The sequence below is a fragment of the Microbacterium sp. MMO-56 genome (genome assembly GCF_037146215.1).
GTDB lineage: Bacteria > Actinomycetota > Actinomycetes > Actinomycetales > Microbacteriaceae > Microbacterium.
In genome coordinates, this window is record NZ_JBBCVW010000023.1 from 1 (window position 1) to 44,351 (window position 44,351).

Annotated in this window: 67 protein-coding genes and 1 tRNA gene; 9 read left to right on the plus strand and 59 right to left on the minus strand. The window is 68.1% G+C overall.

Annotation, left to right across the window (positions count from 1 at the left end):
- The first annotated feature begins 128 nt into the window (after positions 1-128).
- From WFI00_RS16140 to WFI00_RS16155, 4 genes are all read left to right on the plus strand, one after another.
- Complete coding sequence (locus tag WFI00_RS16140; protein ID WP_336632857.1) at positions 129-311, plus strand: hypothetical protein; 183 nt, start codon at positions 129-131, stop codon at positions 309-311.
- Positions 312-388: 77 nt separating this feature from the next.
- Positions 389-688, plus strand: a complete 300-nt coding sequence (locus WFI00_RS16145; RefSeq protein WP_336632856.1) for a hypothetical protein — start codon at positions 389-391, stop codon at positions 686-688.
- Between the two features lie 193 nt (positions 689-881).
- A complete protein-coding gene (locus WFI00_RS16150) occupies positions 882-1,184 on the plus strand; it encodes a hypothetical protein (RefSeq protein ID WP_336632855.1) in 303 nt (100 codons plus the stop codon).
- Positions 1,185-1,193: 9 nt separating this feature from the next.
- The gene (locus WFI00_RS16155) at positions 1,194-1,463 is read left to right on the plus strand and encodes a hypothetical protein (protein ID WP_336632854.1); all 270 of its coding nucleotides are present in this window, start codon (positions 1,194-1,196) and stop codon (positions 1,461-1,463) included.
- A gap of 92 nt (positions 1,464-1,555) precedes the next feature.
- On the opposite strand, the gene WFI00_RS16160 is transcribed toward WFI00_RS16155, so the two are convergent.
- The 27 genes from WFI00_RS16160 to WFI00_RS16290 all read right to left on the minus strand — a co-directional run bounded on the left by WFI00_RS16160 (position 1,556) and on the right by WFI00_RS16290 (position 24,587).
- Positions 1,556-1,912 (minus strand): hypothetical protein, encoded by a 357-nt coding sequence (locus WFI00_RS16160; protein ID WP_336632853.1) that lies wholly within the window; start codon positions 1,910-1,912, stop codon positions 1,556-1,558.
- The gene (locus WFI00_RS16165; RefSeq protein WP_336632852.1) at positions 1,909-2,211 is read right to left on the minus strand and encodes a hypothetical protein; all 303 of its coding nucleotides are present in this window, start codon (positions 2,209-2,211) and stop codon (positions 1,909-1,911) included. The genes WFI00_RS16160 and WFI00_RS16165 overlap by 4 nt, the downstream gene beginning before the upstream one ends.
- A complete protein-coding gene (locus tag WFI00_RS16170; RefSeq protein ID WP_336632851.1) occupies positions 2,211-2,621 on the minus strand; it encodes a hypothetical protein in 411 nt (136 codons plus the stop codon). Before WFI00_RS16170 ends, WFI00_RS16165 begins: the two co-directional genes overlap by 1 nt.
- The gene (locus WFI00_RS16175) at positions 2,618-3,463 is read right to left on the minus strand and encodes a hypothetical protein (protein WP_336632850.1); all 846 of its coding nucleotides are present in this window, start codon (positions 3,461-3,463) and stop codon (positions 2,618-2,620) included. Before WFI00_RS16175 ends, WFI00_RS16170 begins: the two co-directional genes overlap by 4 nt.
- Before the next feature lie 11 nt (positions 3,464-3,474).
- Positions 3,475-4,119 carry a hypothetical protein gene (locus WFI00_RS16180; RefSeq protein WP_336632849.1) on the minus strand — a complete coding sequence of 215 codons (645 nt, stop codon included), beginning with the start codon at positions 4,117-4,119 and terminating at the stop codon, positions 3,475-3,477.
- Between the two features lie 10 nt (positions 4,120-4,129).
- Positions 4,130-6,652 carry a hypothetical protein gene (locus WFI00_RS16185; RefSeq protein WP_336632848.1) on the minus strand — a complete coding sequence of 841 codons (2,523 nt, stop codon included), beginning with the start codon at positions 6,650-6,652 and terminating at the stop codon, positions 4,130-4,132.
- Positions 6,652-7,098, minus strand: coding sequence for a hypothetical protein (locus WFI00_RS16190; protein ID WP_336632847.1), 447 nt, complete (start codon positions 7,096-7,098; stop codon positions 6,652-6,654). The genes WFI00_RS16185 and WFI00_RS16190 overlap by 1 nt, the downstream gene beginning before the upstream one ends.
- A 71-nt stretch (positions 7,099-7,169) precedes the next feature.
- Entirely contained in the window at positions 7,170-8,318 is a 1,149-nt protein-coding gene (locus tag WFI00_RS16195; protein WP_336632846.1) for a M23 family metallopeptidase, read from the minus strand.
- A complete protein-coding gene (locus tag WFI00_RS16200) occupies positions 8,319-9,392 on the minus strand; it encodes a hypothetical protein (RefSeq protein ID WP_336642376.1) in 1,074 nt (357 codons plus the stop codon). It lies immediately after the preceding gene.
- Between the two features lie 9 nt (positions 9,393-9,401).
- Positions 9,402-10,175 (minus strand): hypothetical protein, encoded by a 774-nt coding sequence (locus WFI00_RS16205; RefSeq protein ID WP_336633580.1) that lies wholly within the window; start codon positions 10,173-10,175, stop codon positions 9,402-9,404.
- A gap of 4 nt (positions 10,176-10,179) precedes the next feature.
- Positions 10,180-13,062 (minus strand): phage tail tape measure protein, encoded by a 2,883-nt coding sequence (locus WFI00_RS16210; RefSeq protein WP_336633581.1) that lies wholly within the window; start codon positions 13,060-13,062, stop codon positions 10,180-10,182.
- Positions 12,944-13,354 (minus strand): hypothetical protein, encoded by a 411-nt coding sequence (locus tag WFI00_RS16215; protein ID WP_336633582.1) that lies wholly within the window; start codon positions 13,352-13,354, stop codon positions 12,944-12,946. Before WFI00_RS16215 ends, WFI00_RS16210 begins: the two co-directional genes overlap by 119 nt.
- Before the next feature lie 14 nt (positions 13,355-13,368).
- Complete coding sequence (locus WFI00_RS16220; RefSeq protein ID WP_336633583.1) at positions 13,369-13,833, minus strand: hypothetical protein; 465 nt, start codon at positions 13,831-13,833, stop codon at positions 13,369-13,371.
- A gap of 20 nt (positions 13,834-13,853) precedes the next feature.
- On the minus strand, positions 13,854-14,609 hold the full coding sequence (locus WFI00_RS16225; RefSeq protein WP_336633584.1) for an IPT/TIG domain-containing protein: 756 nt from the start codon (positions 14,607-14,609) through the stop codon (positions 13,854-13,856).
- 49 nt (positions 14,610-14,658) lie between these two features.
- Positions 14,659-15,072: a hypothetical protein gene (locus WFI00_RS16230; RefSeq protein ID WP_336633585.1), complete on the minus strand. Its 414-nt coding sequence runs from the start codon at positions 15,070-15,072 to the stop codon at positions 14,659-14,661.
- A complete protein-coding gene (locus tag WFI00_RS16235) occupies positions 15,065-15,430 on the minus strand; it encodes a hypothetical protein (protein WP_336633586.1) in 366 nt (121 codons plus the stop codon). Before WFI00_RS16235 ends, WFI00_RS16230 begins: the two co-directional genes overlap by 8 nt.
- A gap of 7 nt (positions 15,431-15,437) precedes the next feature.
- Positions 15,438-15,779: a hypothetical protein gene (locus WFI00_RS16240; protein ID WP_336633587.1), complete on the minus strand. Its 342-nt coding sequence runs from the start codon at positions 15,777-15,779 to the stop codon at positions 15,438-15,440.
- Positions 15,780-15,787: 8 nt separating this feature from the next.
- Positions 15,788-16,234, minus strand: a complete 447-nt coding sequence (locus WFI00_RS16245) for a hypothetical protein (RefSeq protein WP_336633588.1) — start codon at positions 16,232-16,234, stop codon at positions 15,788-15,790.
- Between the two features lie 3 nt (positions 16,235-16,237).
- On the minus strand, positions 16,238-16,480 hold the full coding sequence (locus WFI00_RS16250) for a hypothetical protein (protein ID WP_336633589.1): 243 nt from the start codon (positions 16,478-16,480) through the stop codon (positions 16,238-16,240).
- Between the two features lie 69 nt (positions 16,481-16,549).
- Positions 16,550-16,882, minus strand: coding sequence for a hypothetical protein (locus tag WFI00_RS16255; RefSeq protein WP_336633590.1), 333 nt, complete (start codon positions 16,880-16,882; stop codon positions 16,550-16,552).
- A gap of 63 nt (positions 16,883-16,945) precedes the next feature.
- Entirely contained in the window at positions 16,946-18,139 is a 1,194-nt protein-coding gene (locus tag WFI00_RS16260; protein ID WP_336642377.1) for an SU10 major capsid protein, read from the minus strand.
- Positions 18,140-18,175: 36 nt separating this feature from the next.
- Entirely contained in the window at positions 18,176-18,955 is a 780-nt protein-coding gene (locus tag WFI00_RS16265) for a hypothetical protein (protein ID WP_336633657.1), read from the minus strand.
- Between the two features lie 191 nt (positions 18,956-19,146).
- The gene (locus WFI00_RS16270; protein ID WP_336633658.1) at positions 19,147-20,862 is read right to left on the minus strand and encodes a phage minor capsid protein; all 1,716 of its coding nucleotides are present in this window, start codon (positions 20,860-20,862) and stop codon (positions 19,147-19,149) included.
- 12 nt (positions 20,863-20,874) lie between these two features.
- On the minus strand, positions 20,875-21,123 hold the full coding sequence (locus WFI00_RS16275; protein ID WP_336633641.1) for an Acb2/Tad1 domain-containing protein: 249 nt from the start codon (positions 21,121-21,123) through the stop codon (positions 20,875-20,877).
- Positions 21,124-21,135: 12 nt separating this feature from the next.
- Positions 21,136-22,773 (minus strand): phage portal protein, encoded by a 1,638-nt coding sequence (locus WFI00_RS16280; protein WP_336633640.1) that lies wholly within the window; start codon positions 22,771-22,773, stop codon positions 21,136-21,138.
- 16 nt (positions 22,774-22,789) lie between these two features.
- Positions 22,790-24,091 (minus strand): PBSX family phage terminase large subunit, encoded by a 1,302-nt coding sequence (locus WFI00_RS16285; protein WP_336633639.1) that lies wholly within the window; start codon positions 24,089-24,091, stop codon positions 22,790-22,792.
- Positions 24,084-24,587: a terminase gpP N-terminus-related DNA-binding protein gene (locus WFI00_RS16290; protein ID WP_336633638.1), complete on the minus strand. Its 504-nt coding sequence runs from the start codon at positions 24,585-24,587 to the stop codon at positions 24,084-24,086. Before WFI00_RS16290 ends, WFI00_RS16285 begins: the two co-directional genes overlap by 8 nt.
- A gap of 120 nt (positions 24,588-24,707) precedes the next feature.
- On the opposite strand from WFI00_RS16290, the gene WFI00_RS16295 reads away from it, so the two are divergent.
- Positions 24,708-24,923 carry a hypothetical protein gene (locus WFI00_RS16295; protein ID WP_336633637.1) on the plus strand — a complete coding sequence of 72 codons (216 nt, stop codon included), beginning with the start codon at positions 24,708-24,710 and terminating at the stop codon, positions 24,921-24,923.
- Positions 24,924-25,050: 127 nt separating this feature from the next.
- Here the strand turns inward: WFI00_RS16295 and WFI00_RS16300 are convergent, their stop codons facing one another.
- From WFI00_RS16300 to WFI00_RS16455, 32 genes are all read right to left on the minus strand, one after another.
- Positions 25,051-25,245, minus strand: coding sequence for a helix-turn-helix domain-containing protein (locus WFI00_RS16300; protein WP_336633636.1), 195 nt, complete (start codon positions 25,243-25,245; stop codon positions 25,051-25,053).
- Entirely contained in the window at positions 25,238-25,579 is a 342-nt protein-coding gene (locus tag WFI00_RS16305) for a hypothetical protein (protein ID WP_336633635.1), read from the minus strand. Before WFI00_RS16305 ends, WFI00_RS16300 begins: the two co-directional genes overlap by 8 nt.
- Positions 25,579-25,827 (minus strand): hypothetical protein, encoded by a 249-nt coding sequence (locus WFI00_RS16310; protein WP_336633634.1) that lies wholly within the window; start codon positions 25,825-25,827, stop codon positions 25,579-25,581. The genes WFI00_RS16305 and WFI00_RS16310 overlap by 1 nt, the downstream gene beginning before the upstream one ends.
- A 123-nt stretch (positions 25,828-25,950) precedes the next feature.
- The gene (locus WFI00_RS16315) at positions 25,951-26,268 is read right to left on the minus strand and encodes a hypothetical protein (RefSeq protein WP_336633633.1); all 318 of its coding nucleotides are present in this window, start codon (positions 26,266-26,268) and stop codon (positions 25,951-25,953) included.
- A 36-nt stretch (positions 26,269-26,304) separates the two neighbouring features.
- Positions 26,305-27,096: a hypothetical protein gene (locus WFI00_RS16320; protein ID WP_336633632.1), complete on the minus strand. Its 792-nt coding sequence runs from the start codon at positions 27,094-27,096 to the stop codon at positions 26,305-26,307.
- Positions 27,093-27,395, minus strand: a complete 303-nt coding sequence (locus tag WFI00_RS16325) for a hypothetical protein (RefSeq protein WP_336633631.1) — start codon at positions 27,393-27,395, stop codon at positions 27,093-27,095. Before WFI00_RS16325 ends, WFI00_RS16320 begins: the two co-directional genes overlap by 4 nt.
- The gene (locus WFI00_RS16330; RefSeq protein ID WP_336633630.1) at positions 27,389-27,592 is read right to left on the minus strand and encodes a hypothetical protein; all 204 of its coding nucleotides are present in this window, start codon (positions 27,590-27,592) and stop codon (positions 27,389-27,391) included. Before WFI00_RS16330 ends, WFI00_RS16325 begins: the two co-directional genes overlap by 7 nt.
- Positions 27,589-27,969, minus strand: coding sequence for a hypothetical protein (locus WFI00_RS16335; RefSeq protein ID WP_336633629.1), 381 nt, complete (start codon positions 27,967-27,969; stop codon positions 27,589-27,591). The genes WFI00_RS16330 and WFI00_RS16335 overlap by 4 nt, the downstream gene beginning before the upstream one ends.
- Before the next feature lie 10 nt (positions 27,970-27,979).
- Entirely contained in the window at positions 27,980-28,471 is a 492-nt protein-coding gene (locus WFI00_RS16340; RefSeq protein WP_336633628.1) for a single-stranded DNA-binding protein, read from the minus strand.
- Positions 28,468-28,947, minus strand: coding sequence for a hypothetical protein (locus WFI00_RS16345; protein ID WP_336633627.1), 480 nt, complete (start codon positions 28,945-28,947; stop codon positions 28,468-28,470). The genes WFI00_RS16340 and WFI00_RS16345 overlap by 4 nt, the downstream gene beginning before the upstream one ends.
- A complete protein-coding gene (locus WFI00_RS16350; protein WP_336633683.1) occupies positions 28,944-29,258 on the minus strand; it encodes a hypothetical protein in 315 nt (104 codons plus the stop codon). The genes WFI00_RS16345 and WFI00_RS16350 overlap by 4 nt, the downstream gene beginning before the upstream one ends.
- Positions 29,255-29,863 (minus strand): hypothetical protein, encoded by a 609-nt coding sequence (locus WFI00_RS16355; protein ID WP_336642378.1) that lies wholly within the window; start codon positions 29,861-29,863, stop codon positions 29,255-29,257. The genes WFI00_RS16350 and WFI00_RS16355 overlap by 4 nt, the downstream gene beginning before the upstream one ends.
- Positions 29,860-30,138, minus strand: coding sequence for an HNH endonuclease signature motif containing protein (locus WFI00_RS16360; protein ID WP_336633674.1), 279 nt, complete (start codon positions 30,136-30,138; stop codon positions 29,860-29,862). The genes WFI00_RS16355 and WFI00_RS16360 overlap by 4 nt, the downstream gene beginning before the upstream one ends.
- 253 nt (positions 30,139-30,391) lie before the next feature.
- A complete protein-coding gene (locus WFI00_RS16365) occupies positions 30,392-32,209 on the minus strand; it encodes a DNA cytosine methyltransferase (protein WP_336642379.1) in 1,818 nt (605 codons plus the stop codon).
- The gene (locus WFI00_RS16370; protein ID WP_336633567.1) at positions 32,209-32,343 is read right to left on the minus strand and encodes a hypothetical protein; all 135 of its coding nucleotides are present in this window, start codon (positions 32,341-32,343) and stop codon (positions 32,209-32,211) included. The genes WFI00_RS16365 and WFI00_RS16370 overlap by 1 nt, the downstream gene beginning before the upstream one ends.
- The gene (locus WFI00_RS16375) at positions 32,340-34,976 is read right to left on the minus strand and encodes a DNA methyltransferase (RefSeq protein ID WP_336633568.1); all 2,637 of its coding nucleotides are present in this window, start codon (positions 34,974-34,976) and stop codon (positions 32,340-32,342) included. The genes WFI00_RS16370 and WFI00_RS16375 overlap by 4 nt, the downstream gene beginning before the upstream one ends.
- Entirely contained in the window at positions 34,973-35,269 is a 297-nt protein-coding gene (locus tag WFI00_RS16380; protein WP_336633569.1) for a hypothetical protein, read from the minus strand. The genes WFI00_RS16375 and WFI00_RS16380 overlap by 4 nt, the downstream gene beginning before the upstream one ends.
- A complete protein-coding gene (locus WFI00_RS16385; protein WP_336633570.1) occupies positions 35,266-35,718 on the minus strand; it encodes a RusA family crossover junction endodeoxyribonuclease in 453 nt (150 codons plus the stop codon). Before WFI00_RS16385 ends, WFI00_RS16380 begins: the two co-directional genes overlap by 4 nt.
- 89 nt (positions 35,719-35,807) lie before the next feature.
- A complete protein-coding gene (locus tag WFI00_RS16390) occupies positions 35,808-36,383 on the minus strand; it encodes a hypothetical protein (RefSeq protein WP_336633571.1) in 576 nt (191 codons plus the stop codon).
- Positions 36,380-36,778, minus strand: coding sequence for a hypothetical protein (locus tag WFI00_RS16395; protein ID WP_336633572.1), 399 nt, complete (start codon positions 36,776-36,778; stop codon positions 36,380-36,382). Before WFI00_RS16395 ends, WFI00_RS16390 begins: the two co-directional genes overlap by 4 nt.
- Entirely contained in the window at positions 36,775-37,731 is a 957-nt protein-coding gene (locus WFI00_RS16400) for a recombinase RecT (protein WP_336633573.1), read from the minus strand. Before WFI00_RS16400 ends, WFI00_RS16395 begins: the two co-directional genes overlap by 4 nt.
- Positions 37,731-38,360 carry a hypothetical protein gene (locus tag WFI00_RS16405; RefSeq protein ID WP_336633574.1) on the minus strand — a complete coding sequence of 210 codons (630 nt, stop codon included), beginning with the start codon at positions 38,358-38,360 and terminating at the stop codon, positions 37,731-37,733. The genes WFI00_RS16400 and WFI00_RS16405 overlap by 1 nt, the downstream gene beginning before the upstream one ends.
- Positions 38,348-38,587, minus strand: coding sequence for a hypothetical protein (locus tag WFI00_RS16410; RefSeq protein WP_336633575.1), 240 nt, complete (start codon positions 38,585-38,587; stop codon positions 38,348-38,350). Before WFI00_RS16410 ends, WFI00_RS16405 begins: the two co-directional genes overlap by 13 nt.
- Positions 38,588-38,598: 11 nt before the next feature.
- On the minus strand, positions 38,599-38,871 hold the full coding sequence (locus tag WFI00_RS16415) for a hypothetical protein (protein WP_336633576.1): 273 nt from the start codon (positions 38,869-38,871) through the stop codon (positions 38,599-38,601).
- On the minus strand, positions 38,868-39,293 hold the full coding sequence (locus WFI00_RS16420) for a hypothetical protein (protein ID WP_336633577.1): 426 nt from the start codon (positions 39,291-39,293) through the stop codon (positions 38,868-38,870). The genes WFI00_RS16415 and WFI00_RS16420 overlap by 4 nt, the downstream gene beginning before the upstream one ends.
- Positions 39,290-40,534, minus strand: coding sequence for an ATP-binding protein (locus WFI00_RS16425; RefSeq protein WP_336642380.1), 1,245 nt, complete (start codon positions 40,532-40,534; stop codon positions 39,290-39,292). Before WFI00_RS16425 ends, WFI00_RS16420 begins: the two co-directional genes overlap by 4 nt.
- On the minus strand, positions 40,531-40,725 hold the full coding sequence (locus WFI00_RS16430; RefSeq protein WP_336631408.1) for a hypothetical protein: 195 nt from the start codon (positions 40,723-40,725) through the stop codon (positions 40,531-40,533). The genes WFI00_RS16425 and WFI00_RS16430 overlap by 4 nt, the downstream gene beginning before the upstream one ends.
- Positions 40,722-40,883: a hypothetical protein gene (locus WFI00_RS16435; protein WP_336631409.1), complete on the minus strand. Its 162-nt coding sequence runs from the start codon at positions 40,881-40,883 to the stop codon at positions 40,722-40,724. The genes WFI00_RS16430 and WFI00_RS16435 overlap by 4 nt, the downstream gene beginning before the upstream one ends.
- On the minus strand, positions 40,880-41,242 hold the full coding sequence (locus WFI00_RS16440) for a hypothetical protein (protein ID WP_336631410.1): 363 nt from the start codon (positions 41,240-41,242) through the stop codon (positions 40,880-40,882). The genes WFI00_RS16435 and WFI00_RS16440 overlap by 4 nt, the downstream gene beginning before the upstream one ends.
- Entirely contained in the window at positions 41,239-41,517 is a 279-nt protein-coding gene (locus WFI00_RS16445) for a hypothetical protein (protein WP_336631411.1), read from the minus strand. The genes WFI00_RS16440 and WFI00_RS16445 overlap by 4 nt, the downstream gene beginning before the upstream one ends.
- 58 nt (positions 41,518-41,575) lie before the next feature.
- The gene (locus WFI00_RS16450) at positions 41,576-41,785 is read right to left on the minus strand and encodes a helix-turn-helix transcriptional regulator (protein ID WP_336631412.1); all 210 of its coding nucleotides are present in this window, start codon (positions 41,783-41,785) and stop codon (positions 41,576-41,578) included.
- Positions 41,785-42,027 carry a helix-turn-helix domain-containing protein gene (locus tag WFI00_RS16455; RefSeq protein WP_336631413.1) on the minus strand — a complete coding sequence of 81 codons (243 nt, stop codon included), beginning with the start codon at positions 42,025-42,027 and terminating at the stop codon, positions 41,785-41,787. Before WFI00_RS16455 ends, WFI00_RS16450 begins: the two co-directional genes overlap by 1 nt.
- A gap of 72 nt (positions 42,028-42,099) precedes the next feature.
- Between WFI00_RS16455 and WFI00_RS16460 the strand changes: the two genes are divergently transcribed.
- The 4 genes from WFI00_RS16460 to WFI00_RS16475 all read left to right on the plus strand — a co-directional run bounded on the left by WFI00_RS16460 (position 42,100) and on the right by WFI00_RS16475 (position 44,350).
- On the plus strand, positions 42,100-42,474 hold the full coding sequence (locus WFI00_RS16460) for a helix-turn-helix domain-containing protein (RefSeq protein WP_336631414.1): 375 nt from the start codon (positions 42,100-42,102) through the stop codon (positions 42,472-42,474).
- Positions 42,474-42,920 carry an ImmA/IrrE family metallo-endopeptidase gene (locus tag WFI00_RS16465; protein ID WP_336631415.1) on the plus strand — a complete coding sequence of 149 codons (447 nt, stop codon included), beginning with the start codon at positions 42,474-42,476 and terminating at the stop codon, positions 42,918-42,920. The genes WFI00_RS16460 and WFI00_RS16465 overlap by 1 nt, the downstream gene beginning before the upstream one ends.
- A gap of 133 nt (positions 42,921-43,053) precedes the next feature.
- On the plus strand, positions 43,054-44,274 hold the full coding sequence (locus tag WFI00_RS16470) for a tyrosine-type recombinase/integrase (protein WP_336631416.1): 1,221 nt from the start codon (positions 43,054-43,056) through the stop codon (positions 44,272-44,274).
- A tRNA-OTHER gene (locus tag WFI00_RS16475) sits at positions 44,265-44,350 on the plus strand. The genes WFI00_RS16470 and WFI00_RS16475 overlap by 10 nt, the downstream gene beginning before the upstream one ends.
- The last annotated feature ends 1 nt before the right edge of the window (position 44,351 follow it).

Sequence of the window (44,351 nt, forward strand, 5' to 3'; positions counted from 1 at the left end):
AATCGTGAGGTCGCGGGTTCAAGCCCCGCTCCCGCTACAAAACACTGGGAAGTCATCTCAGTTGCGGACCGCAAGCCATCGTTTACCCATCGGAAACGGCAGCCGATTAGGTCTGTATGCTCATCGGCATGGCGACCGAGTACTGGTACGTGACGTTGCCCTCGGGCCAGAAGGCACGGGGCGAGCAGCCGCGGGACACAATCAACCGCGAGCTCAACGAGCTCGTCGCGCGGGGGTGGGAGCCGGTGAGCGTGACATCTGCCGCCCCAAGCCTGATGATCGGCGTGATGCTGAGGAAGTCCGCATCGTGAGCGACAGGACACTCCCGGGCATACCTCGGCCGTCGGCGGGAGGGATCCCAACGTGGCTGTGGGTCGTCGCTGGCATCTTGGTCGTCGTCGTGATCTCGGTGATTGTCGCTGCGGCAACCAGCTCGAAGCGCGACTACAACGCCAACACGTCGTTCGAGGCGATCGCACAGTGCGAGACTGCGATCAAGGAAAAGCTAAAAGCTCCGACCACTGCGGACTTCAGCTCCACTGCCACCGGGAGCGGGACCTGGACCGTGGTCGGTGCGGTGGACGCGGAGAACAGTTTCGGTGCGAAGGTGCGATCTCACTACCAGTGCTCGGTCATCATCGATGATGTGAAGGACACGGCTCGGGTGCGCATAGATCGCTTCGAGTAGATCCGTGGACGACGACCTTGGCACCGAGCCTCGCTGCGAGGTGTGTGGCACGGTCATGTACGTGATCGATGGCGGGTACGAGTGCCGAGGGTGCGGGTCCACGGTCGACATCCCTTGGGTGACGCGTGCAGAGGACGGGCTCCCCGGCATCGCAGGCTGGTGATGTCCGCGGCCGCGGCTACTGTCGGCGTCCATGGAGAACAGGGTGGTGCACGTCGCAGAGCGCTCCTGGATGGTACTCACCCCGCAGTTCGGGCCCGTCTACCTCGTACACCTCGGGCCGACCGTGGATCAGGTCACCGGCGAGACGCTGATTCTGTACCAGGTGAAACGGTGGCACCTCGACCGCACGAAGTGGGAGACCGTCGCGAAGGTCGACACCTACCAGGAAGTCCTCGCATGGCTGGAGGTCGACGAGCAGCGTGCTCGCGACGCCGCGGAAGCGGAAGCCAGGAACTACTGGAACAACCCGCCGCGCGCACAGAACGGCTCGTAGGCTGGTCGGATGCTGACCGGCCTGATCCGCCCCCACGAGACCCGCACCATCGACGTCGAGGGCCACTCCCTCGCCGACATCCAAGCGCAGCTCGACAAGGCCACCCCGGTCGGGTGGGTGCTCACGTCCGCGCCGGTCGCGATGGTCAAGGGCTCCACGCTCATGACCGCGACCGGGACGATCGAACGACACGACGAACTGCGGGAGATCGAAGCCGACACGATCGACGCGCTGCGGGCGAAGACCCCGCCAGGGTGGAAGCTGCTCAGCGTGAGGTGAACGACGAAAGGCCCCCTCCGCCGCACCCGTGGGTGCAAGCGGAGGGGGCCTTTCGTTGGAGCGTCGTCGGGACGGTGCAATCCGGGTGGGGGTCAGCCCTTCAGGTCGCGGCGGAGCAGATTCTGCGGGTCACGGACGCCGACGTCCTGCGCGGCACGGGCCACACCGGTCGGCTTCCACAGGCCGTAGTACGTCGCGACCGACACCACGAAGGTCGGCAGCGCGGTGAGCAGAGCGACACCGACGTCGAACACGGCACCCGTGGTGAGGGCGCGGGCGAGCTCGGTGAGCAGCGACGTGACCAGCGCGAGGCTGGCGAGCAGCCACGCCTTCACAGCCGGGGACACGACGCGGGTGGTGACGAGCCCGACGATCACGGGCAGGACGAACGCGATCAGCAGCTGCACGACCGCGAGCGGGTCGAACGTGAACGCAACGGTGGGGATCATGGCTTCTCCTTGTCAGGGCGAGATGGGTACGGGGGGAGGTCGTCGGGGTCGATGCAGGGGGCATCGATCATCTGCCGGCGGTGGAGGCGGAGGGCTTCTTCGAGGATGTCGGCCCACCGGTCCCACCAGCGCACCTCGGCGAGTGCCTTGTCGCGAACCGCGTGGGCGGCGTCGACCTCGGCGCGGCGCTTCTGGAGCTGGCCGGCGTGGGCGTCGCGGGCCCAGTCGACGAGCTTCGTCGCGATGCCACCGACGACGCTCGAGGACAGGATGAGGGTGATCAGCTGAGTCGGCTCCATCAGCCACCTCTCGGCTCGAAGCTGTAGCGGCGGATCATCAGCCAGCGGATGTAGCCGAGGCCCGCGGCGAGGACGATCATCCCGAGCTGTGTGAGGCGGGACCCGGGCGACTGGAAGTGGAGGGCGAGCACCACGATTGCGTAGATCGCGAGGCCCAGCCAGACCAGCACGATCGACAACCGCTCCGCGAACCACCAGCCGGGGAACACCGTCAGCACACCCCCGAAGCCGCCCAGGAGCAGGAACACCGACCACGCCACCGTCAACGGCTGCCCGAGCTCCCCCGCAATCGACATCGGCGGGACGAGCAGCGTCACGACCCCGGTGAGGATCGTCACGACGTACAGGACCGCGAACGCGGCCTTCATGTGGCGGGGTTCGGTGATCCTGCCCCACAGGCGCCGGATCACGGCGTGGTCAGCTTCGCGAGATAGGCCTTCGTCTGCTCCGAGGTGACCTTCACCTGGGCGACGCCGGCACGGGCCGCGTTGACCGCCGACCACATGTTGCCGGAGCGCACGGACCCGTCGAGGGGGTCGAGGACCACGAACTCGTCGCCTCGCACGTCCCAGATCGCGAGGTCGCAGCCGTACGTGCGGAGCAGCGCGGGAAGCTCGGAGAGCTCGACGTCCTGCCAGTCGTCCTGGATGCGGGAGAGCCGCATGATCTTGTCGAACGGGTCGGTCGGGATGAAGTGGCGGAACACGCCCGTGCTGAGGGAGCACAGGTGCGGGCCGGCCGGGGTCTTGACGGTGAGCATGAGCATGATGTCGTCCTCCTGAGGGGTGAGCGGGCGCGCTTCCGCGGCCGCGGTAGTCGGGGTCGTGATGGTGGCGGTGTTGGCGCCGTAGGTGTGGGACCATCCGGCGTAGGTGACGATGCCGCGGCGTCGGGCGGTCCACGAGGCGACGTCGGTCTCGCCGAGGCAGACGCCCCAGTCCCACTCGCCCGCTTCGGGGTTCGTCATCACGCATCGCCCACCGCCGAGCGCCATGCCGACGTGCCCCCAGTCCTGGTACACGCCGCCCAGGCGCGTCCAGTAGGACCAGTGGTGGAACGCTCCGGCGGGCGCCGTGGCGGGGTCCGTGGACACGATCTGCGATGCGAGCCGGGCGTCCGTCGCTGACGGGTACGCGCGCCGCACCGTGCCGGACAGGCGGCAGCACAGGTACGCGAACCCGGCGCAGAGGGTGTCCCAGTTCTCGTCCGGGTACGCGCGGGCCACCGCCGTGCGAAGGTCGGTCGGGGTCATGGTGTGTCTCCTCAGATGATTCCGGGGGTGCGGACCCGGAAGTCGCCCCACGCCTGCCCGATGCGGGAGGTCCCGGAGGTTTGGCGGCGGGACGCGATGCCGGCGAGGGTCCCGGGGTAGGTTGCGGCGGGCGCGGCGACGGTGGCCGCGGGGGTCCCGTTGATGTGCAGGGACGCGACATCCCCGTCGACCGTGATCGCGACCTTGTCGCCCACCGTGGGGGCGAACGTGGACGCGATGAGCGGGGTGCCGGTGCCCGCCTGCCACGCCTGGATCTCCCAGAAGTCCAGCGCCCACACGATGATCCCCTTGGAACCGTCCGGGGAGATCCGGGCGGCGATGAACGGCCACCGCGACGTCGGGGTTGCGGGCTTGCCGGCGAGGGTCGATTCCACGACGACGTTCGACACGGCGGGGATGGTCGCGAACCGGGAATCGGCGTAGGTGGTCGGGTCGGTAGCGATCTTCACCGCAGACCCGCCCACGGTCAGGGCCGCCAGGAGTGACCCTCCCGAAGGGACCTCCGCCCACCCCCGCCCACCGACACGGGTCGGGAGGAGCGTCGGGGACGTGTAGTCGAACGTGTCCGCGGCGAGGACCGTGGACGCCTTCTTCAGGCCGGGAACGGTGAACGTGGTGTCGAGGATGATGTCCATGAAGGGCTCCTTAGTTGTCGCCGGTGTTGCCGGAAATGGTGACGCCGGTCAGGGTCGCCCCTGCCGTGACGTAGCTGTTCGTCTGCGTCGGCGTGGCCGCGTAGTCGGTGAGGGAGTTCCCGATCAGGGAGCCGTCCGTCCAGGTGCTGCCCGGCGCGACGAAGATCGCTTCGGTCTGCGCCCCGCCACGGCCGTTGCCGCTGATCTGCTGGTGCACGACCATCAGGTCGTAGAAGACACCCATGATCACGAGGCCTCGCCCGTCGTTGTCCCGGATCGCGTTGCCCATCAGGTGCATGTGGAACAGCGGGCTCACCGTCGCATCCAGGAGCACCCCGACACCGTCACCGGTGCGGAAGATGTTCCCGGTCACGAGGGTGCGGCCCTCGCTCGCGATCGCACCGGTGACCGTCGTGATCAGCAGCCCGACGCACGCGTACCCTGCCGCGGTGACACCGTCACGGACGGTGTTGTTCGCGATGATCGCGTCGCGTGCGACCATGCCCTTCGGCACGGCGTTGTTGCCGAGGTAGATCCCGATGGCGCAGGCGGAGATGTCGTTGCCGAGGATCTTCGTGTCCGACCCGCCGGAATCCGTGATCCCCGTGAACCCACCCTGGAGGATGTTGCCCTCGATGATCACCGCCGCCGGCCAGGTGCCCGGCGCGGGCGTGTTCGATGCCGCCTCGATGAGGATGCACGCGTGACCCGCACCACCCGCCGCCGTCCAGTTCCCCTGGATGAAGTTGTTGCGGATGATGATGGACACCGCGCCGCCACGGCCACCCGTCGCCGTCCCGATCCCCGACCCACCCGACCCGCCGGCCGGGGAGGTCGGATCGACCACGTTCAAGCGAGCGAAGTTCACGATGATGTTCTCTTCGAGGACGCAGTTGGTCGAGTTGTCGTAGCCGAGGGCGGTCGCCGGGTTGTTGAAGATCCCCAGCCGCCGCGCCGACGAGTTCCGCGTCGACGAGATGTGGATCATCTTCATCTCGTACGAGTACCCGTGGGTGGCTGCGAAGAACCGGCCATCACAGGAGAAGTCGGAGAGGTTCACGTTGTGGAGGTAGTTGTCCGCCTCCCATGCGCCTTCCCGCAGCCACGCCGCACTCGTCGACGTCTTCGAGGTCGAGATCTTCACCACGTACACGAGGGTGCGGCCCCGCCCCGCGCCACGCACGGAGCAGCGTGAGGGGATCTGGGTGCTCGCCGACGCGACGTACACGCCCGCCGGGATCACGACCGTGCGCCCCCCGAGAGCGGATGCTGCGTTCAGCGCCGCCGCGAGGGCAACATCGATCGGCACCCCGAACGCGGCCTCCCCGCCCGTGAGGGTGTTCACCGCGGCGACGCTCAACGTCGCCACCCCGCCAGCGACGCCCACGATCGTCCCGACCAAGACCCCGTCGTTGGCCAGAGTCATGTAGTCGGTGGAGATCACACCCGCACCACGAACACCGACAGTCTTGCCGACATCGTCGGAGGTGAAGGCGTAAGAGGTGGAGGTGAGAGCCGCGGACCCGGCCGTCATCGACACGTCGGTGAGGTACCGGGCCGGGAGCACCGTCCCGTAGTCCTCCACCCGCAGCTCCCCGCTCTGCGGAGGAGCGGACGGGAACACGGACCCGTCCGGAAGCACCGCGAACGCCACGTTCCCGAAAGCGTCCCGGACCATGAATCGGTCGAGAGACGGCCGAACCTCCGTCGCCCCCACCCACACCTCACCGTGCTCACCGATCGCGAACGCGGCAGTCCCGGCAGAGTCGAGCACCCGAGACGAGGAGGCTTCGGACGGGATGTTCCCCACGACGGTGAGATCCCCCTCGACACGCCCCTGAGCGATCGTGGTGAGACCATCCGCCGAGACACCCAGCGCAGCGTTCCGGCCATCGTCGAGGACCCGCCACGACGCGCCATTCCCGCGGCTCACCGGGGCCTCGTTGTACACGACGGGGTCACGACGGTCGATCTCCGCATTCGCGACGACAGCGGCAGCCTCGGCGAGCGCCTCCGCCGACAGGCGCCCCGCGAGCTCGGCGAGAACCGGGTCCAGGGAGGCGGTCAGTTCCGTCGCGTTGACGAGGTCCAGGGAGTCCAGCAGCGTCGTCACCTCGGCGAGGGTCGGGACCTGCTGCCAGTCCCCGAACACACCCTCACGCTTCACACGCACCCACAGGCCCGTCGGGGTCGTCGAACCGACCGGGACACCGACCTGCATCGCAGACGTCGACAGGTACGCGAGATGCAGCACCGTCCCCGTGAACCCCGGGGGGCGGTTCAGCGCGGTTGAGAACGCCCGGTAGAACCCGGACTCGTTCGGCAGTGCGTCCAGGTCCGTCAGAGGGCTCCCGGTGCCGACAGCCACACCGTAGTTCGACAGACGCCCCGTGGCGGCCAGAGCGGTCTCCACGGCGGCAGCGAGCTGCTCGGCGGGAACCGGGGGGCCCTGCTCGCCGGGGATACCCGGGATGCCCCGGGCGCCCTGGCGGCCCCGGAGGTTCGCGACCCACACGTATTCGACGGTTGCCATCAGAACGTCACCTTCCGCTGGTACAGGTCATCTGTGGTCGTGTTGAGCTGGAACCCGGTTCGCACGCCGGCATCGGGCGCCGTGGGCGAGCAGTAGGTGAGGTCGTTGCCGATGATCAGGTCGACCAGGTCGTCCACGTCGCCGCCGACGTCGGAGTTCACATCGAATGGCCACTCCACGAAGCCGCGCGCGCGCTTCTCCGGAGGCTCGTTCTCCTGACCCGGGACCAGCCAGTCCATCCGCACCCTGTAGGCGAGGCCCGACTCGACCTCCACGGTGAAACCGCCCGAGTTGTTGGTCCATGTGGCTTGCACCTCGGTGGCCGTCATCAGCCCGGCACCGATCTCCGCGTTCTTCGGCACGAACCACAGCCGTGGCCGGAGGCTCGCCGAGATCGGGACGCGGGCATGATCCCGCGCCGTTCCCGTGATCGTTACAAGCGGCATCGACGTCTCCTAACCCCGCGCAGCGGGCACGACAAGAAAGCCCCGGGGCGGGGAGATGGGGGGTGGCGGGACTACTCGCCGTAGATGGCCATGACGGCGCGTGGGTTTTCGGCGACGCCGTCGTAGCGGGTCTCGAAGTGCAGGTGCGGGCCGTCGGATAGGCCGGTCGATCCGACCGACCCGACCGTTTCGCCCTTGCTGATCGGGGCGCCTTCCGCGAGCGGGGATGGGCCGATCAGGTGGTAGTAGCGGGTCGTGAGATGCCGGCCGTCGCGGGTCCCGTGGTCGAGGATCACGAAGTAACCGCGCTCGGAGTCGTACCCGGTCGCGAGGACCGTGCCCGAGCCCGCCGCCGGGATTGGTGTGCCGGCGGCCGCGCCGAAGTCGATGCCGCGGTGCCCCGGAGGGTCGTACATCGGGTCGGTGGTGTCGAACTCCTTCGTCACCAGGGTCAGGGAGAACGGCCACCGCAGCAGCCCGGACCCGGTCGGCCCGCCGGTCGACTTCGATACCCATCCGACGGTGCCGTCGCCGCGGCGGCCAAGCCAGTGCGTGACCTCGTTGAGGCTGCCGATCGTTCCGACGCCGAGCACGAGCTCGTCGGCGCTGATCTGTATCCGGGGTGCACCGAGTGCGAGCAGCGCGGCCGTGAGGGTGAGGGATGCCCCTCCGACGTCGCCTGCGAGGCGGATGCCGTTCTGCGCGATGTTCGCGGCCCACGCGGCGCCCGATTCGAGTTTCACCCCGGGGCTACCGTCGTTGCCGGTGACCTTCGCGCCGCCGGGGAACAGGATCGACCCGCCGGCGTCGTCCGGGTCGATGGTCATGCCGCCGGCGGTGATCTGTCCGGTCGTGCCGTCGATGATGATCTGGTTCGCGCCCTCGCCGACGTAGATCCTGCCGCCCTCGATGCGGATGTCGCCGACCGTGATCTTCCCGCCGTCGGGCACGAGGATCTCGCCGAGGACACGGAGCATGCCGGTCAGGTCGATGAGGGAGGACACTTCGAGGATCCCGAGGCCCTGCACGAGCACCCGGCCGATCACGCGGAGCAGGCCCGTGACCAGGGCGGTGCCCTCGACGATCAGGCCGTCTTCGGAAGCGACGCGCAGCGACCCGCGGGTGATGGACGTGAACCCCGCCATCATCGAGGTTCGCAGCTCGGCGACGGCGGCCCACAGCTGGGATGCCTCTGATTCGTCGAGCCGGTCGCGGTCCATCTATTGCTCCTCCAGCTCGAGGGTGATCGTGTCGGAGGAGACGTCGCCGGAGAACCCGATCACCCTGTGCGGTTCTGCGCCGTCTGGCAGCCACGGGTCGTCGTGGATGTGGGTGCGGATCGTGGACCCGAGCCTGAGCAGGTGCGGGGGGACGTCCGCGGCCTGCACATTCAGCGACCACTGCCGGGTCGGCCGGGCGCGCGGCTTGAGGTAGCCGCGGCCGAGGGACGCGAGCTGGTCGAGGTCGTCGACCTTCTTCGCGGGCAGCTCCCAGTCCTTCGAGAGGCCGGTGATGTCGTCCACGACCTGCGCGACGCGCATGTCCTGCTCGCCGCCTTTGCCCTGCACGAACACCCCGGTCGCCATCCGCATCCCGTCGCGGCCCACAGCGAGGTCGGTGGCGGGTGACTCGTCCGCATCCAGCGGGACGTCGAACGTCGGCCCCGCCAGGTACGGGGACCCGATCCGCGCGTCCCAGGACAGGCGCTCGTTGGTGTCGTACACCGGTTGCAGGTCGAAGTCCGGCGCGCCGTCTTCCTTCGTGATGTCGGTGAGGATTTTGTCGATGGTCTGGAAGTCGTAGTGGAAGAACGTCCGTGAGATCGACCCGGCCTCCTCGGCGGGCAGGTTCACGGGCACCGGCCACCACTCGGAGAACGGGTGCACGAGCCCGAGGTACAGCATCCGGCGGATGATGCCACCCAGCGACAGGTCCGTGACCTCGACGGTCCCCGCGGGCTCGTAGAAGGGCACACCGAACAGGTGCCGGCGCTTCAGCAGCTCCCGCAGGTCGATGTGCTTCACCGTCAGCAGCTGTGACGCCTTCGCATACGGGAGGCCCGTGATCAGGCCCGCGTACACCGGGACGCCGTTCTCCCGGACCACAAGAGTCCGATCCCACTCCTGGAACACCTCATGCCGGCGCGCCCGGTTCAGACCGTCGTCAGCGAGACGGAGCAGATGCTGGCGGCTCGACACCTGACCCCGCACCCATCCACCCGCGGCCGGTCGCACGACCTCGAGGAGCTCACCGGACTGGGTCGCGTGGATCGCGGTCGACCACTCAGTGCCCACGGGACCTCCTCAGATGAACGCGTCGGGGACGTCGGCCAGGAACGGGACCGTGCACGACGTCGCTACACCCCCAGCGCCGGGAGGAACCATCCATACGTCAGCGCGGGGCGACACGCCGTACTGGCGGGCGCCGTCGAGCGCCACTCTCCCGTCGCGCATGTTGACCGTGTGCTTGTGGCCCGCCCCCGCTGGCTGGGAGACGACGAACCGTCGCCCCCCAGGACCGGTGAGAGTGAACCCTGAGTGCGGGCCGGGGACGGTGAACACGGGCGGTGACGGGTAGGTGCCGCGGTGGGACAGTGCCAGTGACGTCCCGGGGCCGAACGGGTTGCTCTCCCCGTAGATCCGCTGCGACGGCGCACGGAACCGCATCGTGAAGTCCGCGAAACCTGTCGCCCCGCGACGGGTAACCGAGCACCCGCGGCCACGCCGCACGGTCGTGCTGAACCACTCTCCGAACTCGGTCCACACCAGCTCGCCGGTCGCGTCACGCGCCGCGAGGAGTCCGTCGAGCTGACGAATCATGCGGCCGAGCGCCCACATGCTGTCCGCGTACGCGAACCCCGAGAAAGCGATGATGCGGGGCTCGTCGCGCCGGTTCGGGAGATCGAACTCCCCGTCACCATCCGCGAGCGCGGCGCTCTCGTACGACACCGACCCGCCACCGAGGATGCCCTGGACATCCTCGACGTAGAAGCCGGGCGTGCGGTCGAAGTGGCCGTCCAGGAAGGTGCCCCGGAACTTGACCGACGACACCTCCGCCTGGAACTCCTCATCGATCACGGCGTCACCCTCCCGCGGCTTCGCGCATCGCGCCCCGGATGGCCTGATGGATCATCGACAGGACTTCTGCCGCCGACACACCCCCGCCTTCGATGCGGATGTCGCCGAATTGAATGGATGGGCTGTCCGGACCGGGGGTGGCGAGCGAAGGTCTTGCACCCGCGGGGATGTACGTTCCCCCGAGGATCTCGGCAGTCTGCGCCATGACCTGCTCGGACCTGGCACGCTTCGAGCGCGCATGAGGGACGTAGCTCTCCCCGTCGGTCTCCGGTTCCGCCCACACTCGCCACTCGCCGGCGCGCGCGATCTGCGCGACATGATTCTCACGCACGCTCCCGTTCGCGTGGAACGTGACGATCCCTCCGTCGGCCTGCGTGATGCCGCCCGACCCGCCGGCACCTTGTGCGACACGCGACGTCCCGATCTTCAGGATCACTTCACGGCCGCTGTTCTCGTACACGAACCGGTCGATCTGGGTCTGCGCGAACGCGGTATCCGTGATGATCTTCCACTGCGTCTCGGACGGAATGCGGAAGATCTGATCGGCGAGGTTCGCCGCCTCGTCGGCGTTGTAGCCGAGTTGCTCAGCACGGTCGATGAGAGTCTGCCTGCTGGACTCCAGCGTGGCCCGATAGGCGTCGGTGTTGCCGTCGAGCGCGAACTGCGCGTCGGCGGCCTTCTGGGCGTCGTCGGCGAGCCCGACGAGCATCGCCATGTTGTCGCGTCCGGACTGCGTTCCCTGATCGAGGGTCGCCGAGTAGCCCTCAACACCATCCGCGGCCTTCGAGATCGTCTCGTCGATCTTCGCGAGCGAGTCACGGTAGTTGATGTTCGCGGTGATCGCGTCCTGCCCGACCCCGTTGGCCGCGTTGACGGTATCGATCAGCTTGCTCAGCTTGCTCTGCAGATCCTCGACGTTGCCGGCGGCCTCCAGGTACTTGTCGGCGGCGTCCGCGACGCTCGCACCGTTCCTGTCCGTCGCTCCCGTGAGGGACTTCTGCGCCTCCGCGGTCTCCCTGGACGTCTGCGCGGCATCGGACTGCGCGGTCCGCAGCTGCTCGACACGCTCGGTGAGCTGCTGCATCGCGACGCCGTACTCGACGCCCTGACCCTTCGTGTCGTAGGCGGCCTGCACCCGGTCCTTGAACTTCGCGAACTCCGCGGAGCTGCCGGTGACGGCCTTCGTGACGTCGTCGATGGAGATCCCGAGCTTCTTCGCGTTGTCGATCGCGGATCCCCGGTCCATCCACAGGAAGCTGTCCTTCATCGCGAGCTGCTCGGCGACGAACTTCCGGGCAGCGGACTCGCTCTGGCTCAGCGCGTCGGCGTACGCCTCGGCGCGTGCGCGCGCCTCTGCCTGAGCCTGCGCGAGCAACGCCACGACCGCGACGACACCGGTCAACGCGACCCCGACGATGCCCCCAACGAGGGCAGTCTTCCCCATGCTCACGCTCGTCGCATCCAGCTGAGCCTTGAGTTCGATGAACTTCACCCGGAGCCCGACGGCCGCCCCCGCGAGCAGCAGCGCAGCACCCGTCGCGACACCCAGACCGAGGGCGACCTCAACGACCGGGCCCGGGAGCTCCCCGAACCAGTCGACGAGTGAGGTGACGGCCTGAACCATCTCGCGGAGCACATCGTTCGCGCCCGACCCGGTGCGGATCAGGGCGGTGTCCATCGCGCCGCCGAGCTTCTCGATGTCCCCAGCAAGGTTGTTCTGCCGCTCCCGGGCCTGCTCAGCCGCGTACCCCGAATCGTTGACCTCATCGGTCCACTTCGAGATCGCCTTACTGCCACCCTCATACAGCAACGTCGCGGCGTTCAGGGACTCGTTGCCGAAGATACGCCCCAGCGCCGCGAGCCGTTCCTGCTCCGTCAGCCCACTGAGCTTCCCGCGCAGCTGCTCGGCGATGCCCGCGAGGGACAGCATGTTCCCGTTCGCGTCGAACGCGGTGATGTTGTACTTGTCGAGCTCCTTCTGCGCCGCGGCGGAGGGCGCCTGCAGCCCTGCCAGCACGCCTCGGAGTGCAGTGCCAGCCTTCTCGCCGATGATGCCCTGCGTCGCGAAGTACGCGATCGTCCCGGCAGTCTCATCCAGCGACAACCCCACCGAGCCCGCCAGGGGGCCGACGTAACTGAGCGCGAGCGCGAGATCATCGACGGACCCCTGCGCCTTCCCCGCACCCGCCGCGAGCACGTCGGAGACATGCGCGGCCTGCGAGGCGGGCAGCCGGAACTGGGTCAGCGTGGTCGCCATGACCTCCGCGGACCGTGCGACCTGCAACTGGCCGGCCGCCGCGAGCGCGAGCGCACCGTTCAGCGACCCGCCCACAATGTCCGATACGGACTGGCCGGCCTTCGCGAGTTCTTCCTCAGCAGCCGCAGCCTCAGATGCTGAGTAGGCGGTGTCAGCACCGGCCTTCAGGGCCGCCTCTGAGAGGTCCTTCTGCTCCTGCGCCGACGCCATCACGGCGGCCGAAGTGTTCGACATTGCCTGATCGAACTCGGTCCACTTCGCGACAGACAGAGCCACCATCGCCGCGACAGCAACACCAGCGATCGTGAGGCCAGCAGCGAGCTTCTTCGCCGCGTCGGCCTGCTGCTCGGTGGTGTACTTCTGCTTCTCCTGCTTCGGGGTCGCAGATGCAGACTCATCGCCGACCTTCTTCGTCGACTTCGCCTGCGCATCGAGCGCTGGGGCGGCGTCCTTCGCTTTCTTCCCCGTCTGCTCGACCGCGGACCCGGTCTTCTCGACCTTCGGGGCGGCCTCAGCCCCCGACTTCCCGACCTGCTGCACCGTCCGGTCGGCGGCCTGCATCTGCTGCTCGAAGGTCTGGTAGCCCGCGGTCTTGATCTTGAAGATCAGGGCGCCTGCGTCGAAGCTCATCCGTCACCGCCTTCTGCACCCAGGTGCGGTCGAGGTCGGGGAGTCGGAGGATCGCCTCGCGGATGAAGTGCCAGGGGCGTGTGTCGAGTGCTTGGTCCAGGTCGGGGATGATGCCGGTCTGGGCGAGGTCGATCTCCACCTCACCGAACAGAGCCGGGAGGGTCATCGACCAGAAGTCCCGCGCCGACAGGCCGCCGTCCCGGGGCGCCACCGTCGCGAGGCGTCGTGTGCGCTGCTCCCGCCACTGCGGGGTGTAGACGTAGTCGGGGTAGACCCCGTTCTCGTCCGCCACCCCGATAGGGATGATCAGTCCTGCGGCGATGCCGCGGGCGATGTCGGCCGGACCAACAGGCCCAGACGGCGCGACAGCGCCCCCGTCGCTTTTAGGGTGCCGGCGAGACCCTCACCGCCCTCGATGTACGCCTTGACCCCGTCGAAGCCGAGCGCGGTCTGCCAGAAGAAGGCGGGCATGAGGATCGATTCGGCCTCGTCCTGCGACAGCTCCATCCCGATGCGGTTGAAGTTCGTCTGTTCGGCGTCGGGCAACGGTTCCCACCGGCCGGTATCGGGGTTGAGGCGGGCGCCGTCGACCGCGATCTGCAGCGCCTGCGTCATCTCTCGCGCTCGATCCTCGCCGCCCGACACCGCGAGGTACGTGTCCGTGATCTGCAGGCCCGCGCGGCCGGGGAGCGGACGAACCACGAACGGCTCGTCCACCCCCTCGAACGCCAGAACGAGGTTCCTGCCCTGCTTGCTTGCCGTGACCGTCATGAGCCCTGCGCTCCTTCCGGTCAGGCCGCCGCGTAGGCGAGTGTGTTGGACACGCCCGCGGTGTTCGTCACGACGATGGGGGCAGCACCCGACACCCCGGACGGGATCAGCACGACGAGCGTGTTGTCATCGACGACGCGCAGCTCCGCGACGCCCTGACCGTCGACCGTGGCCGAGACCGTCGAGGCCAGGCGGTAGCCGGTGATCTTCAGCAGGTCCCCAGGGGCGAGGCCCGCGGGCGACGCGGACTCGAGCATCGGAGTGCCGGCGCCCGCGATCGGCGACACGGCGAGGCGATCCACGAGGCCGTCGTTCGCGAGGGTGAAGCGCAGCAGCGCCTTGTCCGCGTAGCCGGTGTTCGCGTCGGACACCTTGACCGAGAACCGCCCCTGGAAGGTCGGGAACCGCTCGTCGAGCGCGTCGGTGATGATCTGGAGGTCGCGCTTGTTCGCGACGCCCTCCGAGTAGGCCGCGTTGATCAGGTCGATGACCCACGCCTGCGCGGCGACGATCTCGCGGGTGACCGGGTCGCGGACCACCTCGACATCGAACGTGGGCGCGAAGTTGTAGCCGATCACGTCCTCCGAGGTTCGACCCTTCGTGCCGTACACCTCCCGCTGCACCGTGATCGGCGACGGGTTCAGGGCGAGGTTGTTGATGTCGCCCGTGATGTTCACGAACGCCCCCGACTGCTTCAGGCGGAGGATCTTCTGGTGGGCGAGGGCCAGGGAACCCGCTGCGGGCGCCGTGGACTCGTAGAGAGTGTCGTCGGACATGCCGACCTCCTTCATGGGTGGTGGTGCCGGCGCTCCCGGCAGGGGGTTCCTACGGGCGGCGCCCGCGGAAGTAGTAGGTCGCTGCGACGGCGGAGCGTCCCTGCGTGTCGGGATCGAAGTCGGTCGCGGAGAACTCCCATGCGAACGAGATGCCGAGGACGTTCGGCGTGTACTCGGCCTGATCGAGGGTCGCGCGGAGGTCCGCCGCCCACTGTCGCGCGACGAGCAGTGAGCCCTTCCGGCGCGTGTAGATCTGCGTCCGGTAGGTCATGTCAGCGCGGCCGTCAGGGATCGGGCGGAGCGGGGTGAGGAGCGTGAACTGGTCGATCGTGGGCATGACCCCGTCGAGGCGGATGCCGCGGTCGGGGATCGCGCCCGTCGGGTGGTACACGGCGAGCCCGTTCGTGTCGAGGAGGGTCGCGAGAGCCCGGTTCAGGACGATCTCTGGGGCATCATCAGCCACGGTCCACCTGCTTCACGATGATCGCGCCGAGCTCGTCCTTCGACTCCGCCGCCGCGTTCTCTACCCATTTGCCTTGCGCGCGCGGGTTCGCCTTGGTCGAGAAGTTGTACTCGGGGTGCTCGTGGAGACGCGCCGCGTAGGGCGTCGTCACCGTCACCGCGGCTCCTTCGTCCGGGTCGGTCGCGAGTTCCACAGCGTGCGCGTCGGCGAGAGTGCCGAGATCCATGGGAGACCGGTCGACCGACTCGGCCATGAGGCGCTCGGCGGCGAGGTTCTCGCCCTGGATCAGGTCGCCGCGGATCTGCTGCGCGATCTCAGCGAACCGGGACTCGGCTATGACCTCTGCTCGAACGCTCACAGCCGCCTCATTCCAGGAACAACTCGACGTGGTTCGGTGTGCCGCGGTAGTCGAAGAACGCGCTGTCGATGATCTCGGAGGTCCGCTCACGGGGCGTCCCGGCCCACACCGTGACCTTCGTGCGGGGGAGCGCGTCATGCTCGGGCAGGACGACGACCATCGTCGTCGACGTGATCTCCTGCCCCGACGTGGGAGACGTGGACCGGCGGTCGACCTTCAGGCGAGTCTTCTGCTCCACGTAGGCGGGGCGGGTGACGGGGTCGCCCCACAGATCGCCCTCCGCCCCATCGCCGAGGAACGGGGTGACGGTGACCTCGTGGGGGAGATGCTTGCGCTGCAGGCGAGCCACGGTGCCTCCTACGTGTGCTTCGTGGCGGACGCGATGAGGCCCGCGTTGCGGAGGATGATGACGGCCTCGTCCGCACGGCGTGTGTCCGCCGCGCTGCGGGATGAGGCGCCGCCGACGGCCGTGCCGCCCAGGGAGACGGAACCGATCTTCACCGGACCGGCGACAGCGCCACCACCGGTCGGGTCGTCGGTCTCCGCCCAGTAGTCGGCCTGAGCGCACGTCGCGTCACGGAGTGCGTCAGCGATCGCCGGATCGGTCGGGTAGCCGTCCGGGTCGGTCGCGTACCGTGCGGTGCGCACGTACGACTCGACCTGCCCGGACGCGCGCCGCAGGCGAGCATTCATGTCCTCCTCGGGCAGGGGGATCGTGTGCCCCGGGTTGCCGGGGTCGGGGATGGTCGGCTGGGTGGTGCCGATGAAGGCGTAGTAGTCGGCGGCCGTCGCGTACACGCGCACCGGTCACGCCTTCCGGCGGCGGGAGGTCTTCGGTCGGTCGTCGCCCTCGACCGCATCCGGCAGCGGCTCGAACGGCCCGTTGCCGGTCAGCACGTTCTCGCGTTCGATGGTGAAGCCGTGCTGGATCAGCGCACGCTCCCGCTCGGGGTGCAGCGCGTCGACAGTCGCGACGCCGTCGACGAATCCCACACCGATGAACGACTGCGCGCCAGCCTCGGGGCGCGGGTGACGGATCGTGATCGTCATGATGACCTCCTGGGGTCTGGTGGTTCCGGCGCGGCGGAGCGGATCACGCCGCGCCGGAACCTCTGTCAGCTACTGCAGGACGCCGGACGCCTCAGCGGCGGCCGTGCGGTCCTCGATCGCCTTCGCGATCACGGCGAGCTTCTCGTCCTTCTTCGACGCGCCCGCGAGATCGATCTCGAACTTCGCGGCGAACGCATCGATCTGCTCGTGCGTCCAGTCATCCGTGGGCGCCTCGATCTCGACGACCTCGGCTTCCTCGATCTCCTCGAACGTGAACCCGTGCTCGGTCAGCACAGCGCGGGCGGCGTCGTCGATGGACTCCACGACCGCCTCACCGTCGATGAAGTCGAGACCCGACCGGGACCCGGACAGACCATCCGGGGTGGTGATCTTCAGGGACATGGGGAACCTGCTTCCTTGATCAGCGGAGGGCGGCGACCGTGAAGCCCCCGCCCTCCAAGGTGGTTACGCCCAGACCGGCTCGACCGGCAGGCCGCGGATGATGCCGTGGGCGCGCTCGTTGCCCCACTGGAGGCCGACCTCGCCGTACAGCTGCTCGCGGTCCGACGCGCCGATCTTCGCCAGCGGCTCCGAGAAGAAGTGACCCTTTCCGGGCGTGACGAGGAACTTCGGCTTCAGCTGCGACAGCGTCGACACCATGAACGCGTCCGCCGGCATCCACCGGTCCAGGAGCACGTTGAACGTGCCGAAGTCCGACATGATCGTGGTGAAGTTCACACCACCGACGTTGCGGGACTCTTCCTGGTACTGGCCGAACGCCTTCGCGTACGCCGTCGACAGCGACCGCTTCTGGCGGGCACCGACGATGATCGTTGCGGTGTCGTCGCCGAGGCCACCCGACTGGAACACCTTCTCGAAGAGGGCGTCGTAGGTGTCCTTGACGGGGCCGGCCGTCGTCAGCTTCGACACGGCGACGGTCGCGGTGCCGATCGTGATCGGAGCGCCACCCTTCGTCGCGCCGACCTTGAACGAGTCCGTCGCCTTCGAGACGACGTAGTAGACCCGGTCGAGGCGGACGCCCGTGGACACGCCCACGCTGGTGAACCGCACGGCGTCACCGTTCGCGAGGGGCGTCGCGACCTGCGCGATCGTGTCGGTCGTGGCCGACAGGCCCGTGTACGACGTGCCGAGGTCGATGACGTTGGTGCTGATCGCCTCGATCAGACCACCCGTACGCCGCGCCTGCGTGTTGTCGGTGGGGACGAACTTGCGGCCGAGGATGAACGACAGCTCGATGTCGACGGCCTTCGCCTTCAGCGCAAGCTCGAGCTGGTGGTCCAGCTCGTTCGTGACCGGGTTCGTCTGGTCGTTGTTCACGCCCGACGTCTGACCGGTCGCGGCCTGCTTCGTGTAGCTGACCTCGACGGTCTCCTGGTGGATCTCGACGACGTTCTTCACGTTGCGGCGGACACGCTGATCCGAGTTCTGCGCGTTCGCGCCCTCGAGTCGGGTCCGGTTCTCCTGAGAGTCGCGGAGGTCCTCCTCCTGCCACTCGAACTCGACGGACTTGACCTCCTCGCCACCGGTCAGGCCGCCGATCGCGGACAGGAGGGGCGTCTCGGACGGGCTCACCTGGAAGAGCTCGCCGACGAAGTTGGGCAGGTTGTAGTTCGTACCCTGCCCGGTGATTCCAGCCATGCTGGCCTCGCTTTCTGCCCTGACGGGCTGCTGGGGTTACGCCTGACGTGCAGCGGCGATCTGCCGCTTCAGGCGGATGGTCTCCTTGAAGTCCTTCTTCTCCTCGGCTGCCTTCAGCTGAGATTCGAGGGACTGGATCGTCGGGCCCGTGTGGTCGCCGGCACCTGACCGGGTCGGGGGCTGCTTGAGTGCGGCGTTCTCCTGGAGCGCCTTGGTGATCGCGGCCTTGATGGCCGCCTCGTCGGTCGGCTCTGCCGACGCGATGGAGGTCTTGAACTGCTCGTTGGCGAGCAGGAGGGCGGTGTTGCCGCCGAGGGCGGGCGCGTGCAGCGCGACCTGGAACGCGAGGGCGGACTGCTTCGCGGCGGCCTGAGCCTGCGCGAGCGCGGTGTCCTTCTCGGTCACCTGCCCCTTGAGAGCGCTCAGCGCGTCGTTCAGCTTCACCGGGTCGGTCTCGGGCGCCGCGTCGCCGGTGAGGAGCTTCGCGAACTCGGCGAGCGTGTTCTTCTGCGCGTCGGCGGTGGCCTTCTGCACAGCGGTCGCGATCGCGTCGTCACGCTTCTGCTTCTCCGCCGCGAGGTCGCCCTTGATGTTCTGGATCAGGGTCCACGCCTTCGCGGGGTCGAACTTCGACGCGTCGTCGCCCCACGGGGGAGTCGCGGCCTGCTGCTGTTCCTGCTGCTGGCCGTCGGTCCCGGCCCCCGCCGCGCCTTCTCCCTCCGCGAACCGGATACCGACGATGTCGAACCGGGTCGGGCCGATCTGCGCGAGGCCGTCGCCGCCGCGGCGCGCGGCCGTGGTCTGGATGGTGTTCATGTCGTGCTCCTTGCCCCGGGCCTGCCGGGATCAGTGACCCGCACCCTGCGTGCGGGAGAGAAGGGGCCTCGCCGTCGACGTGCAGGGCCATCGACGGCGAGGGGTATAGCGCGGTACACTGATGCGTGTAGAGGCCTCCCTCCGCCAGCCACCGCAGATAGTGGCCATGAGAAAGCGGGGGCGTCGGGCCTCTACTTTTTTGTGTGAAGCGGAACCTGTCGCAGGTCCGCGCCGCTTGACGCGAGTATCCAGAGCGCACGAATCCGGCGATCTGTGTTGTCGTTGTAGTGGGCGAGCTTCGCGGCGAACGCTTCATCGAAGGCGCGGTCGCCGAGATCCACGATGAAGTTCTCCTTGACGACCGCGTGGTTGTCGAAGGCGGTACGGACCGCCTTGCGGATCGCTTCGCGTGTGGTCGCCGGGTTCGGTCGCGACCCCGGCCGGGCAGGGTTCACCGACTTCAACTCGACCTCGATGCCGCCCTGGCTCGTCCAACGGAAGTCGTTCGTCGCACGACGAGTCACAATGTCGGGCGCGATCCAGTCGAGCGTGTCGCCGCGCGCTTCCATGCGTCGGAAGAACGTAGCCTCGTGGGGTTTCATCGACGACGGCAACGCTCGCAGGGGCGTCGGAGGTGTCCGCGGCTGTGGGGGACGTTGGCCTGCTGCCCCGCCACGGCCGTCTGCGAAGCGCAGCTGCTCACGGTACGACTGGCGCTTGCGGCCCGTGTCGCGGGTGAAGTCCCGCATCGCTGCCTGAGCGTCCCGAACCTCGCGTGCGGCCTTCCGGCGGTCCGTGTCGGTCATCGCCGACGCCTCACGTCGCTTCGCCGCCCGAATGTCGCGTTCCAGTTCCCGCTGCTTCTGCCGTTCCTTGTCGGCCGCTTCGTCGTACTGGAACCCGGCCTGCGGGATCGCGAGACCAGCGAAGTAGCTGACGACACGGCACCGGTCGTTCGGGTGCCCCCAGCCGGCGGCGCGCGCCTGATCGACGGTGCCCTGCACCTCGACCGTGACCGTGCTGTCCTTCGTCGCGTGGGGGAGGGTGACCGTGCCCGTCGTGCCATCCGTGGACAGGATCTTCCCGATCCACGGGGCGCACTTCCGGCACGCGTCCGCGCCGCCCGTGATGGTGACGAGGTTGATACCCGACTGCTGCATCCGCCAGATCCCGGCATCGTTGAACGCGCGCGCAACGGACGTGCGGCCAGCCATCTCCGAGTACGCGCCGACCGTCCACGTCCGGCCGCTGCGGTCCACGAACGCGGGGATGCCGTCGGCGAGGAACCGCTGCACCGTCGCCGCCTGCTGCGCTCGCGACGTCGTCACACCCAGAAGCGTCTGCGGTGAGTACATCGCCACGACCCGCTGGTACGCGTCCTGCGGGTAGCGAGTGATTCGCTGATTCAGGACCTCGAGGCGGGACTGCAGGGACACGGCGACCATCGCGGACGCCTGCGACGCGGTCGCGCCCAGCACGCTCGGCACGGCGACCCCAGGGAGAGGGATCACGTTCGGCGCGTGCTGTGCAGCGAACCCGAGATGCGCGGCGGCCGCCGCTTCACCCTCCGACGAGGCGATGTCGATGATCCGCTGCGCGAGACCCGTCACCCGTAGGCGCTCGGACATCGCCGCGGCGATCGACTGCAACTCGCGGGCGGCCTTCGTGCGGTGCGCGGCGAGCTCAGCGAGGATCCGGTTCTGCCGGCGGCGCTCCGCGACCGTCAACCCCCGACCGGCGGGCGCCTCAGGCAGCTGAGCGGCGAGAGCGAAGTCCCGGGCCGCACGGACCGCGACCTCACGGATCAGTTCGTCCTCGACGTCACGGTAGATGCGTCCCAGTTCACCTGCGAGGTCCTCGATGATGTCGTCGAGGCTGCGCTCCGGGTCAGGGACGAACAGAGCCACGACGACCCCCGATCAGGCGCGGAAAATCGCCTTGCCCGCCCACATGAGCGCCTCTTCGAGGTGCGTGAGAGCGAGGGACTTCTCGCGCGAGTCCTCGATCGTGCCGTCGATGTGGTGGGCGAGGTTCGCGATCGCTCCACGCAGGTTCGACTGTGCGTGCAGCTGTTCTTCGGTGGGCTTGCCGTTCTGCGCGATCGCGAACCGAGCCTCGATTGCGTTCGTGGCATCGGCTCCGTCTCGGGGTGTCGTTCGCAGGGCCATGTCTTTGCCTCCTCAGGCGTCGTCGTTCTCTTCGTCGTCGTTGCCGGTGAAGGTCGTCGGGTCAGGCACAGCCTCCTCCTTGCGCTCCGCCTTGATCTCCTCGACCTCGGCCGCGATCTCGTCGTCATCCCAGTCGGGACGCTGCACACGCACACGCTCCTTGAGAGACGCGATGCCTTCCTGCAACGCCGCGATGCGGGTCAGCTTCTCCGGGTCAGCCTGCGAAACCGGCGGGAACACCACCGTGGGCGGCTCGTCCAGGTCACCGAGAGCGTCACCACCGAACACGCTGTGGTCAATCTCCAACGCGACCAGCGCCCACCGCGACAGAGCGGCACGCGCGTACAGGGCCTTCTTGTCGCGGGTGCGCTCTGAGTCGGACAGGTCCGCGTCGATCTCCGTCGCCGTGCGGGTCCCCGCGACCGTGTCCAGGCCGAGGTGCGCTTCCGAGTAGCCGAGCGTCGACGCGATCCGCCGAAGCAGCCCCTCGAACACCGCCAGGTGCTCCTCGACGCGGATGTCGAACTGCACCTGATCGACCAGGGAGCCACCATCGGCAGCCTTCCCGAGCGTCGCACCGATCGCGGTGAACACCTGCCGGTACGTGTCGAAGACCGCACCCTCGCCGGGCTTCCCGGTGAGGTCGAGAGCTTCCTCCGCGACGATCAGGCGGCCCTGACCGTTGTCGACGTCACGCATCAGCGACGACCACGTCTGATCGACCTTGTCGAGAAGATCCTGGATGCCGTCGAGGTCCGACCGGCCCAGGTGTGCGAGGGGGCCCAGCTTCCGCCAGTCGCGGACCGGGCGGGCGTTCGGCATGTACACGACCGCGAGCCGGTCAGACCCGGTCCCGATCGTCACATCGAACGGCAGCGCACCGGGGTTCGCGAGCGCAACCTGCAGGTCCGACTCGTTCCGCAGCTGCTCGTAGTGCTCCGTCTCCGGGCGGGACGAGATCGGCACCAGTGCACCGAGGTCCGTCTTCGTGCCCCGATACAGGGCGTACCGCACCATGCCGGGGTTGTGGGTCTCCGTCAGACGGAACACGTCGGTGCCGTCGCGGTACTCGGACCACAGCATCACCGACACGAGCCGGCCGTGCCGGAACGTGGGGATCGCGGCATCCGCCGCGTACGCCTTCGGGAACACGTGATCGGACACGGCAGGGTCCCACGCGACAGACAGATACGACCCGCCGAGCGCCGCCGCGAGCTCACCCCACAGCAGGAGTTCAGCGTGGGCTTCGTCGGTGCCGATCAGCGCGTCGAGGCGGTCCTGCGCCTGGTGACGCCACCGGACAGGCTTCCCCGCGGTGTCGGTCTCCTGCTCGGCGTCGTCAGGCTTGCGGAACACGACCTGCGGGGCCTCACCGAACAGCAGATCCGCGGACAGAGTGCACAGGTCCGCCGCGAGCGGCAGGTGCATCTTCATGCGCTGCTCGTCCGGGGCGGCAGGCTGACCCCACCACCACTTCGACAGGGTGCCGACGACACCGCCACGGAACGGGCGGCCGTTCACCGAATGCGTCGCCCCGGTCTTCCCGGAGTAGATCTCCGCGAGCGTCGCCGTGTCACCCGACCACCACGCATCCAGCTCACGGAAACGTGCCGCCGCGATATCGAACGGCTCAGGCGGGAACGTGGGCATGACGCTCCCTTCGGAGTTAGGCGGCGAGCTTGATGTAGCGGCGCCAGATGTTCTCGGTCGTGGTCAAGGCGTAACGGGCGGCATCGCAGGAGTGGTCCGCGACCTTCAGCGGCTTGTCCTCGCCCTTCTTGGTCGCTTCGGGATCCCAGGAGTAGCCGGGCATCTCACGGATCAGGCCCTTGCAGCGGTCCGCGATGATCAGCTTCTTCTCGGCGACGAGCGACGCCATCGTGCGGATGCCGTACAGCACGTCGTTGTCGGCGTCGGTGGAGGTCAGGCCGTGCACCTTCCGCAGCTCGACCTTGAACGAAGCCGCCGACGGGTCCACGACCACATGCCGGGGGACCAGGTGTGTCGACGTGGATGAGGGCAGGTGCCGGCCGTTGAGCCAGCGCATGAACTCGCGCGCCAGCTCCGCGTCGGTCAGCTTCTGCTCGTGCTGCTTCCCGTCGTGGCGGTACTCGTCGACGAGGAACAAGCGCGGCGTCGGCCGGCCGAGATGATCGGTCTCCGCGGACACGCCCAGGATGACGGCCGCGGTCGGGTTCGTGGTGCCGTAGTCAAGGCCGACGGAGATCAGCTCCCGCATCTCGGGCAGGTCTTCCCACGCGACGACGTTGCCGTTGCCGGTCTTCGGGTCGAACATGTCGTAGATCGCGCCCTCAGCCGCGACCCACTCGCCGAGAATGAACCGGCGATACCAGAGGCCCGTGTAGTTCGCTCGGAGGTTCGCTTTCACCTCTTCGGCGAGAGCGACGTTGTCGTCGAGGACGAAGTGCCACGACCGCCAGTTGGGCAGCTCGTCGAGCCGATCCAGGTAGTCCGTCTTCAACCAGTGGGCCGGGGAGTCCGGGTTCGTGGACCCGAACAGCTGCGCGCCCGGGGCGGTGAGACGCGACAGCATCATCTTGAACGCACCCTCGGGGATGACCGTGATCTCATCGACCAGGCACAGGGCGACGGTCATGCCTCGGATCTTGTCCTCAGCCTGCTTGTCGTTCGCGCCGATCACGTGAACCACACGGCCGAGGATCACCGCGGTCGGCGCGCCGAGCGTGTACTTCACGTGCGGGGCGATGTCGCCGAACAGTTCCGGGTCCATCATCGGCTCGAAGATGTTCCGGTAGATCGACTCGCGTGTGCGACCCAGGATCACGATGCGGCCCTGACGGGCATGCGGTACAGCGATCAGGAACCGCAGGATCTGCGCGATCGTCTTCGACGACCGGACCGCACCCTCCCACACGCACACCTGCACCGTCGACTCACGGATCGACAGCTCCTGCTTCGGGGAGATGTCAGCGAGCACGTCAGGCATCGCCGTCGCCCTCGATGAGACCGAACCGCTGCGCCAGACGACCCAGCATCGACTCCACCGGCGCCAGACCGGCAGCACCATACTCCGCCTCAACGACCTTCGTGGCCTTGTCGAACGCGATGCCCGCCGTCGTCACCGCGTTGCGGATCACCTCAACAGGCGGACGGTCCAGCGTGTGCTCGCTGTAGACGTTGTCCTTCCCGCCGAAGCTGTACACCAGGTACTCACCGTCGAGCGAGTCGAGCAGATCATGGGCCGCGACCTGAAGCTTCTTCGCCAGCAGCAGCCGAGACTCAGCGAGATCGATCGTGTGAGCCCGGACAGCCATCGCCGTCTGCGACCGGTCGAACGCGAGGCCCTCGTCCTTGGCCCACCGGGAGATCGTCGCGACACCGACACCGAGCTTCCGGGCGATCGCGTTGCAGCTGAAGCCCTCGTCGTACAGGGCGCGGGCTTCGTGACCGCGTTTCTCGCGGAATGTTCCTGTCGCGGCCATGGTGGTTCACCTCGATCGGGCGTCACCTGGACGCGGTCACGAACGGCAGGGGCCGATGTCGGGGGAGTGCGGGATGCTGGAGAGCTGGTTGGGGAGGTCCCGGCCACAGGAAGGAATCTCATGGCGGAGCGGCAGAAGACCGAGTCGGGGTCGGCGGACGAGGCGAAGGAGACGGCTCAGAAGGAACTCTTCGATCTCGTCACCGACGCGGCGAAGAGTCTGCGGACGAACGGCGTCGCCCTGTACAACCAGGTCAGCGCAATCCGGGGGCTCGCCAACGCTTATCGACTGCTCGACGGCGGCCCCCAGCCCGGTGAGGTCGGGTCGGGAAAGTAGTTTCGGGCGACGAAGCCCCGGTGATCCTCGTGTGAGGGCCGGGGCTTCGATCTGGGCGGACTGCTCCACCATCTACGATCCATCGTGACACGAATGACGCTTTTGACGATTTCGTGTGTGCGTGTCGTCATTCCCTGGGGCGTCCGCGGATGACGGTCTTCTCGACCCGGACGATCGCTTTCGACAGGACCTCGAGGATGCCGTCCGTGTTACGGCGGGTGGCGAGGCGGTCGCGTTCGATCCACCGGTAGATCTGTCGCTTGTCGCGGCCGACGAGGGCGGCGGCTTCCTTCACGGTGATCCACTCGCGCGGTTCAGGCATGATCAGACTCCCGTTCACCCGAACCGGGACAGATGTGCTGCTCGACCTCGCGATTCAGTGTCGACCAGCCGCAGGCCAGGCATCGGAACAACAGATCACCCGATTCGAGGGCGTTGAGGCGGCGGACCTCGTCTGCCTCCGCGATCGCTTCGACAAGCGCAGCTCCGTGTGTCTCGTGAGGGGACGCACAGCCGCTGATGAACTTGCCGTCCTCGTCGTATCGGGACCATTCCGCGACCCACTGCATCTCGGCAGGCCAACGCTCATCCTCGGGTATCCAAGAGTCGTCTTCCTCGAACTCTCGGCGACGCACCTTGGCCTTGAACGTCTGCATCACTCCGAACCTCCCGAATAGGCACCATGGCACCGGCAGTCCTCGCAGCACCCGCCCGCGCATTCGTCTTCGTCGGTGTCGCACCCTGGACACACCGCGTAGATGTGATGCTCTGACTCCGGGAGGCCGAAATATGTCGCGTCGGTGCCATCCTCCCTGTCTGTGCACTCATCGTCGTCGGGGTGGCCGGCGACGCCCTGGAAGTTGTGCCCAAGCGGATTCGGCTCCCAAGCGCGCTCATCGCTCATGACTCCCGTCCTTCCGATCCTGGGCGGGGTCCGTAGACCGCTTCATCCTACGGGTGCCAGTCGGCGTCCCGTTCATGCAGGATGAGGCCACTCACCCAGTCCACGCCGACCTCCGCGCCGTGCTCAGCCATCGGTCGCCTCCCGTCCGGCCGAACCGGTCGCCATCTCGGAGAGCACTGCGTCAGCGACGCCCAGAAGGTGTTCTCGGCACGTCGAGCAGTTGTTCTCGTAGTCGGCGTCGTCGGGCTCGGTTCCGCCGTAACGGCATCCGGAGTGATCCAGCCCCGCACCCATCTGCCACAGGCTGTGCGCGATGAGGTCACGGTCCAGGTCGTCCCAGTCGCCTTCGAGATCGTCAGCAGCGATCCCGATGTCGTTCTCGTCCCACCCGCTCGGGGCGTGGGTCAGCAGGGCGCTCTCGTAGGCGCGGCGGTCAGGCATCACGACTCCCGTTCTGTTGGTTGGGTGTCTCCGCGTTCACGCGGTCTTCCTCTCGTTCTCGGCTTCCCAGACCAGGCGGCCGTCGGTCTGCCAACGGGCCCGGTCCACGAACCCTTGGGCGTGCTGGTCGGCGTCCCACAACGCGGCCAGGCCCGCCTGCCCGCGGCCAAGGGCATGGCACCCGCAGGCGCAAGCGACACGGTCGCAGGCGGCATGGTCGTGGCCCTCGCACGTCGTAGACCCGAACCACCGGTCGGTGGCCTTCACACGGGTGATCTCCGTGCGGCACCACTCGCACTGCACGATCGTGTGGTGGCGTTTCTCGACCGTGATGTGCCCGCGGACGGTGACGAGCCCGCAGTGAGGGCACCGTTCCCGGACGATCATCGGCTTGTGCTCCTCGACCTGCAGGCGGATCGCCCGGGCGGCGTGGCGCATGAACTCGACGGCGGCGGCGGCGCCAGTCTCGGTCTCGACCCACCGGTTCAGGGTCCCCGTGCGTGATGCGAGGAGCCGTTCGCACGCGTCGATCGCGAGGAACTGGGGCGACAGGTTCGCCCACCCCTCCGGGACCGTCGACTTCCCGTCCGCCGCGACGAGCCGGCCACCATCCGCACCCTGCACGAGCGCTTTCCACTCCTGGTACGCCTGGTACAGGGTCCCGAGGCGGTTGAAGTGCCAGTCGCACAGGTGACCGTGGGACGCGAGCGTGGGAAGACATCCGGCGCAGGCTCCGACACCCTCACCACCGTTCGCGGGGTCGTCGGGGCACCGGACCGAGTGCTCCCCGAGGAGCGTGCACCCCGGTGCGACACACAGCAGAGTCATCGGAGGATGCACCCCCTGTGCGGCATCGCGTGCGTGCCGTGATCGCGACAGCACCGCTGGGAGTGATCATGCTCAGGCGAGATGTACCACGCCTCCTCGATCTCCCAGCTGACAACCTCGTGCACGGTGGCATCGGCCGGCGCCATAGTCGAACCCTCCAGCGCGTCCGGATCCATCCCAGAGTTCGCCATGTCGGCCCAGTCCTGCGCCGAGGTCGGGTTCTCTTCGTCGACGTCATCGACTGCCGTGAAGGGGACGCGGACAGTCACGTCGATGTACCCCTGGATCGTCTTCAGCATGAGCAGGCTCCGTTCAGTGCGATCTCGGTGAAGCAGTTCGGGCACGTCGGGCGCGGCGCGCGCTCCGGCTCGGGCTCCTTCGGGAAGCAGCCGACGTGCACGAGCTGGTCGTCGACGTAGCGGACGTGGTCGCCCGGGTGGATGCGGTTCCCACACTCCGCGGCGCACGTGCCGTCGTAGCGGGCGGCGAACGTCACGGCGTCACCTCCGATCCGGCGCGTGCACGCATCTGCTCGACGCGGTCCGGGTGCTCCGCGCGCCACTGCGCCCAGGAGTCGTCGGTGAGCATCCAGCTCTCCCACTCAGCCGTGTCCGGCTTCGGCGTGAAGGGCGGCTCCTCGTCACGACACCGCTCGCACTTCTGCGTCGCGCCGCCGTCCATGTGAAGGTGTCCCGAGCAGAACGACAGCCCGCATCCCGCCTCGCCACCGATGTCGCCGCAGCGGTAGCCGAGGCCGCGGTCGACCGCTTCGGCGCAGTCGGGGTGGTCGCAGACGGCGGGCACGCCATAGCCCGCCCACCGCTCGACGCCGAGGTCGCGCGCGGCGCGATCCTCGTAGACCTGATATCCCATTTCTCTCTCCTCAGAACGGGGTGTCGTCGCCGTACGACATCGGGGTCGGCGTCGGCCATGCGTCGGGGGTGGCGGTGCCGGGGGTGGACCAGGGCTCCTCGGCGGGCTGCGCGGGCCGGGCGCTCTGCGCGCTGTTGGACGCCGCGCGGGTAACCTGCGCGGTCGCGTACCGCAGCGACGGGCCGATCTCATCAACCTCCAGCTCGATCGCGGTGCGGTTCTGGCCCTCCCTGTCCTGGTAGGAGCGCTGGCGCAGGCGGCCGGTCGCGATGACCCGCATGCCCTTGGTCAGCGACCCCGCGACGTGCTCGGCGAACTCGCGCCACACCGACGCGCGGAGGAACAGCGCATCGCCGTCCTTCCACTCGTTCGACCGGCGGTCGAAGCTGCGCGGGGTGCTCGCGATGGTGAAGTTCGCCACCGGGAGCCCGCCCTGCGTCCATCTGAGTTCTGGATCCGCGGTCAGGTTCCCGACCACGGTCACTACGGTTTCGCCGGTCATGCTCTGCTCCTGTCTCGTTCGCAAGCGATGCACTTGCGAGTGGTCGTGTTCTTCTTGATCTGGACCCGGGTGTTCTCGGGCGTGTACTCGTGCCCTCGCGGGCAGTGCGTCTTCCGGGCGTTCGAGTTGTGCGAGCGGTTGACGTTCTCCGCGTTCGTGCTGCTTCGGTGGTGTGCCGGGTTGCAGCAGAGTCGATGGGGGCAGGGACCGGGCGGGCAGTCGGAGTCGTTGTGGCACGTATGGTCGACGTGCTGGCGTTCGTCAGCGAGATCGATGACGCCGGCAAGATGTGCAGCGAATCGGTGCGCGCTCACCGTGTGTGGGTATCCCGACGTGCGCGACGGGTGGAAGATGCCATAGCCCGTCTGCTTGTTCACGGCGGCCGTCCAAGGCCAGCACGCCTCAGGTCCACCGGATCGATCGACCTTCGACCAGAACGCGGCCACCTGCTCGGGGGGCCTGATCGCGGTCTTCATGCTGTCTTCCTCTCGTAGGGGTACTTCGACCGCACCTGGTTGGGCGGCAATTTCGTGGCTCTGCGCACGTCGCCGACGTACGCCTTCAGTTCCCCGGTGCGCTCCGCGATCGCGGCATCTGTGAGGCCCTCGCCCCACGCCTGCAAGATCGCCTGCTTCCGGGCCTGCGCCTGCAGCGTCTTCACGGCTGACGGGCGGATCCCGTCGCGGATGAACGCCTCGATCAGCAGCGGCACCTTCGTGTGGTTCTGTTCGGCCATGTTGAGGACCTGCGCCCAGACCTTGTCGGGGATGTTCAGCTCGACCCTCACGGCGTCACCGCCAGGGCGTTGTCGTCGATGAACTGCTGCACCTCGAACGGCGACAGCGACACCGACCTCGTCACGTACATCTGCGGGTTCCGCGGGTACGTGGGAGCCTTCGCGATCAGGTGCGCGCCGAGCTGCAACGCGGCGTCCGGGCCGATGGTGCGGCTTGCGTGCTTGCTGACGGAGTCGATCACCGACTGCAACGACGTGATCCCGGCTTGGCTGGCCGCGCGCTTCACCGCGGGCGTCACGTTCGCCGGTTCGTTCGGGCGAACGTTCGCCTTCCTGTTCGCCCGAACACGGCGCATGCGTTCGGCGGCGGCGCCCCGGTCGGCGAGGATCTGCTCGCGGGTGAACTGGAACTCGGCCCAGTCGTGGAACTCCCACCCGTCGGGGTGCTCGTGCCACATGCCCGCCTTCACGAGGCGGCCGGCGAGCTTCACGCCACCGGGCAGGGACTCCACGAACCAGCGTTCGACGACGCCGTCGGTGAGGTACGACATGCAGTGCGACCCGGCGAGGGTCCACAGGCCGATCGCGGCGAGCCCGGCGCGGCGTGGCTTCGGGTGAGCGTGGAGTTGGTCGTCGACGCGGAACCAGGCCATCATGCGCCGCCCCTCATGAGCAGCGTCGCCGTCGACGGTGCGATGACCCGCCACCACTCCCCATCCACGTCCGGGCCGTCGAAGTAGACCACCCAGCCGACACCGGTACGGAACCCCGGCCACACCTCGGGGCGCGCCCACCTGGGCACCGCGAACCCCTCCTGGACGGCCTGAGCGGGGTTCTTGCCCTTCCACAGGTGGCAGCCGGGGCACAGGCACTGCAGGTTGCAGACGACCGTGTTGCCGCTCTGTCGGTTCTGCCGGTGGTCACGCTGCACGACCCCCGCACGCCCACAACGGACGCACCGGCCGCCGTCACGGGACGTGGCCGCGGCGTACGCGCGTTTCTCGTCAGCGGGGGACGGTTTCGGCGTCTTCGGGCCGATCATCGTCTCGGCTCCTCTCGGTGACAGGTGCAGGTCTTCGGAGCAGCGCCGGAGTGTCCAAGCGGAGTCCAACAGCACGACCGCTTGCAGGGGCCGATGCCAGGGGCGCGTGTGACGGGCGATGCCACGAATGAACCTGCGCGCCTCACGCCGCCACCTCCAGGAGGAACTCGGCGACGGCATGCCCGAGGTCGCGCGCCGCTGGCGGGGTGACGGCGTTCCCGGCCTGCTTGACCTTGTCGCGCTTCGTGCCGAGCAGCAGGTAGTCCGCGGCGAAGCCCATGCCCAGCTGGATCTCGTGGGGTTCCAGCATCCGGAAGCCAGCGTCGTCGACGTCGAGGCTGATCGGTGCGCCCGGCTCGATGAGGGACTGGTGGCCCGCGGTGGTGAGTGCGCGCATCGGCTCGTGCACGGGCGTCGACATCTGTCCGGCGTCGCCGCGCGCGGTGTTGTTCCGCATGAGGAGGGCGTGGTGGTTGCCCTCGGCGCTGACCGTGTCGATCGGCTGATCGGTCGGCTTCGCGACACCGTGATTGCGAAGCGGAACCAGCAGCCCGTCAGCCTCACGGGTGGTCACGGCCGACATCGGCGCGTCGAGCGATGTCGCGGCGTCGCGCCAGGTTCCGCCCGCGGGCACCAGCAGCCCCGTCTCGTTCCGCGTCGACTGCGTGCGCAGCGGGTCCGCGGCCGATGCCGCCGACTTCCCTTCGCGGCCCTCGACCGGGATCAGCAGCGAGGCGTGCGTGCCGCCAGCGACGACCGACGGCAGGACCTCCGAGATCGGCTTCGAGCGGGACTCGTCCGCGCCCGAGACGAGGTTCACGATGAGCGCGTGGTTCGCACCGTCGGCGACGACCGTGTTCAACGGGTCGCTCACCGGCATGTTCCGGTCCCGCTCGCGGAACTGGGACAGGAACGGCGGCACGGCGACACCATGCTCCGACGTGCCGAGCTGCACCGGGAGCGGCGCTTCGACGTCCGACACGCGCAGGTAGCCCGAGCCGGTCGTGACGCCGTCGTATGTGTTCCCCGCGGCCTTCACGACCAGCGGTGACCAGTACCGTTCGATGCCGCGCCGGATCCGCTCCCGCGTCTTCTCCGCGAGCGGCTTCTCCCGGTCCCCGATCCGCTGTGCGGGGATCGACCAGTCGATGATCGACGACGCCGGCAGCCAGCCCGGCTCGATGATCTGCCAGCACGCCGGGCACCGGTACAGATACTGCGCACGGTAGCGGCCCCACTGCTCCGCCTTCTTGAACGCCTGCACCGCCTGCACCTGACCGTGTTCCGGGCAGAACGCCATCGGCCGTGTCCACTTCGCGACGTTCGGGCCGGGCGTCTTCTTCGACGCGAGATCCGCGCGCCACATCACGATGTACATGCGGTCGCGGGACTGCGGTGCGGGCAGGCCGCCGACCTGAGCGTGCATGCTGTTCAGCCACACGAACCGCATCCGGTAGCCGAGGGCTTCCATCGCCATCTGCCAGGCGGGGAACTGGTCCCACCGGTACGCGTCGACGACGTTCTCCAGGATGATCGCCATGTACCGGTGGTGCTCGGCGAAGCGAGGGATGTCCCACATCGTCGCGCGGGACCGGTTCGCGGCCTCGTCGGGCAGCGGGCGGGTGCCGTCGAGCTCGAAGAGAGCCTGATCCTGCATCCGCTGACGCTTCACGCCCTTCGCGATCGAATGGTTGGTGCACTCCGGCGAGCCCCACAGCACGTGAGTGCGTGGGAAGTAGCGGGGGTCGACCTGGGAGATATCGGCCTGCGCGTGATCGGTTTCGGGGTGGTTCGCCTGGTGCGACTTGATCGCCAGCTCCCAGTGGTTCGCCGCGATGACGACCTTGTAGCCCGCCTCGACGAGACCCGACGATGACCCGCCCGCGCCGCAGAAAAGGTCCGTGACGGTGAGACCGTTCCACGGCACCGACGGGCGCTTGTATCCGACTGCAGTCGCCATCAGACGTTCTCCGCCGTGATGAGGAGCCGGGAGCCGTCCCAGAAGGTGATGAGCAGGCGGTTCTCGCCGAGGCGATCCTGGTGCTTCACGTCGTACAGGGTCGAGACCTCGAGGAGTCGTTCGATCGGGTTCATGCTGCGGATCCTTCGAGGTCGAGGAGGTCGAAAAGGGTGGGCGTGTTCGCCTGGTTGTCGTGGCGGGTGAGGTAGACGATCGAGTCGGCCACGCTCACCGGGTTCAGTTCCGTCCCGAACCCCCTCCGGCCCTGACGGACCGCTTCGAGGACCGTGGACCCCAGTCCCGAGAACGGGTCGCCGACCAGCTCGCCGGGGTTGGAGTACATCCCGATGAGGCGGCGGGGGATGTCGAGGGGGAACGGGCAGATGTGCGCCTCCACCTCCCGGCGACGCTGGTCGCTGTTGAGGGTGTCGATGCGGAGCACGTCGGTCCACACGTCGTCCCGCCAGGAGCCGGGCACGAGGGATGCGAACGTGCCAGGGAGGGCGTTGCGCGCGGCGAGACGGTCAGCGAGGGCGACGTGCGCGTCGTAGTCGTACACGGTGCGCTCGGACTGCGCGGTGAACAGCTTCGAGCGGGTGCCGACGTCGAGTGCGGCGAGCTCGTCGCCGGTCAGGAGGCGGTCGCCGCCCGTGCGCCACTCGCCGGCCGCGTCGATCTGCCACTGGCCGACCGAGTAGTCCGCCTTCGACTTCTGCACCGGGAGGTCGGCGTAGCCGCGGGAGCGGTCCGTCTGCGGCTTGTGGAAGATCAGCACGTACTCCGGCGCGCCGACGCCCATCTTCGAGTGGTCCTTCAGCATCTCCGAGAACGACAGCCGGTAGGTCTGGTTGTTCTCGCGGACGACGTCGGTCGTGACCGTGATCATCCCGAAGTAGTCGAACCCGTGGCCGATGTAGTGCGCGATCGCCTCGGCATGGAGCGTGTCGAACGTGTAGACCCCGGCGCCCGTCCGCGAGCCGGGGACGGGGAAGTCCTTGACGTGCACGGCGAGGATTCGGCCTGGCATGAGCGCCCGGTACAGGCTGGGCGTGAGGTAGTCCATCTGCCACCAGAACTGGGCGTTGTCGTCGACGTGGCCGAAGTCGGCGTAGTTCGCGGAGTACTCGTACTTGCCCGAGAACGGGATCGACGTGACGATCAGGCCCATCGACTCCGCGGCGACGTGGTCACGCCACTCGGCGACCGCGTCGTTCAGGACGATGCTCCAGTCCCGGCCGAAGCGTTCCTCACGGTCCACGCCCATCGCGCGGGTGAGCGCGGCGGAGATCGCGGAGGCGTCGAGGCCGAACTCGCGGAGGATCTGCGACATCGTGTCGGTGAGGCCGTCGTCCTCCTGCCACTTCGTGAGCAGGTTGTCGCGGACGTCGCTCTCCGTCTCGCCGTAGATCAGGTGCACGCGGCAGGCATTGAGCTGCCCGAACCGGTGGATGCGATGGATGGCCTGCACGGTCTGCTCGTACTTGTGGGTCACGCCGACGAACACGGCCGTGGAGCACTGCTGCAGGTTCAGGCCCCGGCCGAGCATCATCGGCTTCCCGATGAGCGCGTACGTCTCGCCGTCGAGCCAGCGGCGCAGCTGCTCTTCGACCTCGGCGTCGGACTGCGCCCCGCGGATCGAGGAGTACGTGAGGCCTTCGGCGTCAAGCTGGCGTTCGAGCTCGTCCTGCTCGTCGTTGAGGTCGCACCAGAGGATGATCTGGTGCAGACCGTCGTCGGAGCCTGCGTGGTGGAGCGTGACGAGGTGCATCGCCCGGGCAATCCGGGCATTCTGCGTGTGCCGCTTCTCCCGCGCCGACTCGACCGCGGACTTCGCGCCCGACCGGACCAGGACACCCTGCCCGTCCTTCTCGACCTGATCGGACAGCAGCCCGACCTCGACCTCCTCCCACAGCACCTCGAGCGGCGGCAGGTCGTAGCCCGCGTCGTCGTGGCCGAGGTCGGACGGGCGCTGGATGAAGCACGCCCACGTGTTCAGCCACAGCATGAACTCGCGGACCTTGTGCGGGTGGATGCGGAGGTTCCCGGCCTTCGAGGAGTCGCGCTTGAAGAAGCGGGTCAGGGCCTGGCCGGTGTCCATGATGCCGAGGAACCCGGCGTAGTGGATCAGCTCCTTGTGGCGGTTCGGGGCGGGTGTCGCGGTCGCGACGAACCGGTACGGGACCTCCGCGAACAGGGGCAGGAACGTCTGGTAGGTGTCGGACCCGAACGAGCGCAGCACGGCCGCCTCATCGAGCGACGCGGCGACGAACAGGTCGACGTCGAGCTTCCGGTCGCGGATCGACTCGTAGTTGGTGACGTAGATGCCCGACCAGGTCGGGTCGATCTCGTCGGTGCGGCGCACGAACCGGACCTCCCGGTCGAGGAGGTTGCGGGCGTCGCGGATGATGTCGAACCGAACGCCGAGGGGCGCGACGATCAGCGCACGCCGGATCTCGCGGCCGAAGCCGTCGCGCGGGCCGCCGAGCGCCGGGCCGTGCTCCACGATCAGGCGGAGTACTTCGAGCTGCATGACCGACTTGCCGAGCCCGTAGCGGGCGAACATCGCGCGGCGGCCGCCCTTCACCGCCCACTTCACGATGTCGGCCTGGTGCGGCTTGAAGTGCTCGTGCCCGGGCCGCATGATCGGCGACAGCCACTCGTCGCGCACGTCGAAGCCGAACGAGCGATCGAACGCGACCTTCTCGGTCAGGAACTGCTCGTAGGTGAGCGTGCCGTCGTTGCCCGTGTTCAGGGTCAGGAGGCTCATGCGGCGTCCGCCTTCGCGATCCAGACGCGGCACGAGGTCCGCTTCCCGGGAGGCTTGATCGTCCCGGCGCACTCGACCAGTCCGTCGGCTTCCAGCTCGCGGCGTGCGGTGCGGACACGGGACGGGGAGAACTGGCCTCTGAGGTAGCCGGTGATCTCTTCGTCGGTGAGGGGCATGAGCGCGTCGTGGAGGATGTCGAGGACGGCGCGCTGCGATGCGGCGACGTTCGACTCGGCGGATGCCGCGGCGGCGTGGGAGGTTCCGGGGTCGGTGGTGCGGGCGCGGGCGGTCACGGCTGCACCTCGCGGACGGTGATCTCGGCGCGGGCGACTGTGCCGTAGCGCTTGCGGGTGTGGAGGTCGGTGACGCGGGAGTCGTCGGTGTAGACTCCGCCGGCGGTGAGGCCGTCGAGAACCGCGCGGACGAGCTTGTCGATGTCGGGGCGGACCGAGGGGAGCGGGCGGGCGCGTTCGGTGACGGAGATGGGTCTGGTGAACAGGAACGTGACCGTGACCTCCACGGGCCCCTCGATCGGTGCCCCGCCGGCCATCGCTTCGACGGCGGCCGCGGCGACGCTGTCACGCCAGGGGGCGGACTTCTTAGAGTCCTCGACGACGCGGGCGCGGTTGCCGACGACGAACGCGCGCTTGGAGCCCTGCGGGGCCGGGGTCCCGTGGACGACGAACGCGACACCGCGATCAGGTGTGGGGGATGCCGTATCCGGCATGATGGGGATGCTCATCTGTTCTGCTCCTGCCAGGGATGCGAATGTGTTGGGTGAAGGGGACCGTCCGGGCGCAATCCGGACGGTCCCCGGTCTTTTTTCGGGGCCTATGTCGCCTGGGCGATGGAGACCTCTGTTCTCTGGACAGCTCGCGCCAGCGATATGGTCGCGGCGAGCGTCAGCGGGACCGGGTCACGTCGCTTCGGCTTCGTGACCGCGCGAAGGCTCGAACCATGCGGGACCAGCAATCCCCAACTCGCGGGCAGGTCGTCGCGCACGATCGACTTGTCGGCGGCGACGAGCCAGAAGTAGTGGCAGTGACGTGCCCATGCTTCGGCCTTCGACGGGTCGGAAAGCTCGGTGAGCCAGTCCGACCGCGACACCTTCACCTCGAATCCGTGGACCGAGTAGCGTTCCCGCCAGTTCCGGCGCTCTCTCTCCGCCGGTGTCAGTTCGTGATGAGCGCATCCCCAGGTGTCGAGCACGATCGCATCCGCGATGCGCGCCGAGTCGTGTGATCCGCCGGGAGTAGTGGCGACCTTCTCAGCGATCACGAACTGTCGACCCACGTAGGGTCCGTTCTTGTACGTCCGCCCGTACCGGACGCGCAGCCGATCCAGCATCGTGCGCTCCGTCTCCCGCGTCGGCATCGGCTGAGGCGGAGATGCAAGCTCGAACGTCATCGGCCCACTCCTCCGACCTGGTAGGCGGTCGCCTGGACCTTGTTGAGGTTGAGGTAGCCGTAGAGCTTCGCGGTGAGGGCCTTCTGCAGCGCCTCCGCGGCGTGCAGAATCTCTTTCGCGTCGTCGAACGCGCGCTTCAGTTCGAGGGTCGCGAGGTCGGCTTCCTTCCTCGCCATGGACACCGTCGACTGCTTCGACATGAGCATCGCTTTCGCGTGCCCCTCGATGAACGCGCGCTCCGACGCGTACCGCTTCTCCCACAGGTCGCGGATCACCGGGACAGCGTGCTCGAGGCGGTCGCCGAGCTCGCGGATGATCAGTTCGAGCTCCACGGGCGACGCCGGGGTGAAGTCGATGACCTCATCGGTCGTCAGGTTCGCGACGTCTTGCATCACGCCTCACCCCGTTCGACTGCGGCATCAAACTCGGCCGCGACGGCGGCTTCGTAGTCCTGCTCGGAGGTGGGACCCGCCGGGGGCGTGACGTGGGGAGCGTCATCGGGGGCAGCGCCCCCGGCGGGAGTCTCGGTGTCGGCGACGATTTCGGCGTCGACGGTGTTCGCTTCGGTGGTGAGGACAGCGGCGCGGGCGCGGTAGGCGGCGCGGATCTTGTCGGTGCCTTGCCCGGACTCAGCGATTCGCTCACCGACGAGAGCAAGGGCCTCTTCCGAGTCGGCTGCGGCGATGAGCGCTTCCCAGTCCTCGGAAGGCTCCGCTGCCTCCGACGCGTTCGGGCGCAGCTCATCGTCGGTGTAGACGCCGGAGAGGTCCTGGGGGAACGCCTTCCGCATCGCGAGGGCCTCCGCGCACTTCGCGAGCTGACCCGGGCCGCGCTGCGCCCACATCGCGGTCAGGTCGCCGTTCCGCTTCGTCTGCGCGTACTCGTCCCACGTCGCGATACCGACGGCGGGCTTGTCGTCGTCCCAGTCGTGCCGGTACACCTTGATTCGCGCCGCGAGGGGGTAGTCGCCGTGCAGCTTCTTCACGAACACGTCGACCCACTCGCCGGCGTCGGTGAGCCACTCGGCGGGCGCCTGACCGGCGTACTGCTTCGAGCGTTCCGCGACGACACGGAACCCGTCGATGCCGGTCTGCGTCGACCATTCGAGACCATCCGAACCGAACCGGGCGATGCAGTAGATCTGACGGGCGAGGGGGTCCAGGCCCGTGCGGGCGCACGTGTGCTGGAACCGAGCGATCACGGCGCGGGGGGCGAGTTCCTTCTCGCCCTTCCGCTCACCGTAGGCGTGGGTGAATACGAGGCCAGCGGCTTCGATGACCGCGCGTTCCTCGTCGGTCCAGTCGGCGGCCGAGCTGGACGCGGGAAGGGTGGCTACTGCTTTCGACATCAGAACGGGACTCTCTGAGACTGGGCCGCCGTGAGGGCAGCGAGGACGGCGTGCGCTATCGGCACGATGAGGTTGGTAGCCGCGACGATCTCGGGGGAGTCGCGCCGGAAAGTGATCGACTGGACGGGGCGGCGCAGACGCCAGCCGACAGGGGAGTGCTCGTCGCGGACGACCTCACCCCACACCCACTCGGCATGCACCGCCTCGGGGATGCAGAACATCTGCCACGCCAGCTGCCGGACCTCGTACGGAGTCGGGCCGTCGACGACCTTGTTGTGCTTCGTCTTCGTCTCGACGATCGCGAACCCGTCACCGGTCGGCTTGGCGCCGTCGATCGTCGCGCCGAACCGGCGGTTGTCGGGGTGGTGGATGAACAGGTTGTTCGGGCGAGCTCCGACCGCGGCGAGCAGGGCGGGCTCCCAGTCGTTGCCCGATCGGGTCGTTTCGTTACCGGAGAACGTGCGAGGTTCGAGGAGCTGCCGGACGTACGTCTCCACGGACGACGGCTTCGCGAACTTCCCCGCCGTCGACGAGCCGATGACCTTGTCGTGCACGGCCAGCCACGAGTCACGGTCAGCGGAATCCGCGAGGGTGCGGTCCAGGACGGCGAGGGCGTTCACTTCGCCCACACCTTCGCGTCTTCGAGCCGGTCGAGGTCGTGCACGTGGACCTCAGCGAACCCCATCGAGATGCCAGGGAACGGGGACTCAAGCTCGTGCTTGACGACGTACGTCTCGCGGATCGCGCCGCACCGGCACTCCTCGAGCTTGTAGCAGTCGACGGTCTGCTCACCGTCCTCCACGTTGTGCCGGTGCGCTACCTCGTCCCAGGTGTGGCGGGAGATGTGCTCGTGCATCCAGCGGAGCATCACAGCCCCAGCCCCTCTCGGATCTCGGCGAACAGCCTGTCGACGCGAGCGTTCTCGACTTCCCGATCTGCGGGCTTGCCGTCTCTGCTCCCGCCGGTGCGCAGCGCGTTCGCATTCCAGGTCGCGACCGCGATCAGGTTGGCGGTGCGCTGCTGCTCCACGAGCGCGAGAGTCGCGTGGACCTGAGCGCGCGCGATGTCGAGCGCAGGGTCCAATGCCCTGCGAGCGAGGAGGCGCGATGCTTCGGCGGCGTGGTCGATACGGTCGCTCACGAGAGTGCCTCCGGGTGCTCCGCGGCCCAGTCAGGGTGCTGGCCCGCGATGTGCGCCTGCACGTTGTCGAAGTGTCGGCGGCATCCCGCGACCGGACACACGCCGTTCGCGATCCGATTCCGCAGACGCGTGACGTGCCCCTTGTACGCGCGCGCCGAACGCTCAGCCGCGAGACGCTGGTCACGCTCCCAACGCTGGCCGCCGCGCGAGATCTCCAACTGACGCGCCAGCTCCTCAGCGCGCTCCCGCTGCCGTGTCGCCTCGTTCTTGCGGAACACGAAGGTGTGTCCGAGAGGGCAGAAGATCGAGTTCTTGCTGCTCGCCTGGGCGTGGTCGTACAGCGCCTGCGGGACAGCGAGCTCGATACCGCACCAGCAGCGCGTGATCTTGAGCGTGCCCGTGTAGGTCAGGGTGGAGGTCATGCGAGTGCCCCGTCCTCGATCGTGAAGCCGATCTGCCGGGACTCATCCCGATCCCGCTCCACCAGGACCGTGTATCCGCGCTCGTCGGCGATCTCACGGATCGCGGCGAGGCTGTCGGCGTCCAGGAGGTCGCCGTCCTTCACGATGACCAGGCGGAGCTTCGGGTCGCCGGCTGTGGCGATCGCGAACGCGACGCGGCGGCGCATGGCCGAGTTGACCTGCGTAAACGGGACACCGTCGAAGGTGACGCCGTTCTCATCCACGGACAGACCGTCGACGGGGAACGTCGCCGCGGCGAGGCCTTCCCGCTTGCGCTTCTCGATCGCCTCGAGTTCGCGGTTCGCGGCGGCCTGCGCGGTCTCCGCGGCGGCGTACTCGTCTGCGACCTTCGCGTACTCACGTCTCGCGCGCACGGCCGCATTCGTCTCGTCGACGGCCGCGAGCTTCGCGCGCAGCGGCTCGAGATCGGCGCGCGGAGCGGCGGCGGCGCGCTCTGCCTCCTCGATCCTCTCGACCCAGACAGCCCGGTCCGCGCGCGCCTGAGTTATCTGCGCCTCCAAGCGCTCAATCGTGCGGTCGGTGTCGAGGACCTGACGTCCGAGTTCGGTGACGAGATCCTCGGCGCGGTCGATGCGGTGGTTGTGCTCCTGCACGGTCTCGATCTCGGCGAGGACCGCGGCGCCCGATACCTCCTCATCCGGCGCGTCCAGCGGGTTCGGCATTGCCGACAGGGCGCCCTGCAGACGCTTTACGTCACGGCCCGCGACGAGGCGCCGCTCCTCAGCGCCCGCCTTCTCTCGCGCCAACGCCTCCACGTCGAACGGAAGCTCGACCTTTGCGAGGAGCGCGTCGCGCTGCTTCCGCTCGTCGAGGTTCAGGAACGCGACCGGGTCGAAGATGAGACCCCCGGTCAGCTGCGCGACGACCTCGGCGGGCTTGGAGTACTTCGCGCCGTCCAGGGCGAACACCTCGAGGCGGCCGGCGTCGTTCTTCTTCCAGGTGCGGACGATCCGGACGCCGAGGTCGGTGTCGGTGAACTCGGCACGCGCCTCGTCCTCACCTTCCCGGATCGGCTTCGGGGTCAGGCGGGTGCCCTTCGGGTCGAACAGCTCCACGAACGCGTCGATGAAGCTCGACTTCCCGGCACCGTTCCCGCCAGCGATGACGACGAGGGAACCGGAGGGGGAGAGGGTGATCTCACGGACACCCTTGAAGTTCTCCACGGTGAACGTCTGGCTCACAGCGCCGCCTCCTTCTGAAGCATCGCGACGGCGGCCCGGTAGTCGCCAGCGGTGGTGCGGAGGGTCGCGCGGAGCTTGCGGTCGCCGGCGACCTTCGTTGCCGTGCGGTCCTCGACGGGCGTCGGGGTCTTGGCGGGCTTGGTGAACGGGATGCCCGCGCGCTTGCGGGCCTTCCGGGCGGCAGTGCTCATGGACGGTGATCCTTTTTGGACGGGGCCCCGACGATCGTCAGGGCGATGAATGCGGTGATGGCGGCCACGCCGAGGAGGGTGGCGCCGTTGTAGGAGGCGAGCGCGAACGGGACCATCCCGACCGCGACGACCAGGACGATGAGGCGGGCTGGCTTCATGCGACCCACGCCCGATCCGCGGCATCCCCGAGAGTGACCGGCTGGTCGCAGCAGACGGTGATCCCGTCGACCGCCTCCGCGGACGACGCGGTGCAGCCCGGGCAGTACCCGAACTGCCGGTGCCCCTCGCAGACCGCGCAGAGATCGACGCACCACGACCGGTGCTCGGCGATCTCGTCGGGGGTCAGGTCCTCCCACTCCGGCGTGGCGGACGGCCACCCGTCATGGCCGAGTGGACCATCGAACTCCGCCGACGACGGCACACCGCTCACGGCACGCGCGCTCACCGGCAGGAACGGCGGATTCGCGACATCCTCACCCGGGACCTCCACGGGCACGACGACAGGCAGGGCGCTCACGGCTCCAGCGCCTCTCCCGGCGCGACGATCCCGACCGGACGGTGAAGCTCCCGCACGTGACGGTTCTCCAACGCCCGCCGTGCGGCCCGGAACTCGACGAGTGCCGAGGCGAGACGTGCCTCACGGAACGCGTCGGCGTCCGCATCCTGGTCGGCGGACATGCCCGGGTCGTTTTTGATGCGGTCGATGGTGTCGTAGATGCACGCGAGCTGCACCGCCGCGAGGTCGTACTGCGTGAGGAGCGACTGATCCGCTACCGTTGATGTCTGAGCCACTTGCTTGGCTCCTTTCTGTGATTCGCCCCCGTGCCAGCGGGGGCGTTTCCGTTTCGGTCTAGGCGGATCGGCGGATCGGGATCACATTGGGCTCGGCGGACTGCGCATCGATCCAGGCCTCCACGACCTCGGGTTTCCATCGCAGGTACTTGCCGACCTTGAACGCGGTGGGGCCATAGGCCGGCCGAAGCGTGCGCCACCGATAGATCGTCTGGACAGCGACACCGAGCTTCTCGGCGACGTCTTCGACGGTGAGCAGCGCGGCCATTACGCCACCGCCGCGGCTTCGGCACTCGGATTCAGACCGAGCATGAGTCCGACGGCGTCAACGCCGAGAGCTTCGGCGGCACGGTCGATGTCATCGGTCGAGAAGGGCACCTTGCCCCCCATGCGGCGCGAGAGCCGGTGCGGTGTCATGCCCATCCGGTCGGCGAGCCACCGCTGCGACTTGTTCATCGACGCGAGGTGAAGCCGGATGCTCCGGGCTACCGAGTTCTGTGTTGCGGCCATGTCCTGAGTATGGCAAATGCCATATCAACGCGCAACCTCGACACGCCGTAGCGCATATGCCATACTCGGGCCATGGCAAATGACATGGCCCGTCGCCCGGTCCGCCCTCTCACCGAGCGAATCGCGCCCATCGTCAAGGCGTTCATGCGCAGCAACCACATCACGCAGGTCCAGCTGGCGTCTGAGCTGGAACGCGATCAGAGCTACGTGTCGGAACGGGTGACCGGAAAGCGCGCGTTCACCACTGACGAACTCGACGCCATCGCACTGCTCGCGGAATGGGAGCCGAGGCGCTTCATTCAGCACCTGGCCGACAGCCTCAATGACTCGGGATCGACCGGAGTGGTTACGCGAGGTCCCTGGCCCGTCGGTGGTGTAGACGATGCTCGAAGTGTCGCAAGCGACGTGGACGTTCGCGATCGCGGAGGGGACGACGGTCAAGGCTGATGGAACGAATCTGGGGAATGCTGGACGCGTTGGGGATCGCGGTCGAGTACACGGACCTGCCACGCGACCGCGACGGCGAGTACCTTCACGACCACGGCCTGATTCGGCTGCAGCGCGACATGCCGACTCGACTCCATCGCTCAGTGCTCGCTCACGAATGTGCTCACGCCGTCTTCGCCGACGTCCCGTCGATGTTCGGCCCAGTGAACCGCAAGCAGGAGCGCCGAGCGGACGAGTGGGCCGCGCTGCGACTTGTCAGCGTCGATGACTACAAGCGCGCCGAGGCGCTTCACCACGGTCGCGCCGACGCTATGGCCGTCGAGCTCAGCGTCACCCTCCGGCTCGTAGAGGCCTACCAGCGAGTGCTGCTCCGGGTCGGCGACACCGTCTACGTCGCGCCCCGTATGGGCGCCGGCCAGTACTCCCACATGGAGCAGATCGCATGAGTCCGTCGAAAATCTCGCACGTGTATCTCGTGACTGACTCTAGGAACGTAAGTAATAAGTCAGGGACTGGGACTGGGTCGTTGAACGAACCCCGCTCGTTCGACGTGCGTTCGGGCGAACAGGCGGCGAACTGATGGCGCGCCCGCCCCTGCCCATCGGCACGTGGGGTGCAATCCGACGGGTCGAGAAGAGCCCGAAGCTGTGGACCGCGTACGCGCGATTCCGGGACTACGACGGCGTCACCCGGCTCGTCGAGCGCCAGGGGTCGACCGGCCCCAAGGCAGAGACCGCGCTCAAACAGGCTCTCGTTGATCGCGCGAAGGTGCAGGGCGACGAGATCACCGCCGACACCCGCCTGAAGGCCGTCGCGGAACAGTGGTTCACCGATCAGATCGCGGGCGCGAAGGCGTACAACACCGAGCGGCGCTACCGCGAAGTCCTCGACCTGATGGTGCTGCCCGGGATGGGAATGCTCACCCTCCGCGAGATCACCGTCGCTCGGTGTGACCGGTTCCTGAAGCTCACGACGGAATCCCACGGCCCTGCCGCAGCGAAGCATGCCAAGACGGTCCTCTCGGGTGTGCTTGGGCTCGCGACGCGTCTCGGCGCTCTGCCGGCGAACCCGATCCGTGATGTCGCGACGATCCGCACAGAGAAGAAGGATGTGGCGGCGCTTACCCTCGGGGAGGTGCAGCAGATGCGGATCGACCTCTATGCCGACGAAGATGCTGTCGCGCGCGACATCCCGCACGGTGTTGACTTCATGCTCGGCACGAGCGCCCGCATCGGCGAGGCCATGGCGGTGCGATGGACGGACGTCGACCTGACGGCGACGGTGCCGACCGTCGCGATTCGCTCGACCGCGATCTTCGTGAAGGGGAGCGGGATGGTGATCCAGGACCACCCCAAGACCTCGTCGTCGCGCCGCGTGGTGCCGTTGCCGGCGTTCGTCGCCCGGATGCTCGCGGAGCGCGCCGCGGACGCGCGCCACGAAGAGCTGGTGTTCCCGTCAGCTCGAGGTCTCGTGCGCGACCCGAACAACTTCAGGAAGGGGTGGGATGCCTTCAAGCTGAGGACGGGCTACGAGTGGGTGCACCCGCACGTGTTCCGCAAGACGGCCGCCGCGCTCGTCGAAGACCCCGAGCTCGCCGCTGGGCTTCTCGGCCACGCTGACTCGAGGGTCACCAAGGCGCACTACCTCCCACGCACGACCCTCGCCCCCGACGTCCGAGACCGCCTGGATGCGATGGGGGATGAGCCATCGTCTACCCATCGGAATCAGCGGCAGGTCACGCCGATCACCGGCAGGGGAAGGAAACAACTGCGGCCCGAAAGCGCAGATCAAGCGGGATAAATGGAAGGCAAAGGAATGCACTGGAAGACACCGGCTGAGAATCGTGAGGTCGCGGGTTCAAGCCCCGCTCCCGCTAC

Coding starts and splice junctions, on each gene's coding strand:
- WFI00_RS16140 (WP_336632857.1), top strand. CDS start 129: ATGGCGACCGAGTACTGGTACGTGACGTTGCCCTCGGGCCAGAAGGCA.
- WFI00_RS16150 (WP_336632855.1), top strand. CDS start 882: ATGGAGAACAGGGTGGTGCACGTCGCAGAGCGCTCCTGGATGGTACTC.
- WFI00_RS16155 (WP_336632854.1), top strand. CDS start 1,194: ATGCTGACCGGCCTGATCCGCCCCCACGAGACCCGCACCATCGACGTC.
- WFI00_RS16160 (WP_336632853.1), bottom strand. CDS start 1,912: ATGATCCCCACCGTTGCGTTCACGTTCGACCCGCTCGCGGTCGTGCAG.
- WFI00_RS16165 (WP_336632852.1), bottom strand. CDS start 2,211: ATGGAGCCGACTCAGCTGATCACCCTCATCCTGTCCTCGAGCGTCGTC.
- WFI00_RS16175 (WP_336632850.1), bottom strand. CDS start 3,463: ATGACCCCGACCGACCTTCGCACGGCGGTGGCCCGCGCGTACCCGGAC.
- WFI00_RS16180 (WP_336632849.1), bottom strand. CDS start 4,119: ATGGACATCATCCTCGACACCACGTTCACCGTTCCCGGCCTGAAGAAG.
- WFI00_RS16185 (WP_336632848.1), bottom strand. CDS start 6,652: ATGGCAACCGTCGAATACGTGTGGGTCGCGAACCTCCGGGGCCGCCAG.
- WFI00_RS16190 (WP_336632847.1), bottom strand. CDS start 7,098: ATGCCGCTTGTAACGATCACGGGAACGGCGCGGGATCATGCCCGCGTC.
- WFI00_RS16195 (WP_336632846.1), bottom strand. CDS start 8,318: ATGGACCGCGACCGGCTCGACGAATCAGAGGCATCCCAGCTGTGGGCC.
- WFI00_RS16210 (WP_336633581.1), bottom strand. CDS start 13,062: ATGAGCTTCGACGCAGGCGCCCTGATCTTCAAGATCAAGACCGCGGGC.
- WFI00_RS16220 (WP_336633583.1), bottom strand. CDS start 13,833: ATGACGGTCACGGCAAGCAAGCAGGGCAGGAACCTCGTTCTGGCGTTC.
- WFI00_RS16225 (WP_336633584.1), bottom strand. CDS start 14,609: ATGTCCGACGACACTCTCTACGAGTCCACGGCGCCCGCAGCGGGTTCC.
- WFI00_RS16250 (WP_336633589.1), bottom strand. CDS start 16,480: ATGACGATCACGATCCGTCACCCGCGCCCCGAGGCTGGCGCGCAGTCG.
- WFI00_RS16255 (WP_336633590.1), bottom strand. CDS start 16,882: ATGTCCCTGAAGATCACCACCCCGGATGGTCTGTCCGGGTCCCGGTCG.
- WFI00_RS16260 (WP_336642377.1), bottom strand. CDS start 18,139: ATGGCTGGAATCACCGGGCAGGGTACGAACTACAACCTGCCCAACTTC.
- WFI00_RS16265 (WP_336633657.1), bottom strand. CDS start 18,955: ATGAACACCATCCAGACCACGGCCGCGCGCCGCGGCGGCGACGGCCTC.
- WFI00_RS16275 (WP_336633641.1), bottom strand. CDS start 21,123: ATGGCCCTGCGAACGACACCCCGAGACGGAGCCGATGCCACGAACGCA.
- WFI00_RS16280 (WP_336633640.1), bottom strand. CDS start 22,773: ATGCCCACGTTCCCGCCTGAGCCGTTCGATATCGCGGCGGCACGTTTC.
- WFI00_RS16285 (WP_336633639.1), bottom strand. CDS start 24,091: ATGCCTGACGTGCTCGCTGACATCTCCCCGAAGCAGGAGCTGTCGATC.
- WFI00_RS16290 (WP_336633638.1), bottom strand. CDS start 24,587: ATGGCCGCGACAGGAACATTCCGCGAGAAACGCGGTCACGAAGCCCGC.
- WFI00_RS16295 (WP_336633637.1), top strand. CDS start 24,708: ATGGCGGAGCGGCAGAAGACCGAGTCGGGGTCGGCGGACGAGGCGAAG.
- WFI00_RS16300 (WP_336633636.1), bottom strand. CDS start 25,245: ATGCCTGAACCGCGCGAGTGGATCACCGTGAAGGAAGCCGCCGCCCTC.
- WFI00_RS16305 (WP_336633635.1), bottom strand. CDS start 25,579: ATGCAGACGTTCAAGGCCAAGGTGCGTCGCCGAGAGTTCGAGGAAGAC.
- WFI00_RS16310 (WP_336633634.1), bottom strand. CDS start 25,827: ATGAGCGATGAGCGCGCTTGGGAGCCGAATCCGCTTGGGCACAACTTC.
- WFI00_RS16315 (WP_336633633.1), bottom strand. CDS start 26,268: ATGCCTGACCGCCGCGCCTACGAGAGCGCCCTGCTGACCCACGCCCCG.
- WFI00_RS16320 (WP_336633632.1), bottom strand. CDS start 27,096: ATGACTCTGCTGTGTGTCGCACCGGGGTGCACGCTCCTCGGGGAGCAC.
- WFI00_RS16325 (WP_336633631.1), bottom strand. CDS start 27,395: ATGCTGAAGACGATCCAGGGGTACATCGACGTGACTGTCCGCGTCCCC.
- WFI00_RS16335 (WP_336633629.1), bottom strand. CDS start 27,969: ATGGGATATCAGGTCTACGAGGATCGCGCCGCGCGCGACCTCGGCGTC.
- WFI00_RS16340 (WP_336633628.1), bottom strand. CDS start 28,471: ATGACCGGCGAAACCGTAGTGACCGTGGTCGGGAACCTGACCGCGGAT.
- WFI00_RS16345 (WP_336633627.1), bottom strand. CDS start 28,947: ATGAAGACCGCGATCAGGCCCCCCGAGCAGGTGGCCGCGTTCTGGTCG.
- WFI00_RS16355 (WP_336642378.1), bottom strand. CDS start 29,863: ATGATGGCCTGGTTCCGCGTCGACGACCAACTCCACGCTCACCCGAAG.
- WFI00_RS16365 (WP_336642379.1), bottom strand. CDS start 32,209: ATGGCGACTGCAGTCGGATACAAGCGCCCGTCGGTGCCGTGGAACGGT.
- WFI00_RS16370 (WP_336633567.1), bottom strand. CDS start 32,343: ATGAACCCGATCGAACGACTCCTCGAGGTCTCGACCCTGTACGACGTG.
- WFI00_RS16375 (WP_336633568.1), bottom strand. CDS start 34,976: ATGAGCCTCCTGACCCTGAACACGGGCAACGACGGCACGCTCACCTAC.
- WFI00_RS16385 (WP_336633570.1), bottom strand. CDS start 35,718: ATGAGCATCCCCATCATGCCGGATACGGCATCCCCCACACCTGATCGC.
- WFI00_RS16390 (WP_336633571.1), bottom strand. CDS start 36,383: ATGACGTTCGAGCTTGCATCTCCGCCTCAGCCGATGCCGACGCGGGAG.
- WFI00_RS16400 (WP_336633573.1), bottom strand. CDS start 37,731: ATGTCGAAAGCAGTAGCCACCCTTCCCGCGTCCAGCTCGGCCGCCGAC.
- WFI00_RS16410 (WP_336633575.1), bottom strand. CDS start 38,587: ATGCACGAGCACATCTCCCGCCACACCTGGGACGAGGTAGCGCACCGG.
- WFI00_RS16420 (WP_336633577.1), bottom strand. CDS start 39,293: ATGACCTCCACCCTGACCTACACGGGCACGCTCAAGATCACGCGCTGC.
- WFI00_RS16430 (WP_336631408.1), bottom strand. CDS start 40,725: ATGAGCACTGCCGCCCGGAAGGCCCGCAAGCGCGCGGGCATCCCGTTC.
- WFI00_RS16435 (WP_336631409.1), bottom strand. CDS start 40,883: ATGAAGCCAGCCCGCCTCATCGTCCTGGTCGTCGCGGTCGGGATGGTC.
- WFI00_RS16450 (WP_336631412.1), bottom strand. CDS start 41,785: ATGGCCGCGCTGCTCACCGTCGAAGACGTCGCCGAGAAGCTCGGTGTC.
- WFI00_RS16455 (WP_336631413.1), bottom strand. CDS start 42,027: ATGGCCGCAACACAGAACTCGGTAGCCCGGAGCATCCGGCTTCACCTC.
- WFI00_RS16460 (WP_336631414.1), top strand. CDS start 42,100: ATGGCAAATGACATGGCCCGTCGCCCGGTCCGCCCTCTCACCGAGCGA.
- WFI00_RS16465 (WP_336631415.1), top strand. CDS start 42,474: ATGGAACGAATCTGGGGAATGCTGGACGCGTTGGGGATCGCGGTCGAG.
- WFI00_RS16470 (WP_336631416.1), top strand. CDS start 43,054: ATGGCGCGCCCGCCCCTGCCCATCGGCACGTGGGGTGCAATCCGACGG.